General features: G+C 41.3%; 53 protein-coding genes, 3 tRNA genes and 1 pseudogene (2 of these 57 cut by a window edge). 18 read left to right on the top strand and 39 right to left on the bottom strand.

Annotation, left to right across the window (positions count from 1 at the left end):
• On the top strand, positions 1 to 2151 hold the 3' portion of the coding sequence (locus tag UYC_RS0124485) for a trans-splicing intein-formed DNA polymerase III subunit alpha N-terminal partner DnaE-N (RefSeq protein WP_016874667.1). It extends 483 nt beyond the left edge of the window; only the last 2151 of its 2634 coding nucleotides appear in the window; the start codon falls outside the window, past its left edge; it ends in the stop codon at positions 2149 to 2151.
• Position 2152: 1 nt separating this feature from the next.
• Here UYC_RS0124485 and UYC_RS0124480 read toward each other — a convergent pair whose 3' ends face one another.
• The 9 genes and pseudogenes from UYC_RS0124480 to UYC_RS40210 form a co-directional block, all read right to left on the bottom strand.
• Positions 2153 to 2752, bottom strand: a complete 600-nt coding sequence (locus tag UYC_RS0124480; protein ID WP_016874668.1) for a Uma2 family endonuclease — start codon at positions 2750 to 2752, stop codon at positions 2153 to 2155.
• Positions 2749 to 2955: a hypothetical protein gene (locus UYC_RS38115; protein WP_148125389.1), complete on the bottom strand. Its 207-nt coding sequence runs from the start codon at positions 2953 to 2955 to the stop codon at positions 2749 to 2751. The genes UYC_RS0124480 and UYC_RS38115 overlap by 4 nt, the downstream gene beginning before the upstream one ends.
• An 8-nt stretch (positions 2956 to 2963) precedes the next feature.
• Positions 2964 to 4490 carry a slipin family protein gene (locus tag UYC_RS0124475; protein WP_016874669.1) on the bottom strand — a complete coding sequence of 509 codons (1527 nt, stop codon included), beginning with the start codon at positions 4488 to 4490 and terminating at the stop codon, positions 2964 to 2966.
• A gap of 741 nt (positions 4491 to 5231) precedes the next feature.
• A tRNA-Ile gene (locus UYC_RS0124465) sits at positions 5232 to 5303 on the bottom strand.
• Between the two features lie 3 nt (positions 5304 to 5306).
• Positions 5307 to 5376 (bottom strand) — tRNA-Asp (locus UYC_RS0124460).
• 154 nt (positions 5377 to 5530) lie between these two features.
• On the bottom strand, positions 5531 to 5740 hold the full coding sequence (locus tag UYC_RS38110; RefSeq protein ID WP_026087463.1) for a hypothetical protein: 210 nt from the start codon (positions 5738 to 5740) through the stop codon (positions 5531 to 5533).
• A gap of 43 nt (positions 5741 to 5783) precedes the next feature.
• Positions 5784 to 6197 (bottom strand): heavy metal-responsive transcriptional regulator, encoded by a 414-nt coding sequence (locus UYC_RS0124450; RefSeq protein ID WP_016874670.1) that lies wholly within the window; start codon positions 6195 to 6197, stop codon positions 5784 to 5786.
• 39 nt (positions 6198 to 6236) lie between these two features.
• Complete coding sequence (locus tag UYC_RS0124445) at positions 6237 to 6854, bottom strand: class I SAM-dependent methyltransferase (RefSeq protein WP_016874671.1); 618 nt, start codon at positions 6852 to 6854, stop codon at positions 6237 to 6239.
• Between the two features lie 150 nt (positions 6855 to 7004).
• Positions 7005 to 7214, bottom strand: a pseudogene (locus tag UYC_RS40210) (hypothetical protein); the annotation flags it as partial.
• Between the two features lie 67 nt (positions 7215 to 7281).
• Between UYC_RS40210 and UYC_RS0124440 the strand changes: the two are divergent.
• A complete protein-coding gene (locus UYC_RS0124440) occupies positions 7282 to 7869 on the top strand; it encodes a Uma2 family endonuclease (RefSeq protein WP_016874672.1) in 588 nt (195 codons plus the stop codon).
• A 293-nt stretch (positions 7870 to 8162) separates the two neighbouring features.
• Here the strand turns inward: UYC_RS0124440 and UYC_RS0124435 are convergent, their stop codons facing one another.
• Both UYC_RS0124435 and UYC_RS0124430 read right to left on the bottom strand, forming a co-directional pair.
• Entirely contained in the window at positions 8163 to 9446 is a 1284-nt protein-coding gene (locus UYC_RS0124435) for a sensor histidine kinase (RefSeq protein WP_016874673.1), read from the bottom strand.
• Positions 9447 to 11828 carry a hybrid sensor histidine kinase/response regulator gene (locus UYC_RS0124430; RefSeq protein ID WP_016874674.1) on the bottom strand — a complete coding sequence of 794 codons (2382 nt, stop codon included), beginning with the start codon at positions 11826 to 11828 and terminating at the stop codon, positions 9447 to 9449. It abuts the gene before it with no gap.
• A 342-nt stretch (positions 11829 to 12170) separates the two neighbouring features.
• Here UYC_RS0124430 and UYC_RS0124420 point away from each other — a divergent pair, with 342 nt between their 5' ends.
• Positions 12171 to 12938 carry a DsbA family protein gene (locus tag UYC_RS0124420; RefSeq protein WP_016874676.1) on the top strand — a complete coding sequence of 256 codons (768 nt, stop codon included), beginning with the start codon at positions 12171 to 12173 and terminating at the stop codon, positions 12936 to 12938.
• A gap of 621 nt (positions 12939 to 13559) precedes the next feature.
• Positions 13560 to 14279: a CAP domain-containing protein gene (locus UYC_RS0124415; protein WP_016874677.1), complete on the top strand. Its 720-nt coding sequence runs from the start codon at positions 13560 to 13562 to the stop codon at positions 14277 to 14279.
• Positions 14280 to 14511: 232 nt separating this feature from the next.
• On the opposite strand, the gene UYC_RS0124410 is transcribed toward UYC_RS0124415, so the two are convergent.
• The 16 genes from UYC_RS0124410 to UYC_RS0124335 all read right to left on the bottom strand — a co-directional run bounded on the left by UYC_RS0124410 (position 14512) and on the right by UYC_RS0124335 (position 28567).
• Positions 14512 to 15279: a phycobilisome rod-core linker polypeptide gene (locus UYC_RS0124410; RefSeq protein WP_016874678.1), complete on the bottom strand. Its 768-nt coding sequence runs from the start codon at positions 15277 to 15279 to the stop codon at positions 14512 to 14514.
• A 111-nt stretch (positions 15280 to 15390) separates the two neighbouring features.
• Complete coding sequence (locus UYC_RS0124405; protein ID WP_016874679.1) at positions 15391 to 16125, bottom strand: phycobilisome rod-core linker polypeptide; 735 nt, start codon at positions 16123 to 16125, stop codon at positions 15391 to 15393.
• Positions 16126 to 16386: 261 nt separating this feature from the next.
• Positions 16387 to 17130, bottom strand: coding sequence for a phycobilisome rod-core linker polypeptide (locus tag UYC_RS0124400; protein WP_016874680.1), 744 nt, complete (start codon positions 17128 to 17130; stop codon positions 16387 to 16389).
• A 99-nt stretch (positions 17131 to 17229) separates the two neighbouring features.
• Positions 17230 to 18069 (bottom strand): phycobilisome rod-core linker polypeptide, encoded by an 840-nt coding sequence (locus UYC_RS0124395; protein ID WP_016874681.1) that lies wholly within the window; start codon positions 18067 to 18069, stop codon positions 17230 to 17232.
• A gap of 124 nt (positions 18070 to 18193) precedes the next feature.
• Positions 18194 to 18799: a HEAT repeat domain-containing protein gene (locus tag UYC_RS0124390; RefSeq protein ID WP_016874682.1), complete on the bottom strand. Its 606-nt coding sequence runs from the start codon at positions 18797 to 18799 to the stop codon at positions 18194 to 18196.
• 67 nt (positions 18800 to 18866) lie between these two features.
• Positions 18867 to 19697 carry a HEAT repeat domain-containing protein gene (locus UYC_RS0124385; protein ID WP_016874683.1) on the bottom strand — a complete coding sequence of 277 codons (831 nt, stop codon included), beginning with the start codon at positions 19695 to 19697 and terminating at the stop codon, positions 18867 to 18869.
• 9 nt (positions 19698 to 19706) lie between these two features.
• Positions 19707 to 19952: a phycobilisome linker polypeptide gene (locus UYC_RS0124380; RefSeq protein WP_016874684.1), complete on the bottom strand. Its 246-nt coding sequence runs from the start codon at positions 19950 to 19952 to the stop codon at positions 19707 to 19709.
• 181 nt (positions 19953 to 20133) lie between these two features.
• Complete coding sequence (locus tag UYC_RS0124375; RefSeq protein ID WP_016874685.1) at positions 20134 to 20994, bottom strand: phycobilisome linker polypeptide; 861 nt, start codon at positions 20992 to 20994, stop codon at positions 20134 to 20136.
• Between the two features lie 149 nt (positions 20995 to 21143).
• Positions 21144 to 21635, bottom strand: coding sequence for a phycocyanin subunit alpha (cpcA, locus tag UYC_RS0124370; RefSeq protein WP_200862400.1), 492 nt, complete (start codon positions 21633 to 21635; stop codon positions 21144 to 21146).
• An 83-nt stretch (positions 21636 to 21718) separates the two neighbouring features.
• The gene (locus tag UYC_RS0124365; protein ID WP_016874687.1) at positions 21719 to 22237 is read right to left on the bottom strand and encodes a phycocyanin subunit beta; all 519 of its coding nucleotides are present in this window, start codon (positions 22235 to 22237) and stop codon (positions 21719 to 21721) included.
• A gap of 789 nt (positions 22238 to 23026) precedes the next feature.
• Complete coding sequence (locus tag UYC_RS0124360; protein WP_016874688.1) at positions 23027 to 23656, bottom strand: HEAT repeat domain-containing protein; 630 nt, start codon at positions 23654 to 23656, stop codon at positions 23027 to 23029.
• A gap of 116 nt (positions 23657 to 23772) precedes the next feature.
• Positions 23773 to 24594 (bottom strand): HEAT repeat domain-containing protein, encoded by an 822-nt coding sequence (locus tag UYC_RS0124355; RefSeq protein WP_016874689.1) that lies wholly within the window; start codon positions 24592 to 24594, stop codon positions 23773 to 23775.
• A gap of 184 nt (positions 24595 to 24778) precedes the next feature.
• Positions 24779 to 25618, bottom strand: a complete 840-nt coding sequence (locus UYC_RS0124350; protein ID WP_016874690.1) for a phycobilisome linker polypeptide — start codon at positions 25616 to 25618, stop codon at positions 24779 to 24781.
• 177 nt (positions 25619 to 25795) lie between these two features.
• Complete coding sequence (locus tag UYC_RS0124345; protein WP_016874691.1) at positions 25796 to 26284, bottom strand: phycocyanin alpha subunit; 489 nt, start codon at positions 26282 to 26284, stop codon at positions 25796 to 25798.
• 151 nt (positions 26285 to 26435) lie between these two features.
• Positions 26436 to 26954, bottom strand: a complete 519-nt coding sequence (locus UYC_RS0124340) for a phycocyanin/phycoerythrocyanin subunit beta (RefSeq protein ID WP_016874692.1) — start codon at positions 26952 to 26954, stop codon at positions 26436 to 26438.
• Positions 26955 to 27631: 677 nt separating this feature from the next.
• Positions 27632 to 28567, bottom strand: coding sequence for an RluA family pseudouridine synthase (locus tag UYC_RS0124335; protein ID WP_026087464.1), 936 nt, complete (start codon positions 28565 to 28567; stop codon positions 27632 to 27634).
• Between the two features lie 1454 nt (positions 28568 to 30021).
• Between UYC_RS0124335 and UYC_RS0124330 the strand changes: the two genes are divergently transcribed.
• The 3 genes from UYC_RS0124330 (at position 30022) to UYC_RS0124320 (ending at position 37038) form a co-directional block, all read left to right on the top strand.
• A complete protein-coding gene (locus UYC_RS0124330) occupies positions 30022 to 31137 on the top strand; it encodes a response regulator (RefSeq protein WP_016874694.1) in 1116 nt (371 codons plus the stop codon).
• A 286-nt stretch (positions 31138 to 31423) separates the two neighbouring features.
• Positions 31424 to 34687, top strand: a complete 3264-nt coding sequence (locus tag UYC_RS0124325; protein ID WP_016874695.1) for a GAF domain-containing protein — start codon at positions 31424 to 31426, stop codon at positions 34685 to 34687.
• A 563-nt stretch (positions 34688 to 35250) separates the two neighbouring features.
• A complete protein-coding gene (locus UYC_RS0124320; RefSeq protein WP_235082946.1) occupies positions 35251 to 37038 on the top strand; it encodes a chemotaxis protein CheW in 1788 nt (595 codons plus the stop codon).
• Here UYC_RS0124320 and cobA read toward each other — a convergent pair.
• The 4 genes from cobA to UYC_RS0124300 form a co-directional block, all read right to left on the bottom strand.
• Complete coding sequence (gene cobA, locus UYC_RS0124315) at positions 37035 to 37826, bottom strand: uroporphyrinogen-III C-methyltransferase (RefSeq protein ID WP_016874697.1); 792 nt, start codon at positions 37824 to 37826, stop codon at positions 37035 to 37037. The two genes, UYC_RS0124320 and cobA, sit on opposite strands and share 4 nt — an antisense overlap.
• A complete protein-coding gene (locus UYC_RS0124310; RefSeq protein WP_016874698.1) occupies positions 37823 to 38584 on the bottom strand; it encodes a sirohydrochlorin chelatase in 762 nt (253 codons plus the stop codon). Before UYC_RS0124310 ends, cobA begins: the two co-directional genes overlap by 4 nt.
• Before the next feature lie 101 nt (positions 38585 to 38685).
• On the bottom strand, positions 38686 to 39375 hold the full coding sequence (locus UYC_RS0124305; protein ID WP_016874699.1) for a manganese catalase family protein: 690 nt from the start codon (positions 39373 to 39375) through the stop codon (positions 38686 to 38688).
• A 465-nt stretch (positions 39376 to 39840) separates the two neighbouring features.
• Positions 39841 to 40257 carry a DUF4359 domain-containing protein gene (locus tag UYC_RS0124300; RefSeq protein ID WP_026087465.1) on the bottom strand — a complete coding sequence of 139 codons (417 nt, stop codon included), beginning with the start codon at positions 40255 to 40257 and terminating at the stop codon, positions 39841 to 39843.
• Between the two features lie 118 nt (positions 40258 to 40375).
• On the opposite strand from UYC_RS0124300, the gene UYC_RS0124295 reads away from it, so the two are divergent.
• Positions 40376 to 40448, top strand: a tRNA-His gene (locus UYC_RS0124295).
• A 274-nt stretch (positions 40449 to 40722) separates the two neighbouring features.
• Here the strand turns inward: UYC_RS0124295 and UYC_RS0124290 are convergent.
• The 4 genes from UYC_RS0124290 to UYC_RS0124275 all read right to left on the bottom strand — a co-directional run bounded on the left by UYC_RS0124290 (position 40723) and on the right by UYC_RS0124275 (position 44785).
• Entirely contained in the window at positions 40723 to 41043 is a 321-nt protein-coding gene (locus tag UYC_RS0124290) for a hypothetical protein (protein WP_016874701.1), read from the bottom strand.
• An 84-nt stretch (positions 41044 to 41127) separates the two neighbouring features.
• Complete coding sequence (locus UYC_RS0124285) at positions 41128 to 43038, bottom strand: GTPase family protein (RefSeq protein WP_016874702.1); 1911 nt, start codon at positions 43036 to 43038, stop codon at positions 41128 to 41130.
• Between the two features lie 101 nt (positions 43039 to 43139).
• Positions 43140 to 43427: a hypothetical protein gene (locus UYC_RS38645; RefSeq protein ID WP_162139012.1), complete on the bottom strand. Its 288-nt coding sequence runs from the start codon at positions 43425 to 43427 to the stop codon at positions 43140 to 43142.
• A 125-nt stretch (positions 43428 to 43552) separates the two neighbouring features.
• Positions 43553 to 44785, bottom strand: coding sequence for a TetR family transcriptional regulator (locus UYC_RS0124275; RefSeq protein ID WP_016874704.1), 1233 nt, complete (start codon positions 44783 to 44785; stop codon positions 43553 to 43555).
• A gap of 275 nt (positions 44786 to 45060) precedes the next feature.
• Between UYC_RS0124275 and UYC_RS0124270 the strand changes: the two genes are divergently transcribed.
• From UYC_RS0124270 to UYC_RS0124260, 3 genes are all read left to right on the top strand, one after another.
• On the top strand, positions 45061 to 45891 hold the full coding sequence (locus tag UYC_RS0124270) for an acyl-CoA desaturase (RefSeq protein WP_016874705.1): 831 nt from the start codon (positions 45061 to 45063) through the stop codon (positions 45889 to 45891).
• Between the two features lie 222 nt (positions 45892 to 46113).
• Complete coding sequence (locus tag UYC_RS0124265) at positions 46114 to 46965, top strand: alpha/beta fold hydrolase (protein ID WP_016874706.1); 852 nt, start codon at positions 46114 to 46116, stop codon at positions 46963 to 46965.
• Positions 46962 to 47528, top strand: coding sequence for a TetR/AcrR family transcriptional regulator (locus UYC_RS0124260; RefSeq protein WP_016874707.1), 567 nt, complete (start codon positions 46962 to 46964; stop codon positions 47526 to 47528). Before UYC_RS0124265 ends, UYC_RS0124260 begins: the two co-directional genes overlap by 4 nt.
• A gap of 38 nt (positions 47529 to 47566) precedes the next feature.
• On the opposite strand, the gene UYC_RS38100 is transcribed toward UYC_RS0124260, so the two are convergent.
• The 3 genes from UYC_RS38100 to UYC_RS0124250 form a co-directional block, all read right to left on the bottom strand.
• On the bottom strand, positions 47567 to 47728 hold the full coding sequence (locus UYC_RS38100; RefSeq protein ID WP_200862398.1) for a DoxX family protein: 162 nt from the start codon (positions 47726 to 47728) through the stop codon (positions 47567 to 47569).
• Between the two features lie 467 nt (positions 47729 to 48195).
• On the bottom strand, positions 48196 to 48540 hold the full coding sequence (locus tag UYC_RS0124255; RefSeq protein WP_016874708.1) for a DoxX family protein: 345 nt from the start codon (positions 48538 to 48540) through the stop codon (positions 48196 to 48198).
• An 82-nt stretch (positions 48541 to 48622) separates the two neighbouring features.
• Entirely contained in the window at positions 48623 to 49972 is a 1350-nt protein-coding gene (locus tag UYC_RS0124250) for a pentapeptide repeat-containing protein (protein ID WP_016874709.1), read from the bottom strand.
• Positions 49973 to 50483: 511 nt separating this feature from the next.
• On the opposite strand from UYC_RS0124250, the gene UYC_RS0124245 reads away from it, so the two are divergent.
• From UYC_RS0124245 to UYC_RS0124215, 7 genes are all read left to right on the top strand, one after another.
• Positions 50484 to 51227 (top strand): tetratricopeptide repeat protein, encoded by a 744-nt coding sequence (locus UYC_RS0124245; protein ID WP_016874710.1) that lies wholly within the window; start codon positions 50484 to 50486, stop codon positions 51225 to 51227.
• Between the two features lie 130 nt (positions 51228 to 51357).
• Entirely contained in the window at positions 51358 to 52245 is an 888-nt protein-coding gene (locus UYC_RS0124240; RefSeq protein ID WP_016874711.1) for an SDR family oxidoreductase, read from the top strand.
• A gap of 744 nt (positions 52246 to 52989) precedes the next feature.
• Complete coding sequence (locus UYC_RS0124235) at positions 52990 to 53325, top strand: phospholipid-binding protein (RefSeq protein ID WP_016874712.1); 336 nt, start codon at positions 52990 to 52992, stop codon at positions 53323 to 53325.
• A gap of 134 nt (positions 53326 to 53459) precedes the next feature.
• Positions 53460 to 54119 carry an SH3 domain-containing protein gene (locus UYC_RS0124230; RefSeq protein ID WP_016874713.1) on the top strand — a complete coding sequence of 220 codons (660 nt, stop codon included), beginning with the start codon at positions 53460 to 53462 and terminating at the stop codon, positions 54117 to 54119.
• 49 nt (positions 54120 to 54168) lie between these two features.
• Complete coding sequence (locus UYC_RS0124225; RefSeq protein WP_016874714.1) at positions 54169 to 54651, top strand: hypothetical protein; 483 nt, start codon at positions 54169 to 54171, stop codon at positions 54649 to 54651.
• A 114-nt stretch (positions 54652 to 54765) separates the two neighbouring features.
• Positions 54766 to 55380, top strand: a complete 615-nt coding sequence (locus UYC_RS0124220; RefSeq protein ID WP_016874715.1) for a hypothetical protein — start codon at positions 54766 to 54768, stop codon at positions 55378 to 55380.
• A gap of 69 nt (positions 55381 to 55449) precedes the next feature.
• Positions 55450 to 56334: a hypothetical protein gene (locus UYC_RS0124215; protein WP_016874716.1), complete on the top strand. Its 885-nt coding sequence runs from the start codon at positions 55450 to 55452 to the stop codon at positions 56332 to 56334.
• 222 nt (positions 56335 to 56556) lie between these two features.
• Here UYC_RS0124215 and gcvP read toward each other — a convergent pair whose 3' ends face one another.
• A protein-coding gene (gene gcvP / locus UYC_RS0124210) for an aminomethyl-transferring glycine dehydrogenase (RefSeq protein WP_016874717.1) crosses the window boundary here: on the bottom strand, positions 56557 to 57671 show its end. It continues 1849 nt past the right edge of the window; only the last 1115 of its 2964 coding nucleotides appear in the window; its start codon lies off the right edge, out of view; the stop codon is at positions 56557 to 56559.

Here is a 57671-nt window from a genome sequence, read left to right as displayed (position 1 = left end):
TGGTATAAAGATGTATTTGGTGAAGATTATTATTTAGAAATTCAAGATCATGGTTCTCCAGAAGACCGGATTGTAAATGTAGAAATTATCAAAATTGCACGAGAATTAGGAATTAAATTTGTCGCGACAAATGATTCTCATTACATTTCTTGTTATGACGTAGAAGCACATGATGCATTGTTATGTATTCAAACAGGGAAATTAATTATTGAAGATAACCGAATGCGTTACAGCGGCACAGAATATCTGAAATCCGCTGAAGAAATGAAGCAGTTATTTCGCGATCACTTACCAGATGACGTTATTGAAGAAGCAGTAAGCACAACTTTAGAAGTAGCAGATAAAGTCGAACCTTACAACATTCTGGGTGAACCTCGCATTCCTAATTATCCCATTCCATCAGGACATACAGCAGATACTTACGTAGAAGAAATTGCTTGGCAAGGACTTTTAGAAAAACTGAATCGCAAATCTCGCAACGAAATCGATCAAGTTTACAAAGAAAGACTGGAATACGAATTAAAAATGATTCAGCAAATGGGTTTTTCCACATACTTTTTAGTGGTGTGGGATTATATCAAATTTGCTAGAGATAATGATATACCTGTGGGGCCTGGTCGTGGTTCTGCGGCTGGTTCTTTGGTTGCCTATACAATGGGAATCACCAATATTGATCCAGTACATCATGGCTTACTCTTTGAGAGATTTCTTAATCCAGAACGGAAATCCATGCCTGATATTGATACGGATTTCTGTATTGAAAAGCGAGATCAAGTCATTGATTATGTGAATGAAAAATACGGCACAGACAGAGTTGCCCAAATTATTACTTTTAACCGCATGACTTCAAAAGCGGTGTTAAAAGATGTCGCCAGAGTATTAAATATTCCTTACGGTGAAGCAGACAAGATGGCGAAGATGATTCCCGTGTCACGGGGTAAACCAGCGCCACTCAAAAAGATGATTTCTGATGAAACGCCAGAACCAGAATTTAAAGCAAAATACGATAACGATCCAAAAGTTCGCCATTGGCTAGATATGGCAATTCGCATTGAGGGAACTAACAAAACCTTTGGTGTCCATGCAGCAGGTGTGGTAATTTCTGCTGAACCGTTGGATCAAATTGTGCCGTTACAAAGAAATAACGATGGTTCTGTAATTACCCAGTATTTTATGGAAGACTTAGAATTACTGGGTTTGTTAAAGATGGATTTTCTGGGTTTAAAGAACTTGACAATGATCCAGAAGACTATTGAATTAATTGAAGAAAATCATGGATTTAAAATTGACCCCTATGTAATTACCGCTCAAGAAAGAAAAGCTCAAAAAATATTAGCTAAAGGTGGGGAAAGTGCCAAACTTCCTCATGATGTGAGAAAGACTTATGAACTGTTAGAAGCAGGTGAATTAGAAGGTGTATTTCAGTTAGAATCTTCTGGAATGCGCCAGATAGTTCGTGATTTAAAACCTTCTAATCTAGAAGATATTTCTTCAATTTTAGCGCTTTATCGACCTGGCCCTTTAGATGCTGGATTAATTCCTAAATTTATTAACCGCAAGCACGGGCGGGAAAATATTGATTACGAACACACTGTTTTAGAACCAATACTAGATGAAACTTATGGAATTATGGTCTATCAAGAGCAAATTATGAAAATTGCTCAAGATATGGCTGGATATTCTTTAGGACAAGCTGATTTGTTGCGCCGGGCAATGGGGAAAAAGAAAGTTTCGGAGATGCAAAAACAGCGAGAAAAATTTATTGATGGTGCAGCAAAAAATGGTGTTAAACAACAAATTGCTGAGGATTTATTCGAGCAAATGCTCAAGTTTGCCGAATATTGCTTGAGCTACGATACAGCAATTTTGACGGTAGAATATGGTTTTTTACCTATTGGAGAGATTGTAGAAAAAGGTATTGAGTGTACAGTTTACACCGTTGATAGTAATGGTTATATATACACGCAACCTATAGCTCAGTGGCATAATCGCGGCGAGCAAGAGCTATTTGAATATTCCTTAGAAGATGGTTCGATTATTCGAGCCACTAAAGACCACAAATTTATGACAATTGATGGGCAAATGTTGCCGATTGATGAAATATTTGCACGGAAGTTGGAATTAATGCAAGTAAAGGGATTGCCAGAATAACTTAACTTTGCCGGAAAGTATCTCGGTAGGCTTTTACTGCCTGGGTTTGACTAGGAAATTTGACATACTTTGCCAAAATAGATAAATCTAATTCTGGTAAAAATTCACTGCGAGGAATAAGTTCATACCCTTCCTGACGCAACCTATAAACAGAAAACTGATGGTTCTGCCAAAACCAAACTTCTGGTACTTCTAAACCCTGGTAGACAGATAATTTATGAATACCACCACTAGAGAGAACAACTTCGATCGCAATATCAGGAACTTCTTTGAGTTCGCCAAAACAATAACATTCATCCGGTTCTAGTCCCCTGGCTTTGGCTTGTTTGCGAAAGGTGGTAGAACCGTAACCAGTTAAATCAATATCTTTTTCCAATGCGTAGATTTCGATTAAACGCGCGATCGCTTTTTTGTTTACCTCATGTTCCGGCGATGGACTCATAATTTCCAGGGTTCCCTCAAGATAAGTCATCCGCAACCCTGGGATATCATCTAAGGTTGCTCGCAAGGTTTCGTATTGTTCCCAACTAACATTATTAAGTATGAGGCGTTGTTCTCCGGTACTTAGACTGCCTAGTTGCTGTACAAGATTGCTCGTCATGGCTGTAATTGATTTGCCGTAGAGATGTTTGTAGGGGATGATTCTATTTTCACGTTTCTAAGCTCACAGTGGTAATCTTCACCTCCTAATCTGATATCTTGCACGCCTATGCAACAGCCTGAAAGCGGCAGCCCACCACCCTCGTTACCAGGTTCAACCTGGTAACGAGAACAAGAGCCTCTGGCTCTTGTTGAGAAAGGCACAGTTCCTTTTATTGCCGATTAATCCGAATCAATTCCGTCAAAATGCTATCCAAGCTCCCATTTACTTGAATTTTTTCAATCTTCTCTGCAATTCGCTCCAGTACTTCCAATTCCTTTAAACGCAAAGCAACAGGGTTATCCTCCATCACTTTAGCTGTATTCAACATACTGCGAGTAGCAGCCGTTTCTTCACGGCGACGAACTACGTTTGCTTGAGCTGCTTTTTCGGCTTCTACTACCTTGCTCAAAATTGTCCTAATCTCACCAGGGAGAATAATATCTTTAACCCCAACCGAATCTACTTCAATTCCATAGTCTGTTGTTTTCTGGCGAATGTAATCAAAAATACTCCTATCAATCGCGCCTTTATCCTCCAACAACGCGTCTAAAGTTCTTTCACCTACCGCACCACGTAGAGCAAATTGTAGTTCTTTGTATAAGTAGTTAGTAATATCCGATAAACTGTTTTTGGCTGTGAGTGGATCGAGAATGCGGAAGCCAGCAGTTAAGTTTAAGCGCAAAGGCACTTTATCTTTAGAAAGAATATCTTGACCAGATACTTCCATAGTTTGCTGGCGAAGGTCAAATACTTCGGTTTGTAAAGAACGCCCAAACACCCACCACGCGTGCTTTCCTGGCTGGAGTTGAGTTTGAAACTCTTGATTAACGTACAGCAATCCAACGTGCTGCGTGGGTACTTCGCAAATATGCAAACAATAGCGGCTCAAAGCAAGAGCCTCTGGCAAACCCGTAACTAACTCAGCAATTAAGCGAGAGGGCAACTTAGCATCAGTGCTAATGTCAATCACCTCTACTTCCACACCTTGCCAAAATAGCTTGCGACTGCATGGCGGTAGAATGGCGATCGCTTTACTTTGATAGCGGGCGATCGCTACTTGTTGATTCTGTAATTGAACTATTTCACAGTAAGCCGCGACAAACTCAGGGTGCCGCTCAATTAGCACATCCTCCAAAGGAAAGTCTGGATTGGGTACAATCCGGCTGAGAGTACGGACTGAAACCTCTCTATCAACAACCCAAAAAGCATACTCGCCTGGTTCTAATGGTCGTACAAAGTTATTCTGCACGTACAGCAAACCAATTTCATACTCCGAGATTTGAAACTTCTTGATTCCACTCAAGGCAATTCCACGTAGTTGCTGTACAAACTCCGCAGGTAATTCCAAGCTTTCATTCAAATTGAAAAGATGAGATTCTACCTCAATAAAACCACGCCAAAAAGCTCGCAATTGATTTGGTGCAATACTGATCCAATTTTGTCCGAAGCGCACTAAAGCGGCTTGATTAAATGCAGTCCTTACTACTAAGAGATATTGCTGTAACTCCGAACTGTGATTTCGCAGCAACAGTTCCAAGTTCTCAATTTTGGCTTCCGGTTGGTTGAGATCGTAGGTTTTTACTTGCCAATAGCGACCAAAATAAGTGTAAGTCCCAGGTTGCAAAATTTTTTTAAAATCACTACGGTGATATAAAATACCAATTTCGTTAGGTTTGATATAGAAGGTTTTCCACATAGAAATTTGCATAGATAACTTAGGCAGTTGTAGGCGACGCAGAAGGTTTGATAAAGACATTTATATATTTGGCGTGAAGAATTTGTCCCTGTGTTTTTGGAAAGGGCTGGGCATCGTGTATAAGAGACTCCGGCGTTGCCTTTCCTGCCAAAGTCAGAGAAGTAGAACTTACGCACCAGTCACGGAAGAATAAAACCACTCCAGGCATGGAGGGCACGGAGGAATAAGAGTTAGAGAGGTATTTTGCGTAAGTCCTGAGAAGGAATTAATTTATGTAATACATATACTACATTATATTTTTAAACTCTGCAAATGCAGGTGTTTGCAGTTCAGTTGCGGGCAATTGCATCTCCAAAACTGGATTAGGATTGTTGCTACTTTCCCTCAATTAACCCAAGGGCAATCTAGAAAAAGAAAACAGCGCTCAAATACGCCGTTCAGTTTGCCAAATCCAGAAAATTGGATTTAGAAAACGAAGGGACATACTCAAGTTAGGGAGAAAACAATTACACTAGCTCCTTTACTGTTACTACCGACATCACTAGGTGATGTTCAGTAGTAAGCACCTACATCGCAGAGTTTTAATTAAATTTGAATTGGCTACCCTTGACAGGGTAGTGTCTTTTGACAGGGTTTTTGGTGGCAGAAAATGGATTTGAACCACTGACCTTTGGGTATACACCCAACGAGCTACCCAACTGCTCTATTCCGCAAATTTGTCTTTTAACCCGGACAGGGTTGGAGAAAGTATAGGAATCGAACCTACAACCAATCGATTATGAGTCGATCGCTCTACCAGTGAGCTAACTTTCGGGGAGTTTGATGTAGGAATTGAACCTACGTCCAGCCGATGACTTCGGATGCTCTGCCACTGAGCTAATCAAACGATGGGTAGTGACGCATTGCTGTGCGGGATACGCTCAATCCAGAGGTTGGCGCACCAGTTGGGCATAAGGAACCCAAACTATAGCTTGGCAAATGTATTACTACTTGTTACTATTTGTAGCACAAAGAAGTAGGAGGTGGTAGCGGATAATTACTTACTCAGCTAAGGTTGTTCGCAAAGTTTCATAACGCGAAACACACACTTCACCCAAAGACTCTATCCATTTGACGGTTCTGGGATATTCGCATAAGTTATTCAGCCAATTTTGAGGTATACCTAATTTGCCCACGGCAGAACCGATGATTCCGCCTACAATTGCTGCATGTAGTATCAGTATCGCCTCCAAACCCAACTTCTTAAACAAAGCTGACGTAATATTCTTTTAAAATCTCTTGATGAAGAATTATTTAAGCTCTTTCGATAATAGGGCAAATGGTTTGCTCAGGATTTTCAGGAATACTTTCCCAACCTGAGAGTAGTCCTTCCAACTCTTGTTTTAGGATGAGTAACTGCTGAATTTGTCTATCAATATCTACTAGCTTTTCTTGCAGTTTAATTTTTATATGGTCACAGGGTAATTCGCCCTCATCGTGAACATTCAAAAATTCCTTAATTTCTGATAAGCTTAATCCCAAACTTTGAGCACGTTTGATAAAGTTCAAGCGAGCCAAAACATCAGAGTGAAATAATCTAAATCCACCCTCAGTTCTCCCTGAGGCTTTGAGTAAACCTAGCTCTTCATAGTAACGAATCGTTTTAATTGGTACGCCACTTTCTTTGGCAACTAAACCAATCAGTTTTTGTTCATCTTGTACTAACATATTTAGCTCCTATATTATTCAACCAAAAAACATAGTGAGTTAGTTAATCTTGGTTGCAACACCTTTATAGAAATACCCCATAATTTTTGGAGTTTTTTCAGCGTAAAACTCTTCTAGGCTAACAATATCAAATTGGCTCTCTACAAGTTGTCGAATATTACGATTAAAGTGACAACCACCCGCAATTCTTTTTTGCAATGGGGTTAACCGATTTTGCCAAACTTGAATCTCAGGCTCATTACTTAGCCCATGTTCCACAAAAAAGAATTTTCCTCCTGGTTTCAGAACGCGGTAAATCTCTCTGAGAGCTTGTTCAACATTCTCAATACTACATAGCGTCCAAGTACTCACCACGCTATCAAATGTATTATCTGCCATTGGCAGGTTTTCACCATTTAACACTCTATGGTCTACAGTAATTGAGGATGTTTGAATCCGCTTTTGAGCTAGCCTTTGAACTCCTGGGTTGTCATCGACTGTGATAATCTTATGAATATCTTCCGGATAGTAGGAAAGATTTAATCCCGTTCCAAAACCAATTTCCAGAACTTCTCCTGTCACTCCCGCTAAAACCTCTTGACGATATTTAGCGAGGCTAGAATCTGATAATGACCAATCAATAAGATAGGGAAGGATTCTTTGTGAGTAAAATCCCATGTTTCCTCCTATCAATGTACAAATTATTAACTTGCCTACCTAATTATCATCTTAAACTCTCTAGCTAACTGGAGAGTCAAGAAGAATCAGGATCATATTTTTAATTATTGGCTACTGATGAGTACACTAACAGTCGTAATTCAGCGCCTAAGTGAGATTGCCTGTGAAATTGAACCAGATAATAAAAGTGAGGAAAGCGATCGCTATCACCACAGGTACAAACTATCCGGTGACTTGATCTGCCAATCGCTGGATGGGAGCTTTGGAACCTTGAGCTTGCTGCACTAATTGAACAATCTGCGCTAGTACGGTATCTTTTCCAACTCGCGTCGCTCGAAACTTAAAACTCCCTGTTTTGCTTTCCCGTCAACAAGAATGATTGCGATCGCACTACCTATCATAGGATTATGTGTTGCCGGAGGTTATCATGACCAAGACACCAGTAAAACTAACATTTGAGGAGTATGTTACCTACGATGATGGCACTGATAATCGTTACGAGCTTGTTGATGGTGAATTGGTAATGGTTCCTCTGCCGACAGGTAAACATTCGGATGTGATTGATTTATTGGCAGAAGCCTTAGCATCTGCAATTCCTCAACAACAGCGGGGTAACTGGAAAGTCAAGCGCGATGTTGGAGTATATGTGGGTGTTAATCCTCAAACGGGTAAAGAGCGTTCCCGTACCCCAGATTTGACTGTTTTAACCTCTGCACAGTGGGCTGAAATTAGAGCCTCGGAAACTAAGGCTGCTGTCACTAAAACTCCACCACTGTTGGTTGTGGAAATAGTTAGCTCTGGCTCTAAAAAAACGGACTACGAAACTAAGCAGGAAGAATATAAAAATTTAGGTGTCCCTGAATATTGGATTGTGGATTTAAAACAGAAAAAAGTTTCTGTTTTGACGTTAGTTGATAGTCAATATCAAATTACAGAGTTTACTCTCGACCAACTGATTATTTCTCAGATATTCCCTGATTTATCCCTAACCGTAGAGCGAGTTATGTCAGCTTAAACAATCATTGCCTCAGTTCATCAATGGGAAAAAATAGGTAACTTTTAATGGGAGTAAAGTAGTTTAAATTTGTAACTTGTATACCTCACGCTACTTACTTAAACTTTGGCTTTCAATATCTTGAACCTAATCTTGGAATAAATACTGGCTAATAAATGAAATTGATATAAAAATTATGGCGTTGCTGAATCGCGGTATGAATTTGATTTGTAGAGACGCGATATATCGCGTCTGGGCAGGGGTTTTGGCATTACGAAAAATTATTTTCATAGCCTAAATCAGCAACGCCAAAATTATTTACCTGAAGCGGTTCTCAGAGGAATGGAAATTACGAACTCAGAACCCTTACCCCAAGTGGAATCCACCTCAATGGTTCCTTGATGTTTCTCAACTATGATTTGACGGGTAATCGATAAACCTAATCCCGTTCCTTTACCTATGGGTTTAGTGGTAAATTGCTCGGCAAACAGCTTTTGTTTGACTTCATTCGATATGCCCATGCCATTATCTTGAATCCGAATCAAAACCCGATCACCTGTTTTTGCCAAACAAGTCTGAATGCAAATTTGATATGAATTGGTCTTGATTTGCTCAATACTGTGTGTTTGATATGTTTCTTCTATCGCATCAATCGCGTTTGCCAACAGGTTCATAAATGCCTGATTAATTTGTCCGGGAAAACACTCAATCTCAGGTATGTCACCGTAATCTTTAATTACTTCAACAGCAGGGCCGCAATTCCCTTTCAAACGGGGCATTAAAATGAGCAGGGTACTGTCAATTCCCTGATGAATATCAAATAGAACTTTGTTCGTAGTATCATTCCGAGAAAAGATTCTCAGCGAAGTGGTGAGATCACTAATTCGATTGCTTCCTTGTTGCATCGAGGTAAGGATTTGCGGTAAATCTGCAAGCAAAAATTCTAAGTCAATTTCTTTTGCGTGTTTGGCAATTTCGGCAGCAGAAGATTGCTTTTGATAAAGCTGTAAGTGGGAAATCAGATCTTGAAAATAGTTGTGAGCGTAGGTGAGATTACCCGTGATAAAGGCGATCGGATTGTTGAGTTCGTGGGCGACTCCTGCTACTAGTTGCCCCAAGGCAGACATTTTTTCACTCTGTACGAGCTGTAGTTGGGACTTTTGAAGTTGTTCTAGGGTAGTTGTTAGCTGTGCCGTTTGCTGTTCTAGTGCTTTGTTTAATTTCCGCAATTTGAGATGAGTTTTGACACGGGCTAATACTTCTTGTTCCTGAAACGGTTTGGTAATATAATCTACTGCACCAAGACTGAAACCCTTGACTTTATCTGCCACATCAGACAGCGCAGTCATAAAAATTACTGGTATATCTTGAGTTAACTCCCAGGCTTTGAGGCGGCGGCAGGTTTCAAACCCATCCATCCCTGGCATCATTACATCCAGCAAAATCAAACTCGGCAAGCTATATTCCATTTGCTTGAGTGCCCTTTGTCCATCGGTGGCGATCGCCACTTCAAATCCTGCTTCGCTCAAGGTGTCGGAGATGACATCCAGATTAGCAGGAGTATCGTCCACTACTAAAATCAACTCAGTGTCCTGCATTCAGTTTCTCGCTCCGATTGATTTATTTATGGCTTCCTCAAGCAAGTTTTCAATTTTGTGAATTTGAAAACTCTGTGCTAAATGTAGAATCTGCTGGATAAAGGGGGCATAGCGCTCATCCAATTGCTGGATGCGTTTAGCTTCTTCTGTCAATTTTTTGACACGTCCTTGCCGCGTAAGGCTGAGTAACTCAGCCAAGTCTTCTGGTGTGGGAAATACAATTTCAGGATTGGAGATAGGTGCATCTGCTAGCGTATGGGTTGCCAATTGGTCAGTTGGTGTAGTCTGTTCGTATTGCCATTTAATTTGTAAATATTTTTCCAATAACTCAAACAGTTCCTCGGCTTGCACTGGCTTGCCGAGAAAATTGTCTCCTCCAGCGTCCAAACTTTGTTGCCGATCCATCTCAGAAACGGAAGCAGATGAGACAATCACCAGCAGCTGTTTTAATGTTTCTGATGTACGTATTTGTCGTAACAGTTGGAAGCCATCCATGACTGGCATGGACAAGTCAGTGATGATTAAATGGGGTTGCAATTGTGCTGCTTTAGCTAGTCCATCTTCACCGTTGTCGGCTTCGACTACTGCAAAGCCAATTGGCTCTAGCAAATTAACTAGTACTGAGCGATTTTCCCATTTGTCATCAACAATCAAGATTGTCTTTCGTTCTCCTTGATAACCAATAATTTGCTTTCCAGCTTTGGTGGCAACTGCCTTTTTCCATTCATTGACTACAGGCAAATCAACATCAAAAAAGAAAGTACTTCCTACGCCTAACTGACTTTGTACCTGGATCTGACTACCCATGAGATTAACAATCTTTTTGCTAATTGCCAGTCCGAGTCCGGTTCCTTCCGCTCGGCGTTGAGTCTCTCCTACTTGTTCAAAAGGCATAAAGATTTTAGCGATCGCTTCTGTACTAATGCCAATGCCTGTATCTTCTATTTGGAAGCGAATTTTGGTTATTTGTTGCTTGTTGTCGGGTAATGAAAAGCGATCGATGACAATAACCTTAAAGGTGACACTACCTTTGTCGGTAAACTTCACGGCATTGCCCAGCAAGTTAATTAAGACTTGTCGCAGGCGTTTTTCATCTGCTTCAATGCCCTCAGGCAGTTCAGATTCGGCAAGAAAAATAAAGTCAATACCTTTTTGTTCAGCCCGAATGCGGATGAGTTCAACAATGCCTTGCAAAAAAGCAGGCAAGTACAAAGCGGTGGGGAGTAACTCCAGTTTGCGGGCTTCGATTTTTGAGAGATCGAGAATGTCATTAATCAGCATTAAAAGATGAGAGCCGCACTGATAGATAATATTGATACCCTTGCGTTCTTTGTCTCCCCACTCCTGGGAGCGGCTGATGATTTGAGCATATCCCAAGATGCCGTTGAGGGGAGTCCGCAGTTCGTGGCTCATGTTTGCCAGAAACTCGCTTTTGGCTTGGTTGGCAGCATCGGCAGCTTCCTTAGATTTTTTCAATTGCACCTGTTCAAAGGCTTGGACTTGCCATAAAACAACAATCATAGTCACTGCCAGCCCCATTACTACTAGTGCCATCAGATCTAGAGGGCGCAGTTGAGATTCGATGTTTTCGCGGGGAATAATCAAAGCCACCGACCAATTGGTTTCTTGTAGGGGAAGATAGGCAACGTACTTCTTAGTCCCATCAATGTGCAATAATTGAATGCCCTTGTGTCGGTTCACCATTTGGCGAGCGATCGCTGCTAAGTTTTGCTCATTTGACTGCAAAAGACTGGGTGCGGGTTTTTCTAAAGTAGACATTAGTGCTGAATTTGGGTGAACAATTGCTTGCCCTTTTGAATTCAGCGCAAAGGCATAACTGTTGTTTCCATATTGCAGCCGATTGACTACCTGCGTGACGCGATCGACTTTGACAAAGCCTTGAATTTCACCAATAGGCGGACTGTTTGTAGGGGTCTGTTGCCAAATCGGCGCAGCTACTATGATTGTGGGGATTTTCTGGGCGCGGCTGATTAACGGATCGCTTATATTTGTCTGCCCTGCCATTGCTTTTTGGAAGTACTCGCGATCCTTAACATTGGCAGGAACGCCGCCTGTAACATTACGCCAGCCATCAGGTTTACCAATTCCAAGCGCACTAAATTCCTCAATTCGCACTACTTCAGCCTGCAAATAAGATTCCGCCAGCGACCAATTCATAGCGCGTACAGTCGGAGTATTGGCAAATATTTCCATGCGAGCCTTTAGAATAGCCAACCAGCCGTCAATTTCATCAGTTCCTCGCTGCACCTGCAATAAGGCATTTTGTTTCAAATTCTCTAGCATCAAGTTCCGTACTACTTGATAGCTGTAATAGGCAGAAAAACTGACAGCTAGAGTTGTGCCACCAATGATCAGCCGCATCAAAAAATTACGTCGTGAGCCTAGTTTTGCTATGGGTGCTGCCAATATTGCGTTAAGTGCTACCATTTCGCCTGTTGATGAAGAGATTGAGGAGCATTTAAAAGCTCAATATAGATGGGGCTATTTACTGACACTACTCAGAAAATACGTAATTCTAGTTTTGTTATATTTCCTGAAAACGTCACCAGCATTTTTACGGAGTGCGAACCGCCTTTGGGACGTTAACGATGAAAAGCAAAGTATAATTTTCCGTACTACTTACTAAAACATATTTGTAGTGCAATTTTCTTTACACATCTCAGGGAATACTAGAGAGAATGAAATTTTATCGATCGTGAGATTATGCGTACATTCTTTTCTTTGGTTGAACGACTTTGGCAACGGTTACTTACTGTGGCAGTAATAGGGTTGGTGTGTTTGACTTTGATTTGGTCATTTCCAGTACAAGCAGCTACCCGTATTAATTCGCAACTGGAAGAACAAGTTTTACAAATTCTCCGCAATCATCCGGAAGCAATTCTGGAATCTCTTCAGGCGTATCAACAGGAACAGCAGCAGCAATTACAGCAAACACGGCAGGCATTTTTGCAGGACTTAAAAACTAACCCCCAAAAGGTAATAGGAGACTCTCCCACTACTGGAGCAACTGCACCAAAAATTTTATTGGTAGAGTTTTCTGACTTTCAATGTCCTTATTGTGCTGAGGCTCATAAAACTCTCAAAAATTTAATAGCAAAACATCAGGATAAGGTCGAATTAGTGTACAAAAATTTCCCTTTAATCTCAATTCATGCAGAAGCAATGCCAGCCGCCCAAGCCGCTTGGGCTGCCCAACAACAAGGCAAATTTTGGGAATATCATGATGCGCTATTTAACAATCAAAACAAAATCGGCGAATCTTTATATATAGATATCGCTAAAAAACTGAATTTAGATTTGGAAAAGTTTGAACAAGATAGGCGTATTGCTAATAATGCTATTCAGCAAGATATGCAATTAGCAGACAATTTAGGTCTTTCTGGGACACCATTTTTTGTGATGAACAGTGATACTTTTTCTGGTGTGGTACAGCTATCTAAGATAGAGGAATTGCTGGCAAGTGCCAAGTAAGTAAGTTGTGTTAATAATCATAATTAGTTTGTAGTAGCGCTTTAGCGCTACTACGAGCCAAATACATAGATTTTACTTCTCGTCAGATAGTTTGGTTTTTTCTCGCTAACTTACTTAAGTAAAAATTTGAAATACACTATATTCTCTGTTCTTTTTGTTTAAAAGAATTATTCTGGCAAGAAAGAGCGGGGAATTTTTGTTTGTAATTTCAGTATTTATACAGGTAATTTCTAATAGGATAGACATCACTTAACACTTATCTAATATCAAATCGGTAAACTTGCTGTTTACGATGTTTTGCATTCAAGGTTACAACCAATGCATCCCAACGATTAGCTTTTTTAGCAGATTTTATCAACCGTAAGGTGGAGAGAAGTCCTGCCGTAGACGCCGTACCCCGAAGGGGTTCCCGTAGGGTAGGCGGATAAACGTAAGTAAGGGTTTCCCACGCCCAGGGAACTTCGGAGCACTGTTCACAACTAAAAAATAAGGCTTTGAGTAAAGTTAGTCAGTACCCACACTACAAAAATTGCTATTAGCAAACTCACAATCAAGCTTTTATCAAAGACGGTGCATTGCATTTATTCAAAGTAACCTTGAGCAAAAATCGTGAGGTCAAGAATGCGTCGCATGGGATTTAGGCAAATTTCCCCTGTTATTCTATTAGTTAGCTGTTATTTACCACTGCTGAAAATTAGCCCTTCTGTCGCCAAATCAACACCTAGTTCTGTTCCTATTATTTTTAAAAAAAGCAATCTTAAGTTGTTAGCACGAGCAAGTTATTTATCACCTTTAGAACAACAGGTGATTGCTGAAATGAATAAAGTGCGGACAAATCCTAAAGCATACATTCCTATATTAGAAAACTATAAAAAACGCTTTCAAGGCAGTCGAGTAAAAATCTCCGATCGCGTCTATTTGCAAACACAAGAGGGTATTCCTGCTGTAAATGAGGCGATCGCCTTTCTCAAACAAGCCCGTCCTATAGGTGCTTTAACTGCATCCAAAGGAATGTCTTTGGGTGCTACAGACCATCTCAAAGACCAAGGCCCTAAAGGTACAACAGGTCACTATGGTGGCGATGGCAGCAATCCCTCTACTCGCATCAATCGCTATGGAAAATGGCGAATTACCGCTGGCGAAAACATTAGCTACGGGCCAAGTACGGCTCAGGATATCGTCATGCAATTAATCATTGATGATGGAGTTAGCGATCGCGGTCATCGTAAAAATATTTTTAACTCAGCTTTTAAAGTCACGGGAGTTGCTTATGGTAGTCACACTCGATACAGAACGATGTGCGTAATTACTTATGCTGGAGGTTATTTAGAAAAAAGTTAGTAGGTAGAAACGCTTCGGTTCCTCGCGTCTGTACAGTAGTTAGTAGTTTTTAAGCACTATCCACTAACATTTATTTAGTAATAAAAACTACTGGGTCTAATCTCCACTAACACAATGCCTAGCTAACAGAAAAACTGCAAGGCTATCATCACATCAGTGCGGAAATCAGACCCAGTATCAAATTATTAGCAATCTAATTAAGTAACTAGAGTTGCGGTTTTAGCTCGCAATGTTAGCGTCTGCTGCCACTACGGGAAGGCACTAAGCTCATGTAATCAAGTTCGGCTGCACGAATATTTTGAGCATAGTTGCCTTTAGGAGCGATCGCAGATGCCATATCGGCGTACTTGCGAGGATCGCCTTCTGCCATGCGCCGTTCTTGGGCTTTGCGGCTGTAGAAGTTCTGCAATGTAAAGCGCCAGTCGGTTTTGACGGTGCCAGCACTTTCTTGGAAGTCTTCGCCGTAGCGAGGAGTTACCAAGTTGTGGGGACGATCTACCAAACGCTTGCGTTGGTAAGGAACGGTATTTTCACCAAATGCTTCGGTGTATTCGTCACTGTCAATGAGAGCATCAACGAAGCCGCCAAATCCTTTGGTACCAATCACAATTGACCAAGCAATTTCTTCTTCTTTGTTATAAGAAGAACGGCCTAAAAAGCGCTTGAGGCAGATATCTACGAGACGGTAGTTGTTATTAACCGAGACAACTAAGCGATAGAAAGCTTCAGACTTGGCTAAACCACGAATGAAGTCGCGTACTGTTAGAGAACCATTTTTCAGCTGGGATTCCAAGTGCTGCTGGCGATTGAACTTCAGAATCTCATGTTCGCTGAAAACTTGGCGATAAGCTGCCCAAATGATATTTTGTCTGTCGCTGTAAGAGCTGATATCTTCTAAGCGATAGATATAGGGCGTATCTTCATCTAGATCGGACGGGCCAAAGCTTGTAACCCGATGATTTTGACTGCTGGGTTTATATTGAAGTAATGGCAGTGCCATTGGCAATTTCCCTCTTAAATTATCAACAAATTAAACAGAGCTTTTGGGAAAATACGAAGAAGGCTTGTGTGATTGCAATCTTCTTTCATTAACTATTTTCCCGCATTCTGTTTAGAAGATAGAACTGTTTACAAACCAATTTAGTACGAGCAAGAAAGTAGCGATCGCAGAACATCCAACTAGTACAGCTGATAATGTTCTCCAATCGACTTTTTGAGGATAGGCTGACACAGCCAAAAACTTATACCATTCGGTATCATGTATCCAGCTGGTTTTGACAATGCCTGCTTTGTCGCGATAGTCTGCACCATAGCGCGGGGTAAAGCTGAACGGTCTATCTGTAGACATCCGCTTGCGCTGATAGGGTACGGTATAATCGCCAAAGGTTTGTTCGTACTCCTGAGAGTCAATCAATGCATCCACAAATCGTGCCCAACCGCGAGTGGCGATTTGAATAGACCAAGCGATTTCTTCTTCTCGATTGTACGGAGCACGACCTAACAAACGCTTCAGACAAATTTCTACTAGCCGATAGTTATTATTAGCTGCAACTACCAGCTGATAAAATCGGTCTGATTTTGCCAAACCACGGATAAAATCTCGTACTGTAATTGACCTGTTTTTAAGTTGAGTTTCCAGGGCTATTTGACGGTTAAATTGAAGAATTTCTTGTTCGTTGAAAACTTGACGATATGCTGCCCAAATTAACTCTTCAATTTCGCCGCTAGAGTTAATCTCTTCAAGACGATAGATATAAGGAGTGTCTTCATTAATATCCGTCGTTCCAAAGCTACTAACTCTCTGATTTTGGGTAGTGGGTTTATATTCGAGTACAGGTACTGCCATATTTTTATTCACCTTATTGCATAATTTGGCACTTAGAAGGTTGTGGATTCACTCCTTAGAAATTCTCAAGTAAACCTACTAACCATCTAAAATTGTGTGAACTAATTTTGGATTTACCCAGACCCACTTTTGGATTTGTTGTTAGTTGTTGGTTATTAGTTGAATTTTCTACTAACAAACTGTACGGGCGGGTTTGACAGCAATCTATTTAAGATAACGAGATATCAAAATAAACCCGCCCCAACAACTATCCATTTCAGTTTAGCTTATCGGAAAACTGGCGCTAGGACTAATGGAGACTGGAATACCTTGTGGCTGAGTATTCCGGGTGGTGTCGGGAATTTGTATGTTGGCAGTACTAACAGGCTTGTAGTTAACTGTCCTAATTTCAATTGACTTGGCTAGTTCCAAGAAGTTCTTAATATCACCAGACTTATAGCGCTCATTTTCTAATTTGTCTCGCCAGTAGTTACCGTAGCGAGGTGTAACCAAATTAAAGGGTCTGTCTTTAAAGCGACGACGTTGGTAGGGAACTGTATTATCACCAAAGTTGGTTTGATATTCTTCGCTATCTACCAAAGCATCAATAAAGCCACCAAAGCCTTGAGTGGCAATTTTAATTGACCAAGCAATTTCTTCGTCTTTGTTGTAAGACGCACGACCCAAAATACGTTTGAGGCAGACTTCTACAATTCGGTAATTAGAGTTAGTTTCTACCACTAAGCGACGAAATCCCTCTGATTTTGCCAAACCTCGAATGAAGTCGCGCACAGTAATTGTTCGGTTCTTCAATTGAGATTCTAAATTTTGTTGGCGATAAAATTTGAGGTTTTCGTGTTCGCTGAATATTTGTCGATATCCAGCCCAAATTAATTCTTGGATTTCGCTTTCAGTAGGAGAGTCTTCTAAGCGATATATTCTCGGAGAATCTTCGTTAGGTACTTCATAACCAGCAACACGCTGATTTTGGGAACTGGGTTTGTATTCTAGTAAAGGTATTGACATTGTGAATATTTGTCCTTTGTTATTTGTCATTTGTCCTTTGTCATTTGTTTTGTTTCTATGTGAAAAACCAATGACTAATGACCAATGACTAATGACTATTTAAGTTGTTTTGTTACCAGGAATGTAACGATAAGGTAGAGCAACTGTTGTGGGTTTTACAGTTGGAGGAGGAGTAGCAGATTCGCGGGTTGTATCGGGAATCTGAGCTACAGCTGCGAAATTTCTAGCGCTATCGGCTGTGCGCTGGTAATTCATCCCACCTGGTGCGATACTCGCAGCCATTGACAGGAAGGTAAAAGGAATTGCTTGACGAACGCCGCGTTGTACTGACTCTCCTGCGCGTACAACTTGATAGAAGGTCTTGCCTTCTAAAGAACGTGTAACCTCCTGATTGCGCCAGTAATCGGCGTAACGGGGATTAACCAAATTAAAGGGACGGTCTTTAAAACGACGGCGTTGGAAAGGTACAATGTCGTCGCCAAAGTTTTGGCGGTACTCTTCACTATCTACTAAGGCATCGATAAAACCGTGCAAACCTTTAGTCGCAATTACAATCGACCAAGCAATTTGCTCATCTTTGTTATAGGTAGCACGTCCCAAAAACCGTTTGAAGCTGATGTCTACTAAACGGTAGTTGGAGTTGGTTTTTGCTACTTCTTCGCGGTAAACTTCAGATTTACCTAAGCCTCGAATAAAATCGCGGATGTTAATTGCTCGGTTTCGCAACTGCGATTCGAGGAAGGTTTGGCGATAATTGTCTAAAATTAGGTGTTCGCTAAAGATTTGCCGATAGGCTGCCCAGATGATGGCATCAATATCTGAATCTGAAATCGCGTCTGTTAATCGATAAATTGTGGGCGTATCTTCGCTGGGTACTTCATAGCCCTCGACACGCTGATTTTGTGTGGAAGGAGTAACTGAAAGTAATGGTATTGGCATCTCTACTTTTACCTTGTTTGATGGAGATGAGGGATAGGGGATAGGGGACAGGGGACAGGGAATAGAACGTGATTTACGATTCTCCGTGTCTTTTTCCCAATCCCCGATATCTAATCCCTAGTCCCTATTGATGAGCTAGCTGCACGCGAGCGCGGATAGCATTCTCTGGATCAAAAGCCAATATTTCTGCAAATCTTGCTTGAATTGGCTGTTGTAAATCAGGGTTTTTCGCTAGGGCTTCTAAACCAACAACAGCAGCATAACGAATTGACCAATCTGCATCTTGAGAGATGAACAGCAGAGTTTCCAATGCTTTAGCTTGCGCTGTTTGGCGTTCTGAGACGGGCAACTTTGCAAAGCGCAAATTTCCCAATCCTTTGGCTGCGGCACGACGCACACTAGGGGCAAAATCGGTGGCTGCTGATGCTAGCAATATATCTAAGGCACGTGGATCGGCGATCGCCGCCAAAGCTCGAATTGAATAAGCTCGTGCCCCATAGTTATAATCGTCGATTTGGGCTAGCAATTGGGGTACCGATGCTTCTCCTAACTGCGTCAGTCCAGTAACTGCTGCTACTGCTGCCGCTGGGTTGTTATAGCCAAACACGGCAATTAAAGTGGGAATTGCCGCTTCATCTTTTGCATCTGCCAATTTTTGTACTGCTGCTATCATCCGCGCTGGTGAGTCTGCTTCTGCTACGGCGCGAATTAATTGTTGGGTATCAGTCATTGGTCATCGGTCATTATGTCATTGGCCATTTGTCATTAGCTTTGAACAAAGGACTAATGACAAATGACTACAAAAGTGAATCCATCAAGTTCATGACTCGAATGGCATCCGCCCCAACAGAGCAAGCATCTGACTCCTGTTGAAGTTGATGCTCTAACAAGCCTTTGAGGGCTATGAGTTTAAAACTATTTTCTACCTTGGCATTGGCGATCGCATCTAATGCTGGCAGATACCCGATTGCACCCAAATCGCCCAAGGCTACGCGGCGCAATTGCAAATTGCTATTGTCCAACATTTTCACCAGATACTCTCCATAGGAGAAATCTCGTGTGAGTTGGTACATTGCTCTTGCTGCTGCACATTGCACTCGCGGTACTGGATGCTCAAGGAAGGGTTCAATCAGAGGAACAGCCTCAGTCGCACCAATAGCTCCTAAGGCTTCTAATACTGCTTCGTAGGGTTGGGTAAGGTGAGGACGCCCCGGTACTTGAATAGCGGCTGCTACACCCCCGTCTAGCAACCGTATCAGTGCTGGTGCAGCAGCAATATCTTCTAGCATTTCTAGAGACTGAGCTGCTGCTTCGCGCACGTAGAAGTCTGAGCATTCCAAACACTTAATTAGGCCTGGTAAAGCTCTGTGATCGCCTAATTTACCTAGTGCCCTAGCAGCGTTACGTCGTAAAGGATAGCCTCCCATTTCGGTTCTGTCGGCTTCATCCTCTAACGCCGCAACAAGAGCATCTACAACAATTGGCTCACAAACGCGAAATTTACCCAACCACCAAGCAGCATAATAGCGGAGACTTAAATCTGGTGATGATAGATTGGCGATCGCTTGCTCTTTTGTTAGTGGCGGCGCATTTTCTGCGGAATATTCTTCCGCCATTGGTTCTATCATTACCAGAACTTAACTTTCTGATTCTGAGATTAAAGGTTCAATTTTGATGATTCTACCGCCCATGCGGGTAATCCGCTGCATTTCTTCGTTCATGCGGTTGTATGGCACCGTCATAAATACGCTGCCACTGCGGCGGATGTCGTAGCTATTTTTGTCATTTTCTTCGTTTTGGCGCAAGCCTACGACTTCATAACGAAACATCCGGCTATTTGCACTAGAAATGCCATTAGCACCAACTGTGGTTTGACCGAACATCCTTGTTTACCTCTCCTGTAAAATTAGCTTTTAGGCAATTGTTAGGAGTTAGGAGCTAGAAGTTAAGAGTTAGGAGTTAAGAATTAGGAGCTTAGAATTTATATTTTCTTCAACTCATAACTCATAACTCATGACTCATAACTCTTAACTCTTAACCCCCCACCCCTAACTCTCGACTCTATTACGCTGGTGTGACGCTGACGATTTTGCCACCTTGGCGTACAATTTGCTGAATTTTGTCTGAAAGCCGCTCGTAAGGCACGACAAGCGCATAGCTGCTACGACGCACGCTGGGGAAGCCAGGATTGCGCTGTCCGGTTACTTCAATGCGATAAACGCGATCGCCTTCTCCTACGGCATTTCCCATATTCTTTCTGGGAGTTACATCCGCACTTGCACGGTAACCCCAGTTAGCATTGCTGCCAGAAGGGCCAACAATCGAGGAAACGCTGTTAGTTCCCAACTCTCTTGCCAGACGGGTTTTGTTGCCTTCTACTTGAGCGCGATCGCTATTGGCGTAGCCACGGTACAAACGGAACATCCGATTAAAGCCAGCTGTTTTTTGTCCAGGCTGGGTTTCAAAACCGCGATAATATGGGACAACGTTGTCACCAAAGTTGTTCAAGTACTCAACTGAATCAATGTAGGAGTCTATTTCGGCATCGTACCCTTCATTATGGTATAAGTCTAAGTGATAAATCACCTCAGACTCATCGTAGGGAGCGCGACCCAACAAATGCTTGTAGTTGAGTTCGATAAACCGAGTTTGGAAATTGTTGTAGAAGAATTTCTTTTTGTAGAGTTCTGACTTGGCAACACTACGCACAAACTCCCGCACTGTCAGATTGCCATCCCGCAGGAGTGATTCTGCACTCACAAGGCGTTCCGATGCCATGATGTAGTCATTACCCAAAACTTGCCGATAGACGGCACGGATGACTGTTTCCACATCATCTCTGCTTGCGTAGGGACGCAGCTCAACTTTAGCCGTGTCGCTAAACGCCTCTGTTCCCAGCCTTGATGCTGCTGCTGTAATCGCCATATTTCTCTGTCCCCCTATTTATTTACACGCTGACATTTGCGTGTTTGATAAATATTTTTTATCAATCCCCAGATACAACTATGCCCGGAGCTTGATCCAACTGCCAGGTACTTCCAAACAGCTGCATCCCTCTCCGGGCATTACGCTATCTAGCTGAGAGCGTTGATTGCGTAATCAATGTAGGTGTTGGCTTCGTTAGCAGCTTGACCAGATAAACCGTGGTTACCTTTGATGTACTTCAGAGCTTCTACGTACCAGCTGGGAGACAGATCAAAAGCACTGTTGATTTCAGCCAAACCAGCAATCAAGAACTCGTCCAGAGGGCCGGTGCCACCAGCAACCAAGGAGTAGGTAATGATCCGCAGGTAGTGACCGATGTCACGAGCACACTTGGACTTACCACGAGAATCAGCAGCAAACTGAGGGCCGCTCATTTGGGTGGTGTAAGGAAACTTCTGATATACAGCTTGAGCAGCACCATCAATCAAGCGTTGAGCGTTGGAGGTTAAAGCGCGAGCAGCTTCCATGCTAGCAGCAGCACGCTGAAAACGACCGTTAACAGCTTGCAATTCAGTGTTGCTCAGAAAACGTCCTTGGGTATCAGCAGCTGCAATTGCTTCGGTAATTGGTGTCTTCATGATCTAGAATCTCCTTAAAGTTTTGTAACTTATTGCCGAGATACCTATATTTTGGGTTTCTGGGCTTTTTTGTAAGTGGATGTTAATTAGGCAACCGCAGCAGCAGCGCGATCGAAGTAGCTAGCCAATTCAGACATCAAAGAGTTGCAATCACCCTTGGTGATACCGTTGGGGTCGTTAGCAATGTTGATTGCAGCTTCTTTCATCTTTTGAACACCAGCTGCTACGGAAGAACCGGGAGTACCCAAAGCTTGGTAGGTTTCGCGCAAGCCGTTCAAGCAACGGTCATCCAATACACTAGCGTCACCAGCCAATGCAGCGTAGGTGACATAGCGCAAGATGATTTCCATGTCGCGGAGGCAAGCAGCCATGCGACGGTTTGTGTAAGCATTACCACCAGGAGCAATTAGCTGGGGCTGTTCTTCAAACAAAGCACGAGCAGCGTTGGTTACGATGGTGGAAGCATTGCTGGTGATGCGGTTAACGACATCCAAGCGCTTGTTACCGTCCTTAACCAGATTGCTTAGAGCATCTAGTTGATCGTTGCTCAGGAACTCACCTCTGGAGTCGGCTTGAGAAACCACCTTGGCAAATGCGTCTAACATGGAATATTCTCCTAATTCCTTAGTTGAGTGCTGTCTTGATTAAAACTGGCAATGTTTTATCAATGTGGATTGGTTAATTACAGACCATGAATGAGAGCGTTTCTCTTTTAAATCATTTCCCAATTTTCAAGTTAAACGAGAAAAATGAGAAACTGGAGTGTTTTTATGAGAAACTGGCAAACTTTACGGATTGATTGCCTTCTTTAACTTTTGCCTGCTGTTTAACCCCTCCAGCTTATGTTTATACAATGCTATAGGGGCATTATCTGTTACAAATTATGAATAAATGAGATAGACCAATAAGAAAACCCTCAAAAGCTTTACATACAAGGGCTGTAACTGAGAATAAGCAGTGGTTTTTCTTAACATAACTTTGTAAACAATCGAAATGAGGCGCAACTTTTCTTTGTTTAGATTTTTTTAATTTTTGGCAAAACTCAGTTATCGCAACCTATTGAAGTTGTATATAACTTTGGTAGATATAGAGTAATAAGTAAAGATTTCTTAACAAAAAAGTTCTAAATATTGCGGCTAGTTGCTGAAATTTGTCACTGCTAGATAAGTTTGAGGAGAAAGGTAGGTACAAATACCAAAAACAAGGCTGCAGTAAAAACAGCCTTACAGCAGCTTCCTATAAGGTAGGCATTGCTCCTCACTATCTCAAATGTTTACCAGAACGGTTTTGACGGGCAATGCCCACCCCACTGCTGTAGAAACAGCATGAAGAGAGAAGACAAAAAATTATGTCTCCCAATCCTGCTCATATTTTGATTCTCTGGTCTGTAGCTTCTATAGCAGAATTTTTTCTAAGGCTATTGTGATTCGTGATCGCACAACTCGATCCGGTTCTCGCTCCAGGGCAGCTATTAAAGCAGAGTGAGCTTCTGGTGTAGCGATTTCCTGCAAAGAAACCGCAGCCGCATAACGCAGTCCCCAATCGTCTGGAGTCAGCAGCGCCCAAGTCAGTTTTTGGACAACACGGCAGATAGTTTCTGCGTCTTTGGCAGTACTGCCTATTTTCCCTAGCCCTCGTGCAGCAATACGGCGAACATTACCCTGACAATGATTGGCGACTTCTGTACCGACTACCTCCGCGAATAAATCAGATGCTGTGCGATCGCCTATTTGAGCTAAAGCTTGAATGATATGGGCTTGCAAACCTTGATCGCGAGAATTATGGTAAGCACTTATCAGTGGTTCTACGGTTGCAGGTGCTAGCTTTACTAAAACTTCAACTGCTGCTGCACTTACAGAAGGATGATGATGACTTAAGGCTTGAATTAATGCAGAAATTACTGCCGTTTCCGTATATTCACTGGTAGATATGGCAGTAATTGCAGAGATTGCATCTGCTGGTGATGAAGCGGTGTTTAATTGGGAAATAAGTTGCTGGCTATCTGTAAATTTCAGTGTATTCATAGTTGTTAGATAATGCAGATATAAAAAAGGGACTAGGGACAGATCAATTAAAAATTAAAAATGCAAAATTAAAAATTTTTAATTTTTACTTTTTAATTTTCTAGCCCCAGTCGCCTTCACAATTGAATTAACAAATCATCAATTGCTTGGAAAAGTAACTGTGTTATTTCTTTGTCAGAGTCTTCTTTGAGTTGGGATGTGTTGTATCCACTACTATCCGCGTTTAGGCGATCGCTATTTAACAAAGCTTCAAGAATGCGTTTCAAATTTAACAGCTTTAAACTGTTAGGAACCGGAGCTGCGAGAATCGCATCTACAGCTTGGCGATGCCCGACGGCTCCCAAATCAAATATAGCTGCCCAGCGCAAATACATATTGTCATGGTTTAGATTTTTGACAATACGTTCAATGTATTGGGGTTCTTGAGTTAAAAGATACAAATATCGCGCCGCAGCACATTGCACTCGCTCAGAAGGATGATTTAGAAAAGATTTTATCTGGGAACGAGCAGACCATTCTTGAAAAGAGGCTAACGCTTCAATCAGAGCTTCATAGGGTTGTGGTTGACTAGATTGTAAGAGATTCAGTAAAGGATTAACAGCTTGCTTGTCACCAATAGCTGCTAAAGCCTGGATTACCGCTTCTCGCAAGCCCATATCCTCATCACATTCCAACGCTTTAATTAACGCTGGTACTGCTTGCGGATTCTTGAGTTGCCCTAGTGCCCGTGCAGCTTGACGGCGTAGGGGATAACCTCCTGATGGGATGCGATAACCATCATCAAACAGGGCTTGACACAATGCCATACAACCTGCTTGTACTTGATGCTTTCCCAACCACCAAGCAGCGTAATAGCGAATTTGATTATCTTCACCACTTAATGCCGCGATCGCTGCTTCCGGAGAAAGAATTGGTTCGGCAGAATAAGCAGCAGTCATTCGATTTTGGATTTTGGATTTTGGATTTTGGATTGGGAAGAAGAGGACACGGGGACGAGGGGAAAGAGAATGGGGGGGGAAAAGGTGAGTTGGAAGGGGAGAAGACGTGAGTCACGATCCTTCCCCTTGTCTCCTTGTCTCCCCTGCTCCTTTCCTAGTCCCTAGTCCCTAGCCCCCTCCTCTTCTACGAGGCTGGCGTAATTTTAACTATCTTGCCACCGCGCTTGTGAATTTCTTGGTATGTGGCTGAAAGTCGCTCGTAAGGAACGGTATAAATTTGTCTGCTGCGACGTACTGCTACTTTCGTGTTGAATGTACCAGCGATCGCTTCGACAACAAACATCCGCGAATCTCCCAATGCAGGAGAACTGACTAAAGTCGGTGCGGCTGATGTAAAGCCACCAGCTGGCGATGAAGGTGGCACGATCATATTTGGCATATTCATCGAAATTCTTGACCGCAGCCGCGAACCTTTGCTACCGAATTGGGCGTTATCGCTATTACCTCTACCACGGTAAAGCTCAAAAATACGATTGTATCCTACTGTTTTCATCCCAGGAATTGACTGAAAGCCACGGAAGTAGGGGACGATGAAATTACCGAAGGCATTGTCGTATTCTGAGCTATAAATGTAAGATTCTATTTCAGCATCGTAACCACGAGATGCATAAAGGTCTACGTGGAATGCAATTTCTGATTGATCGTAGGGTGCACGTCCCAGCAAATGCTTATAGTTCAATTCAATGAACCGCACCTGAGAATTCTTGTAAAAGAAGCACTCTTTGTAAAATTCTGATTTTGCTAAAAGTTCAACAAATTGCTTGACGCTTATTTTCCCGTTACGCAACAAAGCTTCGGCGCTAGTAAATCTTTGGCTGGCATATACTCCTTGACGCCCAAAAACTTGCTCGTAGGCTGCCCGAAATATCAATTGCAGTTCATCTTCGCTCCAATTTGAGCGCAATTCAACTTTGTTGCCTATTTCGTCTCTAATTCCAAAGCGTTCTGCGACTGAAGTAGTCATCTTGGCAATCGCTCCATTCTGAATCGTTTTTTTTCTTAAACGCGATTAATGGCTAATTGCCAATCACTAATTGTTAATTGCTAAATGCTAATTGTATTTTCATCAGCTATTAGCCATTAACCATTAGCCATTAACCATTAGCCATTAAGCAAGGACAAAGACACTAACTTTTTGGGATTAGCTCAATGCGTTAATCGCATAATTAATGTAGGTATTAGCTTCTCCTGCAACGTCACCAGACAAACCATGATTGTCGCGGACAAATTCAAGAGCAGCGATGTACCAGCTAGGAGATAAACCAAGAGCGTTGTTGAATTCCTTCAAGCCTGCAACTACATAATCATCCAAGGGGCCAGTACCACCGACTACACAGCAGTAGCTAATAGTACGTAAGTAGTGGTCAATATCGCGCACGCACTTAGATTTGCCTTCTGGAGTGGAGGCGTATTGTGGTCCTTGCATTTGGGTGGTATACGGGAATTTTTGATAAACATGATTGGCTGCAGCTTCCGCCCATTTTTTACCATTTTGAGCAAATGCTCTAGCGGCTTCTAAGCCAGCACGAGCACGATTGAAACGACCAAATACTGCTTGTAACTCAGTGTTGCTTAGGTAAGAACCGCGAACATCAGCGGCGGCGATCGCTTCAGTCAATGGGGTTTTCATAATTTGCCTAATCTCCGAAAATCTTGTCAACTAATTACTAAAAAATTTGGAAAAATCTTCGCTTCAAATGTCGCACACTTAACTTGTATTCTTATGTCCTCCATCATGACAAGGACGTTTTCAAAAAAGTGTAATGTACGACAAAAACATATTAAGCAACAGCAGCAGCAGCACGGTCAAAATAACTAGCTACTTCAGACATTAATTGGCTACAATCGCCTTTGGTAATTCCGTTTGGATCGTTAGCGATTTGAAGTGCAGCTTCTTTCATTTTTTGAATTCCAGAAGCAACAGCATCGCCGGGAGTACCAAGAGCTTGATATGTTTCACGTAAACCGTTCAAGCAGCGATCGTCCATAGCACTGGTGTCGCCTGCTAGTACGGAATAAGTTACATAACGGAGAATGAATCCTAAATCGCGGATGCAAGCAGCTTGGTTGCGATGGTGGAAGCAAGCACCGCCAGGGTTAAATACTTGCGGACGTTCTGCTACTAAAGCGCGATAAGCATTCGCCACAATGGAGGAAGCATTGCTAGTGAGTCGGTTGACTACATCCAAGCGCTTGTTGCTATCAGCAACTACTGCCTGGAGAGCATTAATTTCATCACCACTCAGGTAAGCACCTTTTTTATCAGCTTGTTCAACGACTCTGGAAAAAGCGTCAAGCATCTTTTATTTTCTCCTCGATTTTATGGCAGCTATTTCAAACTGTTATAGTCAGCTTTTTTCGGCTAAAAGTTAATTACTTTTTCAAGACAAATAGGCAACACAAAACTGGCAATAATTGCACATCAATAGTCATGAAAAATCATGAATATATGCAATAGTTTGCTCGCAAAATTTTTATGTTTGTCTTGATATTGGTAATGACTTTCAAACCTTGTTCGTATTTTATATATTGCTAGTGTTCTTTTTTTGTGAACTTTATTTAATAAGTGTAAAACCCTAGCTAATTACCCACAATTTGTTGAAGCATCAAGCTTTTAGCTATATTAATTTGAGTATGTATTTACAATTGAATACTTTTGTTCATTTAAGTTAATAAGATTTGGCTGTAGAATATTTTGTAACAAAAATAACAAATAATTTAAACTTATCTAGCAGTAAAAAGGCCTAGTCAGATTTAGCGCATCTTGCTCTATCAAAAAAATCTGTATTTTAAATAACTCTTTTATCCCTTTCTTGCTTGAGTCAAAATACTTAAAATTTAAAACCCCTAATTTACTGAAACCATCATGACAGAACTCAGATATTTCTCGGTTTGACTGTAACTTTGATACTGGGGATCGCGTAAAGTTCTGTAAAGAGGAGTTAAGAAAATTCTGAAAAATTTCTCATTTCTATTTCTAGCGAGAGATGCCAACTCGTCTTCGTAAAACTTCTAGCAGGGTGGTAAAGGTTTCTGGAACAGGCGCAGTGACTTCAATCCAGTCTCCGGATAACGGATGCTGCAACCTCAATCGCCAAGCATGAAGTGCTTGCCCTGGTAAATTTACACCAATAGAACGACCTGAACTATAAACAGGATCGCCGACAATAGGATGACCAATATGGAAACTATGAACGCGAATTTGATGAGTACGTCCGGTTTCTAGTTGGAAATGCATTAATGTATAGTTGCCGAGGCGTTCTAATACTCGCCAATGAGTAACCGCAGAACGCCCACCTTGTTCTACGGGTAGGATAGCCATTTTTTTGCGATCTATAGGATGGCGACCGATCGCTAGATCAACAGTACCACTTTCAGTTTTCGGTGCGCCGTAGACAATGCCTAAGTATTCTCGGCGTGCAGTTTTAGCTTTGAGTTGTGCTTGTAGGTGTTGATGAGCCAATTCGGTTTTGGCAATAGCGATCGCTCCTGTTGTATCCTTGTCTAGCCGATGGACAATGCCCGGACGCTGTACACCCCCAATTCCTGGTAGATTGGGACAATGAGCCAAAATCGCATTCACCAGGGTACCATCTGGATGACCGGGTGCAGGATGGACTACTAACCCTGCAGGTTTGTTGAGAATCAGCAGTTGATCGTCTTCGTAGAGGATGTCTAGGGGAATATCTTCTGCTTGGAGTTTGAGGGGTTCAGCAGCAGGAATCTTTAACGTGATGCGATCGCCTACTTTGACAGTTGACTTTTTAGACGTGCAGACTTTGCCATTTAGTTGGACATTACCTTGTTCAATTAACTGTTGAATACGGGAACGAGATAGATCTGTTAATGTTTCGGCAAGGTAGCGATCGAGACGTTCGCCCTGTTCTTCTACTTGTAAACTAATTTCGGTCACAATTGCGTTGATTGAATATCCAGTTTTGCACCTAGCGATTAAAATCACGGCTACACAAGCAAAGCCTGCCTACGCAGGCTACTAAAGCCTTAAATTTAGGTTAGTCCGCGCAGGCAGACTTAGTTTGTATAGCCACGACTTCTAGTCGTCGGGGGCTAGTAGCTTAACTATCTTAACGAATTGCTAAAGACTTGAAGAGTGGTAGTAAAGCTAGCACAAAACCCATTATCATTTTCAAACTTCAAAGTATACGGTCGTCAAACAAGTAGAATTTTAATATATCAATTTATTTTTATTTGGCTTGCTGATAATAATACATTCTTTTCAAACTAACATCCGGAAAATTTTCAGATAGAAATATTTAGAAATGTTTTACAATTATCATGTGTTTCAATCAAACATATTTTTTTGTACATAAGAAACTTAATTTAAAGAGTTACTCACAACCAAAGTGGATAATTTGTCTGATTTTCATGTACTTTTCGTATATATTAACTACTGTGTATTTTTCAACCATTACTAACTTAGATACAGCCCGCTCTGAGTAACTTTTGATTGTTATCTACGTTTTGATCCGGATTTAAATCAAATTCTTTGAATATTTATTTCAGTATCAAAGAGAATAGTATTATTACTGTTGCCTATGCATTCTAGTAAGCTTACCTAGTGTTTAATAAAAAAGGTAAGAATGAAAAATTAAGAACAATAGAAAATTCCTCACTGATAGATACTGTAAACATGGCATCTGTAAATACATGAAATATCTATATCTACAGACAAATTAGATATTTAATATAGATTTTCTGTATTAATTAATTCATAATTGCCTTGAATAAATATATAAGCGTAAAAACTTGTACATTTTTGTTCATTTTTGTACAAAACATCAGAATAAAATTAAAATTATTATTGTCTTTACTCTAATATCAAAATAAAAAGTTTTCATGTTTTCTTTAAGTATCACTAGTCTTTTTAATGCAGCTTATAATTTTTTTTGTTAAAGTGTAGTAATCTAAAAGTTAGGAATAAGCTTTTATTTTGGGTATGCACTACACTTGTTTAATTTGCTCAAAATTCATGAATTGAGCAGCTATATTTTCTAGGGTGAGGCTTCATCCAGTTCATTAGGGCAATTCTCCAAATCATCAGGACTAAACTTTAGAAGTTGTTTTCGTTACATATGAAGAAAATTTATTCTTCTGGACGAGTAACAGTTGCATCTTGTACTTTTCAATCGCTGAGTCAAGCATCTATTCAGCAAATACATAGTGGGAGTTAGTTATTAGTGCCGTGCAAATAACTCAAATTAGCTTTCAGTACTCTTTTTACACGTGTATCTACCTAACACAAACACTGTTTCATGGCAATACTTTAAGCCATTTTGATATTTGTCAATAGTAAGGATACTACCAAGTTGAATTTGTGAACCTTGATTTCATTTAAGAGCCACAGCCATGAAGGTACTTCCTATAAATAGATATAGATTTTATCAGTCACTACAACCACTTTTTCTCCTAAAAAAAATCACTAGTAAGTCTACTAATGGTTGTTTGCAAGTTTTTACAGCTTCAGCTTCTTGGTTATTTTATGTACAGGAAGGAAAATTAATCTATGCTTGCTGTACAGAGAAAATGTTTGAAATTATTTACAAGCACTTACAGTATTTAAGCCAAAAAATTCCTACTCTTCATCATGGAATTAAAGAACGCTTACAAGCGATATTTGAAACTGGTATTGAAAATCAAGCCATACCAAATCCAGATTATTTAGCTATTTGTTGGTTAGTCAAGCACAAGTACATTACATCCCCCCAAGCAGGAATTTTGATTGAACAGTTGGCGCTAGAAGTTTTAGAGTCTTTTCTAAGTTTAAAAGAGGGAAGTTATGAGTTTACTTCCTACAGTTTTCTTGATGAAATGCCAAAGTACTGTCATTTGGATATACGCTTACTAGTTGAATGTTGTCAAAAGCGATCGCAGCAACGTTTGGAAGGCAGATCCTCCCAAAGTAGATTGTTCAGCGCCAATACAAAATCGGCAAGAGTTAGTGCTAGATCGCCTCATCTAGAAAAGAACAAGTCATCAGTTTCTTTTCAGCAGCATCCAGTTGCAAATCCTGCTCAGTCACAATCGGCATTACCAAAACAAAGTACCAAAACTGACAAGCAAAATAGCCAATCTATTCGCCAGACACCTACTGATAAAAAACTCTACAATGTCTTATGTATTGATGATAGTCCAATAGTAGTTAATGCCATCACAAGATTTTTAGATAGGCAGGTTTTTTCTGTTGTTGGTATTAACGAGCCATTAAAAGCTTTAGTACAAATTATCCGCGTTAAACCAGACATAATTCTACTGGATATTGAAATGCCAAATCTAGATGGTTATGAATTATGTTCTTTAGTACGCAATCATTCTCTTTTTCAAGAGACACCTATAATTATGATTACAGGTAGAACAAGTTTTATCGATAAAGCTAGAGCTAAAATTGTCGGAGCCTCAGGAGTTTTAAATAAGCCTTTTTCACAAGCAGATTTAATTAAAATATTATTTCAATATCTTGATTAAGATAGTAAATACAGCCAGCAATAATTTCAAGCAAGAAACTTCCAGAAAAAACACTCAACCATCTAACAAAATAAACCTCTCTGTTTCTTATTTCTCTGTGTTCTCAGTGTCTCTGTGGTTTGTTTATTTGCATAATTTATTTCTTGTAAATCCCTTTATAAATTTACAGACTATCTATCATGCAGCGTTTGATATTAGATAGTTACTAGTTGCTAAAAGCTAGCGAAATAAAGTAAATCACTTATCGGACATTTGCAAACATTTGACCATTATTGAGAAATACTTAATGACTAATAGAATTGATGTCAACAAAAAAAATCGTAGTTTCACACCAAATTCATTTCCAGTTTCTCCAGAAAGTGTAACTGTATTACAACCGAGAAGTTATTCTCCATATTCCCCGATTCATAATGTAATTACATGGATGAAGCAGGCAAGCTTGCGCACTAAAGCGACTGCTTTTGCTGTTGCCATCTCTACCCTACCAATCTTAGGAATTGGAGCATTTACTTATTACTTGGTAAATCAATCCCTAACAAAAGAAATAAGTAAGATTAAACAAGCGAGTGCTCTTGATTTATCACACAATATCAAGCAGTTCATGCTGGCACGAACTGGAGAAATGCAGTTATTTGCCAATCAAAGTTTTCTTACTAACCCTAAACTAAGAAATACTAGTAATTTCTTAGAGCAGGAAGCAAGGATCAACACTTGGAAAGAAATTTACCAGTTCTATGAGAGCATAGCAATTTTAAAACTAAATGGAGAAGTCTTTTTACAAACTCAAGGACAACCAATTCCTAATCAAAAAAATCAGGAATATTTTCAAGCAATACTCAAAACAAATCAACCTTATATCAGCCAACCATTTACAACAATAAATGCAGAACAGCCGAAAATTCTCTTGGCTGTACCTGTGAAAGATAGTGTCACAGATAAAACTATTTATATTCTTCAGGCAGTGATACCAGTGCAATCTTTAGCACAGGCACTCAACAAGCTGCCGGGAATTCGAGATGAATATCATCTCATAGATGAGACAGGAAAGATTTTTTTAGCAAAGAATAAGAGTGATGTCGGTAAAGATGCTCAAAAAGTGATTCCAAGTTGGGAGCAACTGCAAAATGCAAATGAGATATTAACACGCATATTACCTGATAAGAAAGGACACGCTGAGGACTTAACAACCTATATTCCCTGGCAAACAATCGAAGGTTTACCAGACTTAAATTGGAACTTAGTTTTAAGTACAGATAAAGCCATTGCCTTGGCAACTCAAAGACAGATATTGCTGATATTAACAATTGGTATTATCGTCACAGCTTTACTGGTAGGTGCGATCGCTGCGATTTTAGCTACCCGTCTCACCTTACCAATTCAAAGTGCAACTATGGTAGTGAAAAAACTGGCTAGAGGTAACTTTGATACTCGAATTACCGTTCGCGGTGAAGATGAGTTTGCGACTTTGGGAGCCAGTATAAACCGGATGGCAGATCAACTGCAAGACTTGCTAAACAAGCAAAAAGCAGAAGCTGAACGCCTAAAGTTGTTTACAAATATCTCAGCTGCAATTCGCCAATCACTCAATTGCGAAGATTTATTTAACCTTACAGTTACAGAAGCCCGACAAGCACTAGGAGCACATCGAGTAGTTGTCTATCACTTTAATGCTCACGGGCGCGGGCAGGTAGTAGCTGAATCCGTGGCTCCGGGTTTGCCTGTAATTTTGGGAGACACAATTGAAGATGGCTCCATTGCCAGGCAGTTAATGGAAGCATACTCAATTGGTGGGGTGTTAGTTGCCAATAACATTTTTGAGATGGACTTTGCCCCAGAGTATCTTAAATTAATGGAACAGCTGGAAGTCAAAGCTATTTTGGCAACACCAATTCTCAAAGACAATCAAATCTTTGGCTTCCTAATGGCTCATTACTGCTGGGCACCTCACGTTTGGCAACCCTTTGAAATTAATTTCTTAAGGCAGTTGGCAGTGCAAGTCGGGCTGGCTTTAGAAAGAGTGAGTTTACTAGAGGTGAGTCAGGCATTGAAAGACTTTGCCATTCACTTATCTGGAAATCTCAACTCTGGGGAAATCTACAGTTTAGCAGTTCAAGGTATCCGCAAAGCTTTAAAGGTAGATCGAGTAGTGATTTGTCAATTTGACGAGAAGTGGCAAGGCAATATCTTAGCTGAATCAGGAGTAGACGGTTTGCCTTGCACTTTAGAAACGAAATTATCTGGTTTACAAGATTATGTAGATAAGTATCGGCAAGGCGATGTGCTGGTAACCAATAACATTTACCAAGCAGGTTTTTCTGAGTCTTACATCAAACAACTCGAATCATTGGCAGTCAAAGCTCACCTAGAAGCCCCGATTTTATCGGGAGGCAACTTGCTAGGCTTGTTAATTGCCCATCAGTGTAGTAGAAGCCGCGTCTGGCAGCAGGCAGAAATCGATTTGTTTGAGCAATTCACGAGACTTGTGAGACTAGCTTTAGAGCGAGCTAATCTTTTAGAGCAAAGCGAAAAAGCTTCCCAACTCCAACGCCAGCAAACAGAACAACTGCAACAACAACTGCTCAAATTAATAGACAATCTTGCTGGAGCTAAAAAAGGCGATTTGACAGTACGTGTGGAAGTTTCTAAAGGAGAAGTAGGTGCGATCGCTGACTTTTGTAACTCGATTGTAGAAAACTTGCAAGATGTTGTCATTCAAGTCAAAGCTGCCGCTAACCAATTAAATGGTACAGTTGCAGAAAACTCTAGTGCGATCGCTCAACTAGCAATTGACGCATTCAAACAGCAACAAGAAATCAGCCGTACTCTTGATGCTGTCGATCAAATTAGGCTGTCAATGAAAGGCGTAGCCAAAAACGCCAGACTTGCCACAGCCGTTGCTCGTACTGCCTCTCCCACCGCAGAAATTGGCGACACGGCAATGGATCTAACGGTAGAAAATATCTTAAGCTTGCGAGAGGCAATGGGAGAAACAGCAAAGAAACTCAAGCGCCTTGGTGAATACTCCCAAAATATTTCTCGCTTGAGTTCCTCAATTCACAAAATTGCCCTCCAAACTAATTTGTTAGCCATTAACGCTGGTATTGAAGCAGCTCGTGTCGGTGGAGATAATCAAGGTTTTGCCTCCTTTTCCGAAGAAGTTGCCGCCCTAGCAGTTGAAAGTGCCGGAGTAACTGGTGAGATAGAAGGAATGGCTGCCAATATCCAACTAGAAGTCAGCGAAGTAGTTAAGGCGATGGAATTGGGAAGTGCCCAGGTAGTAGAAGTAACTCGTCTAGTAGAAGATAGCAAACATAGTTTAAATCAAATGCTAGATGTCTGTCGCCAAATTGACGATTTAGTGCAATCAATTTCTACCGCTACAGGATTACAAGTGCACAATTCTAAAGAAGTTATCAATTTTGTGAAAGAAATTGCCAAAGTATCAGAAATGACTAGCAATTCATCTCGTAAAATTTATGCATCCTTGCAAAAAACAGTAGAAATTTACCAGCAATTACAAGCAACAGTGAGGAATTTCAAAATTAGTTGATTTATAAATTGCACAATTATCAATCACCATAAGGCGGGCAGTGTTAAGAACGTAAAACTAAGGGTTTAAATAAAGCGTCAAACTGCCCATTCTACAGAATTTATAATCTTCACCTCTGTGCTTTTTAGTAGTAAGGTGGGCACTGTCCATAATGTAAAAATAAGGTTTTGAAAAAATTTAAACAGTGCCCACCCTACAAAATTTACTTTTTAAATCAGAATCTAGGTAGTAAGGTGGAACTGTCCATAATGTAAAAATAAGGTTTTGAGAAAATTTAAACAGTGCCCACCCTACAAAATTTGCTTCGTAAATCAATTACAACCATACATGAACACCGATAAAATCTGTGTTTATCTGTGTCCATATGTGGTCATTTTTTTAACCTACAATGAATACAATAAATTAATAGTAAAGAAATATTAACAATATAAATAATCTCTGTTTGAAACAGAAATTACAAAATTTATTTTAATTCATAATCTATAATTTAATAATTTCTTATCGGCAATAGCCTGCCAGGAAATCAATTGTATCTCATCAATTTGGTACAAAAAATTCAAATTATGTTAAAAGACAGGGAAATTGAAACCCAGATGCAATTTCTGGAAGCAGCAAATGATAGTTTGAATACCCTGGAAACTGTTTTACTAGAAATAAAACCTAACTATCAACTTTCTATTCCAAGCATCGATACAGCACTCAAAGCTACTCATTCTATTAAATGTGGTGCTGGGATGATAGGATTTAATATTTTGGGTAATTTTGCTCAACGTTTAGAAAATTCATTAGAAGTTTTAAAAATCCAATCTAATTCTCTAAAAATTGATACAGATTTACACAGTATACTTGCGTCAGTAGTTGATTGGCTGCGTCAAATCGTTGAATCACTTGCAGTTGGTTGTATCTTGGATGAGCAATGGTTAGCAACCTTTTGTTATCCACTCTTTGAGGAATTACAAAAGCATTTGTCCTTTCAAAGTGTTGAAAAAAACATAAGTGCTTTATCCCCATCAGATGGGCTGCAAGACATGATAACTTTACTTTTTCAAACAGAAGTAGAGGAAGATTTGCAACGCCTAGAATCTTTGTTAGTTAGTGGCAAAAAATCTGACTTAAAATCCGAAGGCATGATGATAGCTACTCAATTAGCCAGCTTGGGAGAAATACTTCAATTAAAAGCTTTTGTTCAACTTTGCAAATCAATTCTGCAACACCTAGAAACTACTGACTCTAATGAAAACATTGTAGAAATTACTCATCTTGCATTATCTGCGTGGCGGCGATCGCAAGCATTAATTATGGCAAATCAGCTTGATAGCATACCTACAAGCATTGATTTCACGAAATCAGAAGTGAGTAGCCAAAAAAAATCAAAATTAATCTCAAAAGTTCCAGACACTCAGGCAATAAGTTTAGAACTATTACAGGAAATATTAATATCTAGCCATCAAAGAGAAAATCAAGAAACAATAACGAAAACTCTTGCCAATCGAGTAGAAAACATTGATGATTTAATGAAGGAACTTACTATCCAGCATGATAGCCTAGAAATGCAAATTGATAGATTAAACAAGCTTATTCGCAATCTCAGCCTCCGTGTCAAAAAGCTGGAGATAGATAATAACGAGTTGCGCCTGACATATGATAAGTTTGCCGCTAAAATATCTACTTTGACTCAAATACAATTCCAAAATGGAAATTGTATTTATACAAACAACCAGAATACATCAATAGATAATTGCCCAGAATTAGAGATTACATCTCAGACTGTAATAGAAACAATTGCAAAAATTCAAGAAATCGCTAACGATATTGAACTTAGCCTGGCAGAGACAAATCAAGTCAGTTGTTTGTTAAATAAAACGGCTCAGAATCTGCAACAGTCTATTGCAAACCCTCCTATTAACCTTTCATTAGAGCGAGTGCTGCTGGTAGAAAGCGATCAGATGCTTTTGGGATTTTCTATAGATGCAGTTGAAGAAATATGCTCGCTCAATCCAGAGCAAATTTCGCTTGTCAAAGGTAGTGAAGTTTTCAACTGGCAAAATTCGACTCTCCAGTTAATTCGTCTGGAAAATTACTTGCAGTTTAATTACCTATATCCGATCGCATCAGCTTCAGAAACTCCACTGCAAATCGAGGCTGCTGGTGTATTAATTGTCAAAGCAGGCGATCGCTCGTTAGCAGTGCAAATAGATCGCTGTTGGGGTGAAAGGAAAGTTTCTATCCATCAAGTAGAAGGTAATATACCCTACTACAGGAACTATACTATTCTGGATGATGGTCGGATCGTACCACTGTTAAGCGTGAGTGAGCTACTGCAAATGAGCGAGAACTACTGCAAACTTTAGCTTGACACTGGGCGACAACCAGATAACATCTCATGCATATTCACCACCGCACCAATCACCACAATTGCAGGCGCTCCAAATCCAGCCTTCTCAACTTGCTCTACAATCGTTCCCAACTTACCAATTAATTCTTCTTGATCCGCTCGTGTACCCCAACGCACCAGAGCGATTGGAGTTTCCTGACTTAATCCTGCTATCGTTAACTGTTGAACAATATAAGGCAGGTTGTGAATTCCCATATAAATCACAATCGTTTCTGAACCGTGAGCGATCGCCTGCCAATTAACCTTCGGTCTATACTTACCCGCTGCCTCGTGTCCAGTAACAAAAGTTACCGAAGAACTATAGAGACGATGCGTCAAAGGTATGCCTGCATAGGCTGGAGCGGCAATTCCCGAAGTGATACCTGGCACTACTTCTACTGGCACTCCAGCATTCACCAATTCTTCCATCTCCTCGCCGCCACGGCCAAAAACAAAGGGATCACCTCCCTTCAAACGCACAACAATTGCATACTCCTGCGCTTTTTCAATCAGCAACTGTGTCGTTTCTTCCTGAATCAGAGAATGACGCCCCCGTCGCTTACCAGCATCAATCTTCTGAGCCATAGGATTGATCATCGCCAGAATTGCCGGACTTACCAAAGCATCATAAATGACAACATCCGCACATTCTAGCAGTCCCTTACCCTTGAGTGTCATCAACCCCGGATCTCCAGGCCCAGCACCAACCAAATATACCTTTCCCAAACAAGCCCTCCCCTCTGACTTTGCGTCTTGGCGGTTCATTTTTCTAACAAATCCCAAATCAAATCGGCTAATTCTGCACTTGCTCCCAAAGGTTCCGCCAGCTGAAAATTTACCTCAGGAAAATGTAATTGTAACTTTTTTGTAGCTTGAGCGATCGCATCAGTTATGCCACCAGCGAATAAAAAGTATGGCAGAATCGCAATTTGTCTGTATCCAGCAGCAATTAACTGTTGGACTTGCGATTCTAAACTAGGAGCAACAGCCCAATAAGCAGTCACTGCACCTAATTTCTTGGCGATCGCTTCCACTGGTTGTAGCGAACCCGAACGTCGGCTACCGTGGGCTAAAACAATCTTGGCAGTTGCTGTTGTTCCTGCAAACTGCTTTGCCCACAACTGTTCTAAACCTGAGTGGCTGCCTAAATATGGTTGTAATTCGATGAGGATATCTTGGCCTAGAGACTGCTGTGCCAGCTCGACTTCACGAGGAATATCTTCCATAACGTGGACTCCTGGCATCAGAAATAAAGGTATGATTTTAAGGTGAGTCTCCTTTAAAGTAGCAACAGAATTTCGGGCAAAGTTGATAATTTGCTGATGTAAAGGTTCTGGGCTGAGTTCCAGGTATGCTGTACCTACTAAAGTTTCACACATCGATGCAAAAGCCACATTCACACCAGCAACCTTAGATAAGTTACCTTGCGCTTTGTTGGATACTAGTTTTGCCAACTGTTGCATAGCAATTTCCGGTCGCGGATCTCGACTTCCGTGGGATACTAGCAGATACGCAGATGGCATTAGCAAAAGTGCAACTTCCAATTTTTACTTAAAGTATCTTAGCAAATCAAAACAAGATCCCCGACTTTTTTGAAAAATCGGGGATTTGTGTCAAGAACTAATTAAGATTGCTTTTCCGCCATTGGATCGGCAATATAACGGAAAGTTGGTTCTGAATTCCAAGGGCCGCGTTCGTCTTTTCCATCACTAGACAAGTTATAGTAAATATCCACAGTGCTATCGGGTTGAATATTACCAAAGAACGGATCGGTTAATTTACCCAATGAATCCAGCGCCTTCATAAACATCTGGGTATGGGATATTTCTCGTGTCAATAAATGAACAAGTGTATTTTTAGTACCTTCATCAGGTGCTAATTTAATTAATTCTTCGTAAGTTTGGCGCGCGCCAGCTTCAGCGCCAATATTAGCCCGCAAATCGCGCACTACATCACCACCCTCATTCACATAATTAGCAGACCAAGCATTACCTTGACTATCTAACAAATGTGGTCCCATACCACGCACTGCAAACAAAGTACTTTTATAAGCGTCAGTTTGGTCAACATTTTTGGTGTGTGCTTCAATCAACTTACCCACCATTTCTAAATGACCAAACTCTTCTATCGCAATATCTTGTAACATATCCCGGATGCCAGGATTTTCACAGTGGAAGGACTGAGTCCAATATTGCAAAGCTGCTGTTAGCTCACCTGTCGCACCACCAAATTGCTCTAAAAGCAGTTGAGCAAAACGTGGGTTAGGTTCCTTAACATTAACAACATGAATTGTTTCTTTTTTATGAAAGAACATCAGCCGTTTTCCTCTCTTTAAGTTGTAAATTTTATCTTCTTGCAAGTCATTGAATTTAAATAATTACTCACAAGAATTTAAAAGCTAACTCCATTAAAAATTCTAGACATGACAGCAAAGATTAACCTTCCCCAAAAGAAAGACTTAGTGTTTTATTATTTCTAACTAAAGCTCTATTTTTGTTTTTACAAATTCTAATTACAATAAAACTCTTATACTACACCTCAAAATCACCTCTTGTAGCCTCAAAGAGGTGATAATAGTGCCTGAATAATCAGTATCAACCACAATTGCTGCCAAATCTGGCTTTCTTAAGGCTTTGCGAATGTAAGCAATTAAAGAAACGCTTCTCCTTCTAGCTTGAAAGTCGGGTTGGGGGAACTCTTAACAGGGAACAGTAAAAATTCCACTTTCACTCTTGGTGATGAAACTTGTCTCATCGGAACTGCCTTTTGCCTTTTGAGTCTAAAGCTGTTCAGCCTTATAAGTATAAAACTGATCAAAAGCTCCCAATGTCTCAAATTGATAACCAGGTGTAGAAGATAACAGAGCATCCAGATTCACACCAGGTGTCACAGAATTTAGACTTAAATTTGTACGATAAATACTAAAAATTACAAAATCTTGTCGTTCGGTATTTTCTGCAATTAGTTCTCGCACTTGCGATCTAGCCGAATCCACTATTTGCTTACAATTAAACCGGATTAAATTTTCTAATATTTTCGGAGTTTTTTTACAAACGTTAGTCTTTAAATAATTTGTTAGTCGTTGCTCGGCATACTCTTCATATTCAACTTGAGCGGGGTTTGTCTTCGCCATTACCACACCCAGGACAATTAGTCCTACCACTCCCACATATGCCATAATATTTGAGACTTTCATTTTCCAGATCGTAATTTACTGTGGTCTTTAGACTTCAGATTATCTAAGTCCGTTCCTTGATAAAAAACACTAGACCATTTTGTTGGAGAGTGTTATAATAAGAAACGCAATAGACATGGCGAGCGTAGCCAAGTGGTTAAGGCAGAGGATTGTGGTTCCTCCATTCGTGGGTTCGAGTCCCATCGTTCGCCCTTATTTTCAATTTGATATCACACCCTCATCGCCTATAAGTATGCAAACCTGGTTAGATATAGTTCGTGGTTTGTAGGGGCGGGTTTATTGAGATATTTGGTTATCCTAAAGAGATTATTGTTAAAACCCGCCTGTACAGTTGTTAGCAGTATTACTTATAGAATTACTACTAGCTTTGCACATTTATAAAATGATTGTTGTAGGGTAAGTAGCAGTATTTTATTGAAAAAAAAGCGATCGCCTGACGCCCAAAGAGTCTCAATCCAGCACAATCTAAAAAGTGCGATCGCGTTGAGGGCGATAGCGGATATTATCATAGACAGAATAACCTTTTGCGTGATTAATTCGGTTATTTTGCCCATTGGTTGAAAAATTATTGGCAGAACGGTTAAAACAACGCCAACACTGAGAATTCAAGCGATTAAGTGAATGGCTAGAGTAACTGTTACGAGGATAATAGGTACGGTAGTCTTTATAACCTCCACAATATTGATTGCCAGGGCGAACAGATTGAGCTTTAGCAGTTTGAGCAAAAGTTAAACTTGCGATCGCAGCAAAGAATGTTGTCAGAACTAACGAAGTAAAAGGTTTCATCACCCTACCCAAAAGATTTGTTCTACTTCCATTGTTACAAACCGAACAAAAGCAAGTAGCGAGTAGAAAAAATCGTAACTTGACTTAACTTTGCTGCAAATAATACTCAAATCTTTGCTGGAGTTGTTCAACTGTCAAATTTTGAGTCCAATACTCAACTAAGGAGTGACCAAATGCCCAAGCGTTGCGCTCAGATGAAGTAGAATTATCCAAAAGTAATGGCCAAAGAGACAGCAAGTCAAAATTAAGAGGATTATCACTCGTATTTAACAGCGAGAAAAGGTCATAAGCCATTTGCAGTTTGCCAATGACAATCGGTAGCTGTTCCACAGGAATTTGTTCTGCCAACAGATAAGCCAAATTTGGAGATCCGGTTGCCAATGTAGAAATAAACTGCAGTACAGGGCTTTTGAGAAATGCAGTTAATCCTTGGGTTGTTGTCATCTGGAAGGTGTAGCGATCGATAATTTTGGCAGCAGCAACAGTACGAGCTTCCAGATTACGCAAAAAGCGAGCTAGCCTCAGTTGCTTGGTAGGTGCGATCGCCTCCACCAATGCCAGCGATAGGGCATCCACTCCCCAAGCAGCTCGATTTGTTTTCATATCAGCAGTCACGACAGGCAGAACTAAATCGCAGAATTCTCCTAGCAGTTGAGCGCGATACTCAGTCGCTTCGCGAATAGCAATTTCCTTGGGAAGCTCGCCCCACTCCCAATCATAAGGAGGGTTCCACTCCCGAATCGGGCGGAGACGATCCACTTGAGTTACGATCGCGATCGCTGGCAAGTCTGCTACTTCTGCCTTGATATCTTGGAGAAAGTCCACATCCATTTGCAAAGCCGGATCGAGAGCAGGAGTAACCAACATTAGTAAATCTGCGGTTTGAGCGTAGTCAAGCACGAGTTCTCTCAAATCTGCGCGGTTGGCTTGTTCGTAACCAGGGGTATCCCAGAGCGTCAGTTGTTCACCGCTTCCGGTTTGCCAATGATAATTTTGAATGCGATCGGTGCTGGGCAAAATATCGACTGCGGCTTTTTCTGCTTGAAACAGCGTGTTAATCAGACTGCTTTTTCCTGCTCCGGTTCTTCCTGCCAACAGAATATTAATGGGTTTTTGTTCAACAACTTCGGTAGGTTCGGCTTGTGCCAGAATTTCCCGCAGTGTTTGAGTTTTGGCTTTGGGAATCGTTGGTGTAGGAATGGAGGTAACAAAAGCTGGCAGTGTACTACCTCCGTAGAGAATCATTGCTTGCCTGCATAAGTTCCGCAGAGTCGCTTCTCGAAGCATTTGACTCAAGTTCACCAGTAGTTGCTGATTGGCTTGGCTACTGGAACGCTGACTAGCTTTACTTGCCACCGCCGCCACAGGATTCAACAACCATTGTGCCCAACTCCAGGCTCGCCACAGTTTGCGAGCAGATGGCTCTAAGCTCTGATAAACTTCGTATGCTTGATATGCTTGCCCAACTGTCACCTGATTGAGAGCAGGGGATAATTTTTGCACCCACTGATCTAGATCGTCTACTGTTCCCCGAATCAGCCCGTAAGCTTGAGGAACGTAAATGTTCAACAGCGGATACTTCACTTCTGGATGATAAATCTTGGCAATGGCGACAACCAGATCCTGACAGCGCTGCCAAAAAGTTTGCCAGTCTTCCCAGATCGGAGCATCATTTTGTGCCGCGCTCAGGATTTCTTGGAGTGCAACTTCTGCTTGTTTAGTGGCGTCAGCTCCCACAGTAGGCGTTGTTTCGTCGATCGCAGATTCCAGTTCTTTGCTGACTTCTGCCACAACATTTTCAAACTGCTCGAACTGCGGTCGAGTCCATTTTACTAGCAGCCAACGCCAACCCACGAATAAAAGGGTAAACACGCCCCAGATCCAGTTAATACCCCATTCGTGGATCTGCAATCCCGCCGACACCAGTAAAAAACCAATGATGAAAGTGATCGGAATTGCCAATACGATCCATTGCCAAAGCCTTAAGCGCACCATTGCCCCATACCCGCCTTGATTATCCTCTGAGCTACGATGTTAGCAAAACAAAGCACAAAGGCTATGCAACCCGCTACAGATATTGGCACGCTCTGAAGAAATCAGGCAGAGGAGCCAGCGCCGTGGTGAGCCAGCACTGCGGGAGGGTTTCCCTCCGCAGGTGACTGGCGAAAGGGTTCCCCGACTTGGGGCGACTGGCGTGGCAGGAGGCAGAGAGAAGTCACAAGACGCGAAGCAGCTTCCCGTGAGGGTGCGCCGTCGCACGGCGAGCCTCCTTGTGGAGGAGCTACACTAACAGAACTTCCCAGAGGCAGAAGGCAGAAGGAAAGGGGATTTGACTTGTTTGTTTCATTTGTAGCAGCAATTTTTGTAGGGTGGGCACTGCTCAACTTTCCTCAAGCCCTTATTTTTAAGTTATGGACAGTGCCCACCTTAGGGTTATTGAGAGGGATTTCTCCCAGCCCTATCCCCAACCCTGTCCCTTTTGAAGCGATCGCCAAAAAGTCAACTTCAATTAACTCTCCCTAGTTACCTGCCTTGATTTCTGATCCAGGCGAATAGCCTGCTCTAGAGCTAATTTTTCTTTAGCTCTACGAGCGTAGGGTTGTAATTGAGTCAAATTCCAGCCAGTAATAATACTCATATCTTCTAAATTCATTCCCTTCATCAACATTTCTGTACACCACGTCTGTTGGGCTTGCTCAATGGCAGGCTGTTGTCCTTCTGGTGTCAATAATCCCTCTGTTAATATCTGCCAGCGCTCCTCTATTTCTACCTTTGATATTGGCATTCCACTATCGTTGAGAAATAATGCCGAATGTTCATCTTTACGGCTTTTTAGCCATTGAGTTAGTGGATTGCGAGTATGAGAACCATATCGCTTACCCAAAATCCACTGATTAACAGGAACTTGTCGAGTCGAGCCTTGAGTAATTTGCAACAAGTGCCGATTGGTATCGATAATCTGGTGCGATCGCTCTAAATTCACAACTTCTGTAGTTGATAAACCTGCTCCAAACAAAACATACATCAGGGCATAATCTCGCAGCCCTGATTTCTTCGCTCGTTGCAAAATCAAATGAACTAAATTTGCTGGTAAATCTATCACCTTCTCTGTAGCAATAAACTCATATTTTCTTGAACTTGTAGAATCTGTAGCACTGGGTAAAAACAACGCTACCAAGCTTTCCAAAAACTCATCTCTGTCACGCCAAAATTCGTGAAATTCACTAGTAAACTGAATCATGGCATACCCCAACAACAGACTATTGAGTAAACTTGCTAACTTCTCGGTTGGTAAATGGGTATGTAATTGCTCTCGCTCCACGACTGTTGCTAAATATTCAGCAACATAGCGGTTGGCTTGATTCAAACTTCGTCCCAGTGCTTGACGATTTTCTACTGGATAATTTCCTGCTTCACCTACCAAGGAACGCACCAAATCTGGAACTTTTTCTAAAGCCTGCAAGCGGCGATCGCAATAATCTTTCAGAGCTTGGTAGGCACTGGTACTTTGGCTTGCTTGCCTTTTCAAGGATTCACCCAGTTCTTCAAACACTGGCGATTCAGAAATTACCGCCAAAAGCAATCCGTACTTATTGCCAAAATGTCGGAATAAGGTCACTTCATTAACTTGTGCTAATTCTGCAACTGCTTTTGTTGTCGTTTCGGTGACTCCTTGCGCCGCGAATAACGACATCGCTGCATTAATCAGTCGCTGTCGAGTTGAAACTATTTGACCGGACATAAGTTAAAAATGTAAGTGACACTTGCAATTAAAATTTTTCTTTGTTAAGCTCAAGAATGTAAGTGGCACTTGCATCCTTTATTAAATAGAATCTAGAAGCCAGGAGCCAGAATATTCTTTATTCTTAATTCTTCTTTAAAAGTATCCCCCACGACGAGTGTTCTGACTTCTGAATTCTGTATTCTTCTTCAATCCTACTTTAGCTGTCTTTAACCTTCCTGTTCCCTATTCCCCGTTCCCTTTTCATTACAGTACTCACGTCAAAGGAAATATTTATGAATTCGCACTCAACTGCGGCTGTTGATAAGCAACCGCTAGCTTTAAGCTGGACTAACGTGGCATTTTTTGGAACATTTCACGCCCTAGCGATGCTTGCTCCCTGGTGTTTTTCATGGTCTGCGCTAGGAGTTACCATATTCCTTCACTGGTTATTTGGCAGTATTGGGATTTGTTTAGGGTATCACCGATTTTTGACTCACCGAAGTTTGCATTTGCCAAAGTGGTTAGAATATGCGATCACTACCTTAGGTGCCCTAGCTATGCAAGGAGGGCCTATTTTTTGGGTAGCTGGACATCGGATGCATCATGTGCATACAGAAGACAAAGACAAAGATCCTTACTCTGCCCAGCGTGGTTTTTGGTGGAGTCATATGCTGTGGATTTTTTATCCACAAGCAGAGTTTTTTGACTACGAAATTTACAAAAAATATGCCCCTGATTTAGAGCGTGAACCCTTCTATCAATGGTTGAATCGCTATTTCTTGTTGCTGCAAATCCCTGTTGCGATCCTACTGTATGCTTTGGGCGGATGGTCTTTTGTTATCTACGGCATCTTTCTAAGGGCAGTATTGCTTTGGCATACCACTTGGCTAATTAACTCTGCAGCTCACCTGCGCGGTTATCGTCGTTTTAACGTGAAAGACAACTCTCGCAATCTTTGGTGGGCAGCACTTCTAACTTACGGAGAAGGTTGGCACAACAATCACCACGCATATCCAAATGTAGCAAAAGCCGGATTACGTTGGTGGGAAGTGGATATGACTTGGTGGGCAATTAAAATCTTACAGGCTATAGGGTTAGCGAAGAAAGTTAATGTTGGCGGTTAAGGGCAATTAACAACTACTTTCCACAAAGTTAATTCACATCTTGCACCAGTTCCGACAGCCTGGAGGCGGCAGCCCACAAACTCTCGTTACCAGGTTGAACCTGGTAACGAGAACTGGAGCAAGATATCAGTTAAGAAATATTGCAATCAGGGACAAGTAGATTCAAGGCTAATAACATTAACCTTGAAGGCTAATGTTATTAGCTAAAGGAGGTAGTCCTCAATGATTCCGAATTTTGAACTTAAAACAATTCGAGTCAACACCGAAACACTGGCTTACGAAATAGCGGGTGATGGAGCGCTGATTCTCTGCTTGCCAGGAGTAGGGGACTTGCGTCAAGAGTACGATCGCCTCGCACCTCAATTAGTAAAAGCAGGCTTTCGGGTGATGGTTGCAGATCTACGCGGACATGGTGATACTTCAGTGGGGTGGCAATCATTTGATGTCCCAGCACTGGCGAGTGACATCGAACGGTTGCTTGATGCTGAAAAAACAGAGAAAGCATTGTTGATTGGTTGTTCTATTTCTGGTGCCAGTACTGCTTATTTTGCCGCTCAACATCCAGAGCGAGTGGCAGGGGTAGTGGGAATCTGCCCAATCCGTCGCGTACCGTTTACCGGTTTAAAAGCAATCCTTATGCCCTGGATTTTGTCAGGGATGTTTGCAAAACCTTGGGGTGTCGAAGTATGGGGTATGTATTATCGCTCACTTTATCCCAGCTTTCCGCCTGATGATTTAGATACTTACGTTGCTACCTTAAAAACAAAGCTACGCGAACCAGGGCGCTTTGCTGCCTTTAAATCAATGCTGTTGACTGGGCGCGATTCTGCTCATCTCAAAACAATCCGTGTACCAGTTCTCGACTTTATTGGTATGGCAGATCCTGATTATGAAGATCCACAATCCGAGGCAGATTGGTTAACATCCACGATTCCGCAGGTTGAAGTTCATCTGCTTGAAGGTTTGGGACATTATCCCCATAGAGAACAACCAGAGCGCATTTTGCCCCGTTTACTCCAGTTTGCCCATCAAACCCTGCGATCGCATTCATCTTCTCTGACAGGTTCATCATGAGTCCAGCTCGTGCCAAAACATCCTATTCAGAAATCATCCGCACAGCACAGCACTTGCTCGAAACTCAAGGATTAGAAAACCTGTCAATGCAAACGCTAGCTACTGCATTGGGAGTTCGTGCACCCTCGCTGTACAAGCACGTGAAAAACAAATCGCAGCTTGTGCGTGCCGTGTTAGAACACCTACTAGCTGAACTGGGTGAAACTTTGGCAAACGCAGCTCAGGGAAATAATCCCAGTGCCGATTTACGAGCGATGGCGATCGCTTACCGAAAATTTGCCCACGATCATTCGACGCTCTATCCGTTGCTTTACTCTAATCTTTCATCAGAGATGCAGCCTGATATTGGAGTAAGTGCAGCAGCCGTTGCACCTTTGTTAAAAACAGTAGAACAGTGGATGGGCAAAGAAAAATCCCTGAGTGCTGCTCGCATCGTAGTTGCTTTTACTCATGGCTTTGTGGATATGGAATTGATCGGAGCGTTCCGATTGGGTGGAAATGTAGAGGAAGCATTTGAACTCGGCATTGAAAGCTTGATTAAGGTTCTCAAGGAACTTAGCTGAAACAGCAAAAAGCCTCACCCCTACCGAGTGTAAAACAATCAATGATGTTGGGAATGATCTGAATTTCGTGAAGCCATCGTCTGTGTTGGTTGTCGCACTGCCACAATCCAAGCCCATCCAATTAAGAATACTTGCAGGGGGACGCGAAACAGCAGATAAATCGGCCCGTAAACGTTACCGCCAAAATCTACTGAATTCAAGGCTGCATAGACATTGGAGGGGAAAACACAGAGTGAAGTACCCCAACCTGCTTCGCTGAGGTTGGGGCTTCCAACTTCAACTCAATTCAGGGACGGTCTTATTCGTCTTCGGAGCTTCCCGTTTCATCGGCAAATGCCTCTATGTACAAGTACACTTTGGTCTTACTTTGCCTCAACAGGCAGACGCCCTGCTTCCCAAGGCGTATATCTTTTCCGTCCTACTCACCTTGGATTTACGACAATGGTCAACCAGCTAGGCTTTCAGATTCCCCGATCTACCGATTTATCTGCGGCAAGATTCTTACATCTACTTTGAAGTTAGCCTGTCTGTTCAATACGGTCGGGTAGGTCAACGACCATCAGTATTATCTCACAGAAAGTGGTGATTCCTCAATCACCCCTCTCCAAAATCAACCTTTTGTTGATATCTGTCGGGGATGCTTTCGTTATCACCCTGCTATCCATCCCTACTCCGTTTCACTGAGGGTAGGGACTTCCGCAGAAGTGGTTAAAAAAGCAATTACGAGTATTCCTGTTAATCGGTAGTACTGGGGAAGCAGTAAGCCGACTGCAAAAAATAATTCGATAATACCAGTCACATAGATGATGAAATACCGAAAAGGAACAAATTCAGGCAGCATTTGCACCATGCCATCGTCTAGTAAGAAGTGACTAATTCCGGTAAACAGGAACATACCAGCTAAAGCAATTCGTCCACAGAGACGATAGTTAATAGGCTGTTGCCTGAAGAAGACAAGTATAATCAAAATGGCAAATGCAAACGTAGCTAACAAAACAATTAAGGTAGCCATAGCATTGCTTCCTTTGCCTGCATTCTAAGACATTTCCGACTAGAGCGATCGCCTATCCCCTGTTCCCTATCCCCTATCTCAACTACCTCCCCAACTTATTCGGAATGCCCTCACAACCACCGGGAACTGTACCTCTGGTTTTTTCGCCACACCAAGCACAGCAGTAATAACGGTTAGCGTCTGACATCCGCTCGACATTACTAAAATTTGCATCTTCCACTACAGCGCCAGTGTGTTCGCCTGTTTTGTAATTGGGCGGGTGCTTGCGACTGCGAGGTGAAGCCGTTTCTGGACTTCCATAAAATAAGATGGCACCGTTAAGGTCAGCACCACTGAAATTAGCCTCATATAAAATGGTACGGGAGAGGTCGGCTTTAACTAAGTCACAATTGCTGAGATTGGTACGAACAAGATTAGCTTCACTCAAATCAGTCCAGCGCAAATCTGTGCCAGAAAGATCTGCACCTGCCAGCATTACTCCTAAGTCAATGACGCGGACACCATAGACACGATCCTCACAATAACCGCCAATACCGTCAAGAATAGCTCGACCAAGTAGGCGATCGCGTTTTAGAGGAGTGAGCAATTTGGAACGGGAAAGAAAGCGGAGTATTTTCGCTTTACCACTGCCATCTACACTACTCAAAATCGCCGCTGTACGACCTTCTGCCAGTAGCCTTTCTTGAGGCCAATCTTCGAGTAATCCCTCTTCATCCAATACTAAATCGGAAATACCTTGAAAATAAGAATCAATTGTCTGCTGCTGGGTAATTAAATTTTGTTGGACTGTAAGCAAGTTTTGCTGAATCGTCAAGTCCTTGGAAATAACATACTGTCGCCAGGCAATGTAAACAGCAATGATGGCGATGAGAATTTGCCCCAAAGCACCAAACCATTCTGCTAGTGTTCCGAAAGCTTCCCAGTTAATTCTGCGTCCAATAGCCAGCAAGCCATCGCCTACACCAGTAAATCTTACAAAGCCGATGATTGCTGCTAATACTCCCAAAAACGCAACTACCAATGCTCGTTCTTGAGGAGCAAACCACTCGTCTGCAACTTCTTGCCACCAAGGCAAAATTATTGCCAAAGATATGAGCAAAGCAAGTAAAGTGCCGACAGTGCCAACAATCCAGTTATCGATGGCAATTCCTGTAAAAGTAATGGCGATCGCTACCAGGATTAGCAACAATGCTCTGGGTTTAACGCTCACAGCTTGACTCAAACGATGCTTCGCACTAGAACGCGCTTGCTGTAAAGCAGCAGTGTTTTGTGGAGATTGCAGAGAGGCAATTGCGGCTAAGGCTTGCTGCGCAGCCAGTTCATTTGGAGTTAAACCATTAACAGGCGTTTCCTCAAAGTCATCTGGTTGCAAGTTCTGTTCGGGAACGGATTCTGGGTTCGGGACTTGGGAAGAATTGGAATCAATAGGCATGATTATATTCTGGCACCAGCATTCTCTAATCAACAGCTGTTTTATCTTAGCTGTCGCAAATTAGAAACAATAAATTTACAGCGAGTTGTAGAAGCAAAAAATGCCCAGAGGGCAACTTCTTACCGAATACAGTCGGAAATACTCTACTAATTTTTACCTCAGATCCCTCAATCAATGCATAGTTTTGACAAAAAAGAATTAATAATCAATTAAATCTTATTTATTAAATACTGGTATTCTTTTTATTTAAGTTATATCCTTTATTAACAGGATAAAGTCAGTATGTTTGCTTTATTTTTGTAGAAATCAGCTCAGAAAAAAGCTAATAAGTAACAAGTAGGAATTTTTCATACCGAGATAATGTGATATGATCCCAATTTTTTTATTCCGGCAAGAAATATTTTATAGATGATTGGATGATTAAGCTAAACTAATTGATAAAAAAGTGAATATTGTTTTACAATACTTAAAAATAGAACTTGTAAGCATGAGAGGGTGAGTTTAGTAAAGCATGATTTGTTGGCGTTGGTTTTTTGCCTCTAGCTGCATTACTTTATTGATTTCAGGCTGTGGTGGTTTAGCAAACTCAGCAGGGAAAAATAGCAAGCAAGCTGTACAAGAGATCAATGTAGCTCAGTTTATCTCAGAAGCACAGACTGCCAAAGAGGCAGAACATATCTTTAACGAAGGCAATAATTTATTAAACTCCCATCGCTACACTGAAGCTGTATTAACTTTTGACAAAGCGCTAGCCATTAAACCTCAACTTGCAGAAGCTTGGATTAACCGAGGAAATGCCTTAACAGCTTTGCAACGCTACCAAGAAGCAATCGCATCATACGACAAAGCGATCGCCACTAAACCTAACAGAGATGAAGCCTGGTATAACCGGGGCAATATCCTAAGTAAATTGCAACGCTACAAAGAAGCGATCGCATCATACGACAAAGCGATCGCTCTCAAGCCGAACAAGTACGAAGCTTGGATTAACCGAGGAATTGCACTGACAAAATTGCAACGCTACAAAGAAGCGATCGCATCATACGACAAAGCGATCGCCATTAAACCCGATAAGGATCTGGCATACTACAACAAAGCTTGTACGTATGCTTTACAAAACAATGTGGAGTTAGCAATTGAGAACTTGCACAAAGCAATGAAGCTCGTTCCCAACAAATACAATAAATTAGCAAAAACAGATCCAGACTTTAACAAACTACGTGGTGAAAAGCGCTTTCAAGAATTAATTAATTGAAGAAGAATACAGAATACAGAAGTCAGAACACTCGTCGTGGGGGATACTTTTAAAGAAGAATTCAGAATATTCTGGCTTCTGGCTCCTGGCTTCTGAATTCTTATTCTGGCTAAAACCCTGAAATTAAGATATGCAAAAACTATTAATTACCGGAGCTAGCGGCTTTTTAGGTTGGCATCTCTGTCAACTAGCAAAGCAAAATTGGGAAGTTTATGGAACTTATTTCTCTCATCCGATCGAAATTCCCAACATAAAAATGCTGAAAGTTAACTTGACAAACTTTCAAGAACTTAAGCAGATATTTAGTGACATTCAGCCGCAAGCATTAATTCATACAGCAGCGCTCTCACAACCAAATTATTGTCAAAATTATCCTGAAGAATCCTACGCAATTAATGTTACAGCTTCGTGTAATATTGCTGGATTGTGCGCAGATTATTTAATTCCTTGTGCTTTTACTTCCACTGACTTAGTTTTTGATGGCTTAAATGCTCCCTATCAAGAAACAGATCCCGTATCTCCTGTCAACTTATATGGTGAGCAAAAAGTCATGGCTGAACAGGAAATGTTAGAATCCTATCCCAAGACTGCTGTGTGTCGAATGCCCTTAATGTTTGGTGCAGCAACACCCATCGCCACCAGCTTTATGCAACCATTCATACAAACTCTGCAACAAGGAAAAGAATTAAATTTATTTATAGATGAATTTCGTACACCCGTAAGCGGCATAACTGCAGCAAAAGGATTGTTATTAGCATTAGAAAAAGTTAACGGGCTGATTCATTTAGGAGGTAAAGAAAGAATTTCCCGTTATGATTTTGGACGTCTACTTATTGAAGTATTTCAGCTTCCCTCAACTGGACTGAAAGCTTGTCGGCAACAAGATGTAAAAATGGCTGCACCAAGACCAAGTGATGTTTCTTTAAATAGTTCAAAGGCTTTTGCATTAGGTTATCAGCCTTTGTCGTTACAGCAAGAATTAGAAAAATTAGCTAAAAATAATCGAATTAATAATTAAATTTTGAATTATAAAACTACATATTAAAATCTAGGTTGATAATAGGAAATATTTAAGACAAATAAATAGATAATTTTATGCGATCACATTTTAAATTAATTTATCAAACAGAATTCTGAATTCTTTTTCAAACAGTTTTAGTTTTACTCATATCTTGTACCATCTCATTCAACGAGCCAGAGGCTCTAGTTCTCGTTACCAGGTTTAACCTGATAACGAGAATATTAACTAGCTATAGTAGCTTGATAAAATCTCAAATCAGTCTATTTGTCATTCTCTTGCTGCCGCTGCCATAGCACAGGCTCCTAAACCGAACAGTATTGTATCTAGTCCTAAAAAATTTGTGTCAAGCAGATTTCAGACTTCTTATAGAAAACTTATATAAGTCAAAAATCTATAATTTATAATGTTTGTATATCTAAAATATGGCTAAAGTTTAGCAATTCCATTTGAGTAAAATACATTAGTTTTTAATCTTTGTACTATAAATTATGATTTAAAACTCTCAATTGTATTTTATACAAATAAGAATTTATAAAATTATTTTCTCTGTACAGATTATTCCTTTTGGTAGTTAGAATAATAAAATCTAACTTGTATGATTCTGAAGGAATTTTCCAAGCAATTAAGCTGGATTACTAAGTAGTTTTGACTTGTCAAATAATGACTAGTCTAGTATTTGGCTAGAGCAGATTAATTTTTTAAGTCTAACCATTTTCGTTTTTAAATGGAGCGAAAGCAACTATGGGTTGGTTAAAAAGACTTTTTGGACAAGAAAAACCTCAACAGGCACAAGTAAATCCTAGTCCGGCTCAATCTACTACTGAATCTATTCCTCCAGAGCGGATGGGCTTGAATGGAGAATATGACCAAAGTGGACTAGCAAAGCGAGTTGCTTTAGCATTCGATGAAGATTCCTCTTTAACTGATATTGACACTTTATACGTTGCTCAAACAGGCAGTACCGTAGTTTTAAAAGGGAAAGTTCCTAGTCAGCAAATTCTATCCCAAATGGTTTCTGTTGCTCAGAAAGTTAATGGTGCAACAGCTGTCGATACAAACCAAGTAACAATTGGCTAAAACATTTTTCAGCTTCATATACATTGCTGACGACAGCACAATTTTCTCAACCATATTGTCAAATCTTGGCTGAAGTGTTTTTCTGCTTTTATACCCAGCAACTCTTTTGTATTGGTTAAACAAGAGTAAAAAATATGAAAACTTGGAAATCTTCTTTCAAGGTATCAAGTTCCATAGCCTTCACTGTTGCAGCTATGGCTTTGACCTCCTCCCCAGCTCATGCACAATCTAAACTTCCTGCAAATGTGGCTATTCGTGCTCAAGATGCATGTGTCGATCAAGCCAGAGCTAAGGGATTTAACCTTGAAAATGTTGTGAGTGTTGAATCTGCCAACGCGGATACTGTGAGGGTTGTTCTGAATTTGACTCAGAATGGACAACGCTACAAATTAACGTGCAACTACAACAAAGCTAGCGGCACAAGTGTATATGAGGATACAACCACTACCACAACTACACACCAGCCATTGATCAACCCTTGGTTATTAGGATTAGTTTTACCGCTGGTTGGACTGGGATTGCTGCGGTTATGGACAAAAGGTCGAGGTTCTGATAAACACGATCGCCACACTCGCAAAAACTTGGGCAATCGCTCTGAGGCGATTGTTAGAACCAGGCGCGATCGCCTAGAAATTTATTCTGGGCCTGGCACTACTTATCGAATTACTGGCAATCTCCGTAATGGGCAGCAAGTCATTTTGTCTGGTCGTTACAACAACAATTGGGCAGAACTAGCAGATGGCGGCTGGGTTCCTTTGCAATACCTTGAAACCAATCCTCAATACACATACTAAACGCCCAGTTTTGATTTGAATTACTTTTTACCTAGTAGGAGTAGAAAAAATGACTGCAAACTATACTTCAGATGAATTAAGTAAAATTGCGGAAGCACCCATGATTGTTGGTATGGCAGTCGCCATGGCTGATCTGGGTATTGTCTCAACAGCGATTGAAGCAGCTGCGATGTCCAAAGAAATTGCTGGAGCTGCTCAGAAGTATCCTAACAATTCAATTATTCAATCCGTCTTCTCAGAAGAAATGCTTAGGAGCAATGCGTTTAAAGTCGCAAAGCCTGATATCAAGCCAGAAGAAGTTCAGTCTGGTATGGTGACCGATAAAGCAATTGCTGCTGTAAACACTGCTGTAGAGGTTGTGAATGGAAAAGCCACACCAGAGGAAATTAGCGAATTCAAAGAATTTATCTACTCCTGTGCTGATGCAGTTGCTAATGCTGCCGGAAGTGGACTTTTTGGTACTGGTAACCCCAAAGTCAGCCCTCAAGAAGCAGCCACTTTAACAAAACTCAAAGCGGTACTCAGTGTTTAACAACTGTGCTGATTTGTTTGCATAGTCTAAGTTTTTGCAAACTTATAAATTGATAGAGCTAAGAGTTTAGCTTTATTGTTGCGAGATATTTTGCTCTATTTTGAGGAGAAAACAATGATTTCTGCCCGCTGGCTGAGGGTATTTATCCTGATTTTCCTTTGCCTGCTTTTGTTTACCACTGCTTGTGCCTCCAATCCACCATCTCGCTTTTCCCAAATTCAGAAGGAAACAACTCGCACAGGTGCACCCCCAGCTGTTCTAAAAACGGCCGAGCAAGGTTCTACCTTTAACAAGTTTTTCCCAGGCTCAACAGGAACCTATAATGTTATTCCTGCTCAAGAAAAGAAGGGCTTTGCCGAATACAAGGTGAATAAAGATGGCAAAACAGTTGCCATGCTCTCGATTAGCGATACAATCAGCGTTCCTAGTGCAGCAGCCAAGTACAAAAACAGCACTGAAACACTTGGTAATTACCCGATCGCCGATCAAGGAACCACTGCTACAGGAATTTTGGTAGGCGATCGCTATCAGGTAAAAGTGCTTTCTCGCGATCCATCATTTACCAGAGATGATCGAGTTGCATGGTTGCAGAAATTCGATCTGAGAGGACTGGCAAAGCTAGAGCCTACAGTTGCATCTCCAAATCTTCCTGCATCCTCAAAAATTCCCAAATATTCTGATTCAGCACCCAAACTTCCTCCTGTGTTGTCTCCTCAACCCGCTACTTAAAGGTTGTTAAGTGTTTAAAAGCAGAGTATTTGACTTACTTCTTCCACAATTTCAGAGCAGGAGCCTAATATGAGCAAACCGATATATGAGTTGGTGGATGAGCTACCAAAGGGGGGACTAACTGTAGCGGCATTGAATTCGTTGGATTTTGTTGTTCCCGGACAGTGGAACAATTTAGTAGGCTTTGTCAACACGATTCGTGTCGTGACTGGAGAAACAGACGAAGCACTAATTCAACAAATTGGTGAACGTGCAGTTACCCTATTCAACGATAAATCTCAAGGTTATCAGCGTGCTCTGTGGCTATATGAGACTGTTGATTCTGCCTCAGGTTTTTTGGGTGCAGCTGCCCTGATGAACCGAATTGGGCAAGATACATTTTTGGGATTTCTGAAGAACCTTACTCCCAAACCAGAGCGCGCGCAAAGTATTGACTTATGCGTCAAACTGGTGACAGAGCTGGTAGCCTTTTGCCAAATTAACGGAATTCCGGGTGATAGCATTGGTGACTTCTTGGCTGCTCTTAAAGATTATGGCGGTGAATCTTTGATGCGAATGACAGCTTTGGTTTCCTTTGACGGCTTAATTCCGTTGGGTGCAGGCTTCACAGATCAAGCATTATCGGTATTGAAAGGAATGAGTCCCTCCGATCTAGAGCAAAATCAAACCTTTAAGGGAGTTAAAGATTTAATTCCAGGTGAAAATGCTGCTGGGCAACTAGGATTTATTACCCAAAGCTTTGAGTCTACTAAAGGTTGGATGGATAGCTTTGTATCTTCCAAGCAATTGACTCAAGCTAAAGTAGTTGACAACCTTTCAAACTTCGTTCAGTTCTCAAAAGACAAATTAGATTATGTGGGTGCATTTTTAGACGTGAGTGTCAAGTACTACAGACACACTGGTATTCAAACCTTAGCACGTCGTTTGATTGAGCGGGCTGTAGCGGAAATTTGAGGTGATACCCCGTCATAACCAGGACTTACGCAAAATTTCTCTGCAACTCTCTCTTCTTTGTGTACTTTGTGTTCTTTGTGGTTTTTTCCCGTGTATCACTGCGTAAGTCCTAATAAATTGCGATCGCCTCCTAAATCAGTAAGAACTAGAACATATTTACATTTCTCTAAGTATTTTCCTCACCCCTCTCCTTGCTAAAGAGAAGGGTTGGGTGATGAGATTCTATTGAGAATAAGCCTCCATTGGCAGACAAGAACAAACAAAGTTCCGATCGCCAAAGGCAGCATCAATACGCCCGACAGCAGGCCAGAATTTGTGTTCGCGCGTCCAAGATGCGGGGTAAGCGGCTTGTTGGCGAGAGTAGGGATGATTCCACTCGTCAACAATTAAGCTTTCAGCGGTGTGGGGTGCATTCTTGAGGACGTTATCTTGGATGTCTGCTTTGCCAGATTCAATCTCGGCGATTTCTTGACGAATGGCAATCATGGCATCGCAAAAACGATCCAATTCTTCTTTCGATTCGCTTTCAGTGGGTTCGACCATAATTGTACCTGCCACAGGCCAGGAAACCGTTGGTGCGTGGAAGCCATAGTCCATCAGACGCTTGGCAACATCATCAATTTCGATCCCCGCAGATTTTTTGAGCGATCGTAAATCTAAAATGCACTCATGGGCAACAAACCCATTTTTTCCCTTGTATAAAACCGGATAGTATGTCTCAAGTCGCTTGGCGATGTAGTTAGCATTGAGAATTGCTACTTTTGTCGCCTCCGTCAAACCTGTCGCACCCATCATGGCGATGTACATCCAAGAAATTACCAAGATACTGGCACTACCCCAAGGTGCAGCAGAAACAGCACCAATATGTTGGGTACTAGGGATCAGGGATTGGGGATTGGGAACTTCTTCTTTTCTAGTCCCTAGTCCCCAGTCCCCAGTCCCTATTACAGGGTTACCGGGAACAAAAGGCACCAGATGCTTGGCGACGCCAATTGGCCCCATACCAGGTCCACCACCACCATGAGGGATACAGAAAGTTTTATGCAAGTTCAAATGACAAACATCTGCACCAATATCCCCTGGGCGGCAAAGCCCGACTTGGGCGTTCATATTTGCCCCATCCATGTAAACTTGTCCACCATGGGCATGAACAACAGCGCAAATTTCTTGAATTTGTTCTTCAAACACACCGTGTGTTGAAGGGTAAGTCACCATCAAAGCCGCGAGTTCTTTGCTGTGCTTTTGTGCCTTTGCCTTTAGATCTTCTAGATCAATATTACCTTGGTCGTCGCAGGCAACAGCTACTACCTTCATTCCACACATTACCGCACTTGCCG

The sequence above is a fragment of the Chlorogloeopsis fritschii PCC 6912 genome (genome assembly GCF_000317285.1).
GTDB lineage: Bacteria > Cyanobacteriota > Cyanobacteriia > Cyanobacteriales > Nostocaceae > Chlorogloeopsis > Chlorogloeopsis fritschii.
This window is presented reverse-complemented; position numbering and strand designations above follow the sequence as displayed.

What these genes read in the sequence shown, in the direction of transcription:
- UYC_RS0124475 (WP_016874669.1), bottom strand. Translation starts at nt 4,490, where the DNA reads ATGTGGAAAACCTTCTATATCAAACCTAACGAAATTGGTATTTTATAT.
- UYC_RS0124265 (WP_016874706.1), top strand. Translation starts at nt 46,114, where the DNA reads ATGATTCCGAATTTTGAACTTAAAACAATTCGAGTCAACACCGAAACA.
- UYC_RS0124435 (WP_016874673.1), bottom strand. Translation starts at nt 9,446, where the DNA reads ATGCAGGACACTGAGTTGATTTTAGTAGTGGACGATACTCCTGCTAAT.
- cobA (WP_016874697.1), bottom strand. Translation starts at nt 37,826, where the DNA reads ATGAACCGCCAAGACGCAAAGTCAGAGGGGAGGGCTTGTTTGGGAAAG.
- UYC_RS0124420 (WP_016874676.1), top strand. Translation starts at nt 12,171, where the DNA reads ATGCGTACATTCTTTTCTTTGGTTGAACGACTTTGGCAACGGTTACTT.
- UYC_RS0124330 (WP_016874694.1), top strand. Translation starts at nt 30,022, where the DNA reads ATGAAGGTACTTCCTATAAATAGATATAGATTTTATCAGTCACTACAA.
- UYC_RS0124480 (WP_016874668.1), bottom strand. Translation starts at nt 2,752, where the DNA reads ATGACGAGCAATCTTGTACAGCAACTAGGCAGTCTAAGTACCGGAGAA.
- UYC_RS0124360 (WP_016874688.1), bottom strand. Translation starts at nt 23,656, where the DNA reads ATGAATACACTGAAATTTACAGATAGCCAGCAACTTATTTCCCAATTA.
- UYC_RS0124285 (WP_016874702.1), bottom strand. Translation starts at nt 43,038, where the DNA reads ATGGTGCGCTTAAGGCTTTGGCAATGGATCGTATTGGCAATTCCGATC.
- UYC_RS0124220 (WP_016874715.1), top strand. Translation starts at nt 54,766, where the DNA reads ATGATTTCTGCCCGCTGGCTGAGGGTATTTATCCTGATTTTCCTTTGC.
- UYC_RS0124390 (WP_016874682.1), bottom strand. Translation starts at nt 18,799, where the DNA reads ATGACTGATACCCAACAATTAATTCGCGCCGTAGCAGAAGCAGACTCA.
- UYC_RS0124310 (WP_016874698.1), bottom strand. Translation starts at nt 38,584, where the DNA reads ATGCCATCTGCGTATCTGCTAGTATCCCACGGAAGTCGAGATCCGCGA.
- UYC_RS0124375 (WP_016874685.1), bottom strand. Translation starts at nt 20,994, where the DNA reads ATGGCGATTACAGCAGCAGCATCAAGGCTGGGAACAGAGGCGTTTAGC.
- UYC_RS0124430 (WP_016874674.1), bottom strand. Translation starts at nt 11,828, where the DNA reads ATGCGGCTGATCATTGGTGGCACAACTCTAGCTGTCAGTTTTTCTGCC.
- UYC_RS0124400 (WP_016874680.1), bottom strand. Translation starts at nt 17,130, where the DNA reads ATGTCAATACCTTTACTAGAATACAAACCCAGTTCCCAAAATCAGCGT.
- UYC_RS0124260 (WP_016874707.1), top strand. Translation starts at nt 46,962, where the DNA reads ATGAGTCCAGCTCGTGCCAAAACATCCTATTCAGAAATCATCCGCACA.
- UYC_RS0124405 (WP_016874679.1), bottom strand. Translation starts at nt 16,125, where the DNA reads ATGGCAGTACCTGTACTCGAATATAAACCCACTACCCAAAATCAGAGA.
- UYC_RS0124270 (WP_016874705.1), top strand. Translation starts at nt 45,061, where the DNA reads ATGAATTCGCACTCAACTGCGGCTGTTGATAAGCAACCGCTAGCTTTA.
- UYC_RS0124305 (WP_016874699.1), bottom strand. Translation starts at nt 39,375, where the DNA reads ATGTTCTTTCATAAAAAAGAAACAATTCATGTTGTTAATGTTAAGGAA.
- UYC_RS0124225 (WP_016874714.1), top strand. Translation starts at nt 54,169, where the DNA reads ATGACTGCAAACTATACTTCAGATGAATTAAGTAAAATTGCGGAAGCA.
- UYC_RS0124450 (WP_016874670.1), bottom strand. Translation starts at nt 6,197, where the DNA reads ATGTTAGTACAAGATGAACAAAAACTGATTGGTTTAGTTGCCAAAGAA.
- UYC_RS0124440 (WP_016874672.1), top strand. Translation starts at nt 7,282, where the DNA reads ATGACCAAGACACCAGTAAAACTAACATTTGAGGAGTATGTTACCTAC.
- UYC_RS0124395 (WP_016874681.1), bottom strand. Translation starts at nt 18,069, where the DNA reads ATGCCAATACCATTACTTTCAGTTACTCCTTCCACACAAAATCAGCGT.
- UYC_RS0124320 (WP_235082946.1), top strand. Translation starts at nt 35,251, where the DNA reads ATGTTAAAAGACAGGGAAATTGAAACCCAGATGCAATTTCTGGAAGCA.
- UYC_RS0124340 (WP_016874692.1), bottom strand. Translation starts at nt 26,954, where the DNA reads ATGCTTGACGCTTTTTCCAGAGTCGTTGAACAAGCTGATAAAAAAGGT.
- UYC_RS0124445 (WP_016874671.1), bottom strand. Translation starts at nt 6,854, where the DNA reads ATGGGATTTTACTCACAAAGAATCCTTCCCTATCTTATTGATTGGTCA.
- UYC_RS0124215 (WP_016874716.1), top strand. Translation starts at nt 55,450, where the DNA reads ATGAGCAAACCGATATATGAGTTGGTGGATGAGCTACCAAAGGGGGGA.
- UYC_RS0124380 (WP_016874684.1), bottom strand. Translation starts at nt 19,952, where the DNA reads ATGTTCGGTCAAACCACAGTTGGTGCTAATGGCATTTCTAGTGCAAAT.
- UYC_RS0124275 (WP_016874704.1), bottom strand. Translation starts at nt 44,785, where the DNA reads ATGTCCGGTCAAATAGTTTCAACTCGACAGCGACTGATTAATGCAGCG.
- UYC_RS0124345 (WP_016874691.1), bottom strand. Translation starts at nt 26,284, where the DNA reads ATGAAAACCCCATTGACTGAAGCGATCGCCGCCGCTGATGTTCGCGGT.
- UYC_RS0124230 (WP_016874713.1), top strand. Translation starts at nt 53,460, where the DNA reads ATGAAAACTTGGAAATCTTCTTTCAAGGTATCAAGTTCCATAGCCTTC.
- UYC_RS0124250 (WP_016874709.1), bottom strand. Translation starts at nt 49,972, where the DNA reads ATGCCTATTGATTCCAATTCTTCCCAAGTCCCGAACCCAGAATCCGTT.
- UYC_RS0124240 (WP_016874711.1), top strand. Translation starts at nt 51,358, where the DNA reads ATGCAAAAACTATTAATTACCGGAGCTAGCGGCTTTTTAGGTTGGCAT.
- UYC_RS0124325 (WP_016874695.1), top strand. Translation starts at nt 31,424, where the DNA reads ATGACTAATAGAATTGATGTCAACAAAAAAAATCGTAGTTTCACACCA.
- UYC_RS0124410 (WP_016874678.1), bottom strand. Translation starts at nt 15,279, where the DNA reads ATGGCACTGCCATTACTTCAATATAAACCCAGCAGTCAAAATCATCGG.
- UYC_RS0124385 (WP_016874683.1), bottom strand. Translation starts at nt 19,697, where the DNA reads ATGATAGAACCAATGGCGGAAGAATATTCCGCAGAAAATGCGCCGCCA.
- UYC_RS0124300 (WP_026087465.1), bottom strand. Translation starts at nt 40,257, where the DNA reads ATGAAAGTCTCAAATATTATGGCATATGTGGGAGTGGTAGGACTAATT.
- UYC_RS0124355 (WP_016874689.1), bottom strand. Translation starts at nt 24,594, where the DNA reads ATGACTGCTGCTTATTCTGCCGAACCAATTCTTTCTCCGGAAGCAGCG.
- UYC_RS0124290 (WP_016874701.1), bottom strand. Translation starts at nt 41,043, where the DNA reads ATGAAACCTTTTACTTCGTTAGTTCTGACAACATTCTTTGCTGCGATC.
- UYC_RS0124350 (WP_016874690.1), bottom strand. Translation starts at nt 25,618, where the DNA reads ATGACTACTTCAGTCGCAGAACGCTTTGGAATTAGAGACGAAATAGGC.
- UYC_RS0124365 (WP_016874687.1), bottom strand. Translation starts at nt 22,237, where the DNA reads ATGTTAGACGCATTTGCCAAGGTGGTTTCTCAAGCCGACTCCAGAGGT.
- UYC_RS0124235 (WP_016874712.1), top strand. Translation starts at nt 52,990, where the DNA reads ATGGGTTGGTTAAAAAGACTTTTTGGACAAGAAAAACCTCAACAGGCA.
- UYC_RS0124255 (WP_016874708.1), bottom strand. Translation starts at nt 48,540, where the DNA reads ATGGCTACCTTAATTGTTTTGTTAGCTACGTTTGCATTTGCCATTTTG.
- UYC_RS0124245 (WP_016874710.1), top strand. Translation starts at nt 50,484, where the DNA reads ATGATTTGTTGGCGTTGGTTTTTTGCCTCTAGCTGCATTACTTTATTG.
- UYC_RS0124415 (WP_016874677.1), top strand. Translation starts at nt 13,560, where the DNA reads ATGCGTCGCATGGGATTTAGGCAAATTTCCCCTGTTATTCTATTAGTT.